At 74.8% G+C, this 57,671-nt stretch carries 43 protein-coding genes and 1 riboswitch (2 of these 44 running past the window's edge); of the genes, 19 read left to right on the forward strand and 24 right to left on the reverse strand.

Annotation, left to right across the window (positions count from 1 at the left end; genetic code table 11):
* Positions 1–659: the 3' portion of a hypothetical protein gene (locus RZ50_RS26455; protein WP_196949501.1), read on the forward strand. The gene continues 271 nt to the left of window position 1, outside the view; only the last 659 of its 930 coding nucleotides appear in the window; its start codon lies off the left edge, out of view; it ends in the stop codon at positions 657–659.
* A 306-nt stretch (positions 660–965) separates the two neighbouring features.
* On the opposite strand, the gene RZ50_RS26460 is transcribed toward RZ50_RS26455, so the two are convergent.
* Positions 966–1,232: a zf-HC2 domain-containing protein gene (locus RZ50_RS26460; RefSeq protein WP_196949651.1), complete on the reverse strand. Its 267-nt coding sequence runs from the start codon at positions 1,230–1,232 to the stop codon at positions 966–968.
* Positions 1,233–1,248: 16 nt separating this feature from the next.
* Between RZ50_RS26460 and RZ50_RS26465 the strand changes: the two genes are divergently transcribed.
* The 5 genes from RZ50_RS26465 to RZ50_RS26485 all read left to right on the forward strand — a co-directional run bounded on the left by RZ50_RS26465 (position 1,249) and on the right by RZ50_RS26485 (position 6,817).
* Positions 1,249–1,851 carry a sigma-70 family RNA polymerase sigma factor gene (locus RZ50_RS26465; RefSeq protein ID WP_196949652.1) on the forward strand — a complete coding sequence of 201 codons (603 nt, stop codon included), beginning with the start codon at positions 1,249–1,251 and terminating at the stop codon, positions 1,849–1,851.
* A gap of 349 nt (positions 1,852–2,200) precedes the next feature.
* Positions 2,201–3,505 carry an MFS transporter gene (locus RZ50_RS26470; protein ID WP_308272301.1) on the forward strand — a complete coding sequence of 435 codons (1,305 nt, stop codon included), beginning with the start codon at positions 2,201–2,203 and terminating at the stop codon, positions 3,503–3,505.
* Between the two features lie 39 nt (positions 3,506–3,544).
* Positions 3,545–4,867 carry a cytochrome P450 gene (locus RZ50_RS26475; RefSeq protein WP_196949654.1) on the forward strand — a complete coding sequence of 441 codons (1,323 nt, stop codon included), beginning with the start codon at positions 3,545–3,547 and terminating at the stop codon, positions 4,865–4,867.
* An 81-nt stretch (positions 4,868–4,948) separates the two neighbouring features.
* Positions 4,949–5,947: an L-tyrosine/L-tryptophan isonitrile synthase family protein gene (locus tag RZ50_RS26480; RefSeq protein WP_196949655.1), complete on the forward strand. Its 999-nt coding sequence runs from the start codon at positions 4,949–4,951 to the stop codon at positions 5,945–5,947.
* Between the two features lie 402 nt (positions 5,948–6,349).
* On the forward strand, positions 6,350–6,817 hold the full coding sequence (locus tag RZ50_RS26485) for an aegerolysin family protein (protein ID WP_196949656.1): 468 nt from the start codon (positions 6,350–6,352) through the stop codon (positions 6,815–6,817).
* 54 nt (positions 6,818–6,871) lie between these two features.
* Here RZ50_RS26485 and RZ50_RS26490 read toward each other — a convergent pair whose 3' ends face one another.
* The 3 genes from RZ50_RS26490 to RZ50_RS26500 are packed head-to-tail and all read right to left on the reverse strand — an operon-like array spanning position 6,872 to position 9,834.
* Positions 6,872–7,660, reverse strand: a complete 789-nt coding sequence (locus tag RZ50_RS26490) for an ABC transporter ATP-binding protein (RefSeq protein ID WP_196949657.1) — start codon at positions 7,658–7,660, stop codon at positions 6,872–6,874.
* Entirely contained in the window at positions 7,657–8,748 is a 1,092-nt protein-coding gene (locus RZ50_RS26495) for an iron ABC transporter permease (protein WP_308272303.1), read from the reverse strand. The genes RZ50_RS26490 and RZ50_RS26495 overlap by 4 nt, the downstream gene beginning before the upstream one ends.
* A 3-nt stretch (positions 8,749–8,751) precedes the next feature.
* Positions 8,752–9,834, reverse strand: a complete 1,083-nt coding sequence (locus RZ50_RS26500) for an ABC transporter substrate-binding protein (protein ID WP_196949658.1) — start codon at positions 9,832–9,834, stop codon at positions 8,752–8,754.
* A 155-nt stretch (positions 9,835–9,989) separates the two neighbouring features.
* Between RZ50_RS26500 and RZ50_RS26505 the strand changes: the two genes are divergently transcribed.
* Positions 9,990–10,886, forward strand: a complete 897-nt coding sequence (locus RZ50_RS26505; RefSeq protein WP_217680857.1) for a helical backbone metal receptor — start codon at positions 9,990–9,992, stop codon at positions 10,884–10,886.
* 162 nt (positions 10,887–11,048) lie between these two features.
* Here RZ50_RS26505 and RZ50_RS26510 read toward each other — a convergent pair whose 3' ends face one another.
* Complete coding sequence (locus tag RZ50_RS26510) at positions 11,049–11,264, reverse strand: hypothetical protein (RefSeq protein WP_196949659.1); 216 nt, start codon at positions 11,262–11,264, stop codon at positions 11,049–11,051.
* A gap of 64 nt (positions 11,265–11,328) precedes the next feature.
* Between RZ50_RS26510 and RZ50_RS29490 the strand changes: the two genes are divergently transcribed.
* On the forward strand, positions 11,329–11,985 hold the full coding sequence (locus tag RZ50_RS29490; protein ID WP_196949660.1) for a lytic transglycosylase domain-containing protein: 657 nt from the start codon (positions 11,329–11,331) through the stop codon (positions 11,983–11,985).
* Between the two features lie 88 nt (positions 11,986–12,073).
* Here the strand turns inward: RZ50_RS29490 and RZ50_RS26520 are convergent, their stop codons facing one another.
* From RZ50_RS26520 to RZ50_RS26530, 3 genes are all read right to left on the reverse strand, one after another.
* On the reverse strand, positions 12,074–14,338 hold the full coding sequence (locus RZ50_RS26520; protein ID WP_217680858.1) for a hypothetical protein: 2,265 nt from the start codon (positions 14,336–14,338) through the stop codon (positions 12,074–12,076).
* 205 nt (positions 14,339–14,543) lie between these two features.
* Complete coding sequence (locus tag RZ50_RS26525) at positions 14,544–16,118, reverse strand: lipase maturation factor family protein (protein ID WP_254803289.1); 1,575 nt, start codon at positions 16,116–16,118, stop codon at positions 14,544–14,546.
* A gap of 317 nt (positions 16,119–16,435) precedes the next feature.
* A complete protein-coding gene (locus tag RZ50_RS26530; protein ID WP_196949663.1) occupies positions 16,436–17,512 on the reverse strand; it encodes a GAF domain-containing protein in 1,077 nt (358 codons plus the stop codon).
* Positions 17,513–17,936: 424 nt separating this feature from the next.
* Between RZ50_RS26530 and RZ50_RS26535 the strand changes: the two genes are divergently transcribed.
* From RZ50_RS26535 to RZ50_RS26555, 5 genes are all read left to right on the forward strand, one after another.
* Positions 17,937–19,211, forward strand: a complete 1,275-nt coding sequence (locus RZ50_RS26535) for an acyl-CoA dehydrogenase family protein (protein ID WP_374199987.1) — start codon at positions 17,937–17,939, stop codon at positions 19,209–19,211.
* A 460-nt stretch (positions 19,212–19,671) separates the two neighbouring features.
* Positions 19,672–21,822 carry an ATP-binding protein gene (locus RZ50_RS26540; protein WP_196949664.1) on the forward strand — a complete coding sequence of 717 codons (2,151 nt, stop codon included), beginning with the start codon at positions 19,672–19,674 and terminating at the stop codon, positions 21,820–21,822.
* Positions 21,822–22,253, forward strand: coding sequence for a roadblock/LC7 domain-containing protein (locus RZ50_RS26545; protein WP_196949665.1), 432 nt, complete (start codon positions 21,822–21,824; stop codon positions 22,251–22,253). The genes RZ50_RS26540 and RZ50_RS26545 overlap by 1 nt, the downstream gene beginning before the upstream one ends.
* The gene (locus RZ50_RS26550) at positions 22,250–22,633 is read left to right on the forward strand and encodes a DUF742 domain-containing protein (RefSeq protein ID WP_196949666.1); all 384 of its coding nucleotides are present in this window, start codon (positions 22,250–22,252) and stop codon (positions 22,631–22,633) included. Before RZ50_RS26545 ends, RZ50_RS26550 begins: the two co-directional genes overlap by 4 nt.
* 78 nt (positions 22,634–22,711) lie before the next feature.
* Entirely contained in the window at positions 22,712–23,287 is a 576-nt protein-coding gene (locus RZ50_RS26555; protein ID WP_254803060.1) for an ATP/GTP-binding protein, read from the forward strand.
* A gap of 40 nt (positions 23,288–23,327) precedes the next feature.
* On the opposite strand, the gene RZ50_RS26560 is transcribed toward RZ50_RS26555, so the two are convergent.
* The 8 genes from RZ50_RS26560 to RZ50_RS26595 all read right to left on the reverse strand — a co-directional run bounded on the left by RZ50_RS26560 (position 23,328) and on the right by RZ50_RS26595 (position 38,969).
* Positions 23,328–23,816 carry a MarR family winged helix-turn-helix transcriptional regulator gene (locus RZ50_RS26560; protein ID WP_196949667.1) on the reverse strand — a complete coding sequence of 163 codons (489 nt, stop codon included), beginning with the start codon at positions 23,814–23,816 and terminating at the stop codon, positions 23,328–23,330.
* A 111-nt stretch (positions 23,817–23,927) separates the two neighbouring features.
* Positions 23,928–25,913 carry a hypothetical protein gene (locus RZ50_RS26565; protein WP_308272308.1) on the reverse strand — a complete coding sequence of 662 codons (1,986 nt, stop codon included), beginning with the start codon at positions 25,911–25,913 and terminating at the stop codon, positions 23,928–23,930.
* 2 nt (positions 25,914–25,915) lie between these two features.
* On the reverse strand, positions 25,916–29,725 hold the full coding sequence (locus RZ50_RS26570) for a DUF5682 family protein (protein ID WP_196949669.1): 3,810 nt from the start codon (positions 29,723–29,725) through the stop codon (positions 25,916–25,918).
* A gap of 2 nt (positions 29,726–29,727) precedes the next feature.
* On the reverse strand, positions 29,728–30,912 hold the full coding sequence (locus RZ50_RS26575) for an AAA family ATPase (protein ID WP_196949670.1): 1,185 nt from the start codon (positions 30,910–30,912) through the stop codon (positions 29,728–29,730).
* Positions 30,909–36,014, reverse strand: a complete 5,106-nt coding sequence (locus RZ50_RS26580) for a hypothetical protein (protein ID WP_196949671.1) — start codon at positions 36,012–36,014, stop codon at positions 30,909–30,911. The genes RZ50_RS26575 and RZ50_RS26580 overlap by 4 nt, the downstream gene beginning before the upstream one ends.
* On the reverse strand, positions 36,011–36,868 hold the full coding sequence (locus RZ50_RS26585; RefSeq protein ID WP_374199988.1) for a DUF4132 domain-containing protein: 858 nt from the start codon (positions 36,866–36,868) through the stop codon (positions 36,011–36,013). The genes RZ50_RS26580 and RZ50_RS26585 overlap by 4 nt, the downstream gene beginning before the upstream one ends.
* A 292-nt stretch (positions 36,869–37,160) precedes the next feature.
* Entirely contained in the window at positions 37,161–37,943 is a 783-nt protein-coding gene (locus RZ50_RS26590; protein WP_196949672.1) for an ABC transporter ATP-binding protein, read from the reverse strand.
* Positions 37,944–37,970: 27 nt separating this feature from the next.
* Positions 37,971–38,969: an ABC transporter substrate-binding protein gene (locus RZ50_RS26595; protein WP_196949673.1), complete on the reverse strand. Its 999-nt coding sequence runs from the start codon at positions 38,967–38,969 to the stop codon at positions 37,971–37,973.
* 106 nt (positions 38,970–39,075) lie between these two features.
* Between RZ50_RS26595 and fhuB the strand changes: the two genes are divergently transcribed.
* From fhuB to RZ50_RS26610, 3 genes are all read left to right on the forward strand, one after another.
* Complete coding sequence (fhuB, locus tag RZ50_RS26600; RefSeq protein ID WP_196949674.1) at positions 39,076–41,235, forward strand: Fe(3+)-hydroxamate ABC transporter permease FhuB; 2,160 nt, start codon at positions 39,076–39,078, stop codon at positions 41,233–41,235.
* A gap of 21 nt (positions 41,236–41,256) precedes the next feature.
* Positions 41,257–42,354, forward strand: a complete 1,098-nt coding sequence (gene fes / locus RZ50_RS26605; RefSeq protein ID WP_196949675.1) for an enterochelin esterase — start codon at positions 41,257–41,259, stop codon at positions 42,352–42,354.
* Between the two features lie 83 nt (positions 42,355–42,437).
* A riboswitch (guanidine-III (ykkC-III) riboswitch) is annotated at positions 42,438–42,505 on the forward strand.
* 11 nt (positions 42,506–42,516) lie between these two features.
* A complete protein-coding gene (locus RZ50_RS26610) occupies positions 42,517–43,374 on the forward strand; it encodes an MBL fold metallo-hydrolase (protein WP_196949676.1) in 858 nt (285 codons plus the stop codon).
* A gap of 116 nt (positions 43,375–43,490) precedes the next feature.
* Here RZ50_RS26610 and RZ50_RS26615 read toward each other — a convergent pair whose 3' ends face one another.
* Positions 43,491–44,042, reverse strand: coding sequence for a Uma2 family endonuclease (locus RZ50_RS26615; RefSeq protein WP_196949677.1), 552 nt, complete (start codon positions 44,040–44,042; stop codon positions 43,491–43,493).
* Positions 44,043–44,130: 88 nt separating this feature from the next.
* Between RZ50_RS26615 and RZ50_RS26620 the strand changes: the two genes are divergently transcribed.
* Both RZ50_RS26620 and RZ50_RS26625 read left to right on the forward strand, forming a co-directional pair.
* Entirely contained in the window at positions 44,131–45,027 is an 897-nt protein-coding gene (locus RZ50_RS26620; protein ID WP_308272311.1) for an NAD(P)-dependent oxidoreductase, read from the forward strand.
* Positions 45,017–45,580, forward strand: coding sequence for a hypothetical protein (locus RZ50_RS26625; RefSeq protein WP_254803061.1), 564 nt, complete (start codon positions 45,017–45,019; stop codon positions 45,578–45,580). Before RZ50_RS26620 ends, RZ50_RS26625 begins: the two co-directional genes overlap by 11 nt.
* A gap of 2 nt (positions 45,581–45,582) precedes the next feature.
* Here the strand turns inward: RZ50_RS26625 and RZ50_RS26630 are convergent, their stop codons facing one another.
* The 3 genes from RZ50_RS26630 to RZ50_RS26640 are packed head-to-tail and all read right to left on the reverse strand — an operon-like array spanning position 45,583 to position 54,396.
* Positions 45,583–46,974, reverse strand: a complete 1,392-nt coding sequence (locus RZ50_RS26630) for a DHA2 family efflux MFS transporter permease subunit (RefSeq protein WP_196949678.1) — start codon at positions 46,972–46,974, stop codon at positions 45,583–45,585.
* Positions 46,971–47,156: an MbtH family protein gene (locus RZ50_RS26635; protein WP_196949679.1), complete on the reverse strand. Its 186-nt coding sequence runs from the start codon at positions 47,154–47,156 to the stop codon at positions 46,971–46,973. Before RZ50_RS26635 ends, RZ50_RS26630 begins: the two co-directional genes overlap by 4 nt.
* The gene (locus tag RZ50_RS26640; RefSeq protein ID WP_196949680.1) at positions 47,149–54,396 is read right to left on the reverse strand and encodes a non-ribosomal peptide synthetase; all 7,248 of its coding nucleotides are present in this window, start codon (positions 54,394–54,396) and stop codon (positions 47,149–47,151) included. The genes RZ50_RS26635 and RZ50_RS26640 overlap by 8 nt, the downstream gene beginning before the upstream one ends.
* A 119-nt stretch (positions 54,397–54,515) precedes the next feature.
* On the opposite strand from RZ50_RS26640, the gene RZ50_RS26645 reads away from it, so the two are divergent.
* A complete protein-coding gene (locus RZ50_RS26645; RefSeq protein WP_196949681.1) occupies positions 54,516–55,640 on the forward strand; it encodes an amidohydrolase in 1,125 nt (374 codons plus the stop codon).
* Positions 55,641–55,799: 159 nt separating this feature from the next.
* Here the strand turns inward: RZ50_RS26645 and RZ50_RS26650 are convergent, their stop codons facing one another.
* The 4 genes from RZ50_RS26650 to RZ50_RS26665 form a co-directional block, all read right to left on the reverse strand.
* Positions 55,800–56,513 carry an AMP-binding protein gene (locus RZ50_RS26650; RefSeq protein WP_196949682.1) on the reverse strand — a complete coding sequence of 238 codons (714 nt, stop codon included), beginning with the start codon at positions 56,511–56,513 and terminating at the stop codon, positions 55,800–55,802.
* A gap of 86 nt (positions 56,514–56,599) precedes the next feature.
* Positions 56,600–56,839: a phosphopantetheine-binding protein gene (locus RZ50_RS26655; RefSeq protein ID WP_196949694.1), complete on the reverse strand. Its 240-nt coding sequence runs from the start codon at positions 56,837–56,839 to the stop codon at positions 56,600–56,602.
* A gap of 8 nt (positions 56,840–56,847) precedes the next feature.
* Positions 56,848–57,489 carry an isochorismatase family protein gene (locus RZ50_RS26660; RefSeq protein ID WP_196949683.1) on the reverse strand — a complete coding sequence of 214 codons (642 nt, stop codon included), beginning with the start codon at positions 57,487–57,489 and terminating at the stop codon, positions 56,848–56,850.
* A 53-nt stretch (positions 57,490–57,542) separates the two neighbouring features.
* Positions 57,543–57,671: the end of a (2,3-dihydroxybenzoyl)adenylate synthase gene (locus RZ50_RS26665; RefSeq protein ID WP_305853072.1), read on the reverse strand. Its footprint extends 1,521 nt past the window's final position; 129 of the gene's 1,650 nt are visible here — the last part of the coding sequence; its start codon lies off the right edge, out of view; its stop codon occupies positions 57,543–57,545.

Consider the following 57,671-nt stretch of genomic DNA (forward strand, 5'->3'; position numbering starts at 1 on the left):
GTGGCGGCGGTCTCGGCCGGCTCGCCGGCACGAACTGGGCCGCCCTGCTGCTCTGCAACCCGGGCCGGGCCCCGGGCGGGCTCTCCCCCGTCGAGCTGGCGCGGATGGCGGGCATCGACCCGGACGTCCCGCCCGCCGCCGGGAGCCTGCGCCCGATGACGGGGATGCACCACGGGGCTGCGGCGGGCTCGGCCGACGGCATCGCCGCCATGGACCTGGGGATGCCGGGGATGGCCGGCATGCCGGGGATGCCTGGCATGTCGCCCGGGATGACCCCGGGGTCGTCCGGCGGGATGCCCTACGACCGGATGTCCTACGGAATGTCGCCCGGGATGCCCCAGGACATGGCCCACGGCATGGCCCACGGCATGTCGTGGGGGATGGCCGCCGCCCACGTGCTGGCGGCGCTGGCCTGTGCGCTGCTGCTCTGGCGCGGTGACGTCGTGCTGGTCCGGCTCTTCGAGCTGCTCGGCGCGCTCGGGACCGTGGTCGCGGGAGCGCTGCTGGTCCCGCTGCTGGCGCTGTTCGTGCGCCCCTTCGGGTACCGGCCGCCGGTTCCGCCCCGGCCCGCCGACCGGCCGGCCCGGCTGCCCCGGTCGGTGTTGCTGACGCATGCCGTCGTCCGGCGCGGACCGCCGGCGTTCGCACTCGCCTGCTGACGCGCCCGCCGCGCCCGCCCCGTCCGGCCGACCTCGGCCGCTGCCGGGCCCCGCGACGGGCAGGTCGCCCTGCCGCGCCGTCGTACCCGTCGCTCCCGTAGCGCCCCGTGCCGCCGTGCCGTCAGGGCTCGGGCCCGTGTCCGCACCCGCCGACGCCTTCCGCTTCCGCCGGGAGGTGCGGTGTGCCGCGCGGCTGCCCCCGGACGCCTGCGGTGCCGCCGAGCGCGGTGCCGTTCCCAGCCTTCCCCTCGGGACCTTCCCATGCCTCACTTCGACGGCGCACCGGCTCCGGCCGGCGCCACCGCCCTACCGCTCCGCGGCTCGTCCACCCTGCGGTGCGCGACCGACGGGGCTCTCCGCCCCGAGCCGTGCCAGCAGCCGGGCCGACCAGTCCGGCGACGGACCGTCGGGGGCCGCTGCCGCCACCTGGTCGCGCAGCCGCTCCGCCCGCTCGCACCACTCCCGGCAGCCGGGGCAGCGCGCGAGGTGCTTGTCCAGCCTGATGCCTGGCAGGCCGCTCGGTTCGCCGTCGAGCCGGGCGGACAGAGCGGTACGGAACTGCGCGCATCTCATATGCCCATCGTCCCGTATGGCCACCACGCCGGGACCGGCCGGGTCGGGGGCCACCGTGGATGACGACCAGCTCACCGCGCTCGCACTGACCGCCCGCTTCGGCCGGGCGGCAGACGTCGAGGCCTTCGTCCGCGCGACCCAGCGGGACGTCTGGCGCTTCGTCGCCCACCTGACGGACGTCCAGTCCGCCGACGACCTCGCCCAGGAGACCTTCCTGCGCGCCCTGCGCGGACTGCCCGCCTTCGCCGGCCGGTCCTCGGCGCGCACCTGGCTGCTGTCGATCGCCCGGCGGACGGTGATCGACCGGTACCGGATGGCCGCCGCCCGGCCGCGTTGCGCGGCGCTGCCGGACTGGCAGGAGGCGGCGGAGCGGCAGAGCGGCGCGCCGACGGCCGGGTTCGAGGACGGGATCGCGCTCGGAGACCTGCTCGACCGGGTGCCCGAGCAGCGGCGGGAGGCCTTCGTGCTGACCCAGGTGCTCGGCCTGAGCTACGCCGAGGCGGCCGAGGTCGCGGGCTGCCCTGTCGGTACGGTTCGCTCCCGGGTCGCCCGGGCCCGCGAGGAGCTGATAGCGCGCCTGCGGGCCGCCGAGGCTGGGGAGCTCGCGGCGGCCTGCTGAGCGGCAACAGGCGGCAGATGACAGATGACAGATTTCGAAATCTGTCATCTGTCATCTGAAAGTTGTCAGCCGTTTCCTGTCAGCTGTTCCCTGTCGGCCGTTCCCTGCCAGCCGTTCGCCGCCCGCTGGTCGCCCCCCCACGCCCCCACCCCGGTGCGCGGGAAAAAATCACCCAAGTGTTCGGAACTGGAGCCGCCGCGCCCCCGACTGCTGTACCGGACCCCGCCGCCGAGGCGGCGTCCGGTACGGCAACGGGGGAACGGAGGACCCGATGGGCGCACAACGGCCGTCAAACACAACCAATCTGACGAAACATCAGGCAGATCCAACCGACCGCTGGAGCCTGGTCGTGGCCGCCGGGCTGCTCTCGTTCGTCGCGATGCTCGACATGAACGTGGTCAACCTGGCGCTCACCGACATCTCCTCCGGCCTGCATGTCTCCGCCGGGGTCGCGCAGTGGGCCGCTCTCGGGTACCAACTCCCCCTGGTCGCCCTGCTGTTGCCCGCCGGTCGGTGGCTGGACCAGGTCGGCACCCGCTCCGCACTGCTGCTCGCGGTCGGCTGCTTCGCGGCCTGCAGCGCGCTGGCCGCCCTCGCCCCGTGGGCGAGTTGGCTGATCGCGGCCCGCCTGCTGCAAGGCGCCTTCGGGGCGGTGCTGTTCGTCCTGATGCCGGTGCTGGCCGCGACCTCCGTCCGGCCCGAGCTGCGCGGGCGGGCGATGAGCGTGCCCGCGACGCTCGGACCGCTCGGCGCCGTCACCGGCCCCGTGGTGGGAGGTCTGCTGCTGGACCACCTCGGCTGGCGGGCGATCTTCCTGATCAAGCTGCCGGTCTGTCTGGCCGCCGCACTGATCGTGCGACGGCACGCCCCGCGACGCGGCGGGCTGCGGCTGCCCGACCGGGGCTCGCTCGGCGACGCCGGTCTGATCGGCGCCGCGGTGGCCGCTGTCCTGCTCGCCCTCACCCTGGCCCCGGAGTCGCCGCAGTGGCTGCTGCTGGCCCTGCCCGCCGCGCCGCTGGTGCTGCTGTGGCTGCGCCGCCCGGGTGGGCGGCCGGTCGCCGAGGTGCTGCGCGCCGCCGGGACCGCCGGGGTGAACGCCTCGGTGCTGGCGCTCGCCGCCGGCTTCGCGGCCTGCCACTACCTGCTCGCCCAGCACCTGCGCGGCCCGCGCGGCGAGAGTGCGACCGCCACCGCGCTGACCATGCTGGCCTTCCCCCTCGGCATGGTGCTGGCCGGACGGGTCGGCGGACGGCTGGCCGACCGCTGGGGCGCCCGGCCGACGGCGCTCACCGGAGCCGCCGTCACCACGCTCGGCCTGGCCCTGCTCATTCCCCTGGACGCCGGCTGGTCCGCGCTCGACATCGCCGGGCGGCTCGCGCTCGCCGGTGCCGGAATGGGCCTCAACGGCGGCCCCACCCAGGCCCTGGTGATGTCCGCCTCCCCGCCCGGAAAGCTGGCCACCGCGGGCTCCGCCGTCCAGCTCGCCCGCAGCCTGGGCTTCGCCCTCGGCCCGGCCCTCGCCACGGCCGCCGTCGCGACCGGCGATCGCACCGCCCCCGGCACGTCCACGGGCATCGCCCTGGCCGCGCTGGTGGCAGCCACCGCCGTGCCCCTGCTCGCCCTCTACCGCCGCTTCCACCGCCCCCGCGCGTGACCGCCAAGCCCCCGCCCCCTCACCGAAGGACCGCCACCCATGACCGACACCGCCCAGGACCTGGCCGGAACACCCCGCTGCCCCTACGGCTACGACCAACTCCCCTCCCCCGTCCCGCTGTACGGCACGGCGTACAAGCGCGACCCGTACCCGCTGTACCGCCGGATGCGCGAGGCCGGGCCGGTGCACCGGGTGGAGTTCCCGAGCGGCATCCACGCCTGGCTGGTCACCGGTTACCAGGCCGCCCACGCGGCCCTCAACGATCCCCGCCTCGGCAAGAACCACGCCCTGGGCAACGACGGCTGGCGCCGGCTGGCGTCGATCATGCCGGAGCCGCAGCACTCCCAGCTCCAGGTCCACCTGCTGCACCAGGACCCGCCCAAGCACACCGAGATGCGCCGCCTCGTCCTGGACGCCTTCGCCCCGCGCCGGGTGGAGTCGCTGCGTCCCCGGCTGCAGGAGCTCGCCGACGCCCTGGTCGACGACCTGCCCGAGACCGGCGGCGCCGACCTGGTGGCGGGCTTCGCGGCCCACTACCCGTTCCGGGTGCTCGCCGAAGTCATCGGCCTGCCCGCCGAGTTGGCCGCCCGGTTCGACCGCGACTGGGGCAAGGTGGTCCAGCCCGTCGGCCCGCAGGACCCGGGCCGCCCGGCGTACGAGGCGAGGCTGCGCGGCCTCCAGACGTACATCGCCGACGTGGTCGCCCGCAAGCGGTCCGACCGCCGGGCTCCCGGCTGGTCGCAGGACGAGGACCTGCTGGGACGGCTCGTCGCCGCCCACGACGCCGGCGGGTTGAGCCGCGAGGAGCTCGACTCGATAGTGTTCCAGCTGCTGGTCGCCGGGCAGGAGCCGGTCACCAACCAGATCACCACCATGCTGATCACCCTGCTGCGCCAGCCCGGGCAGCTCGCGCACCTGCGGTCGCACCTCGGCGAGCCGGGCCGGCTCGCCCGCGCGGTGGAGGAACTGCTGCGCCACGACGCCGCGTTCGAGCTCACCACCTGGCGCTTCTTCGCCGAGGACAGCGACCTGTTCGGCACGACCGTCCCCGCCGGCGACTCCGTCATCGTCTCGCTCTGCGCCGCCAACCGCGACGACGACCGGTTCCCCGACGCCGACCGCCTCGACCTCGACCGCACGCCCAACGCCCACCTCGCCTTCGGCCACGGCATCCACTACTGCCCCGGCTCCGCCCTGGCCAGAGCCGAACTCCAGATCGCCATCGGCACCCTGCTCGCCCGGCTGCCCGGGCTACGCCCCGCCGAGGCGCCCGGGGACGGGCTGGACGAGCTCGCCTGGGTCCCGGCCGTCCTGGCGCGCGGCGTCAACCGGCTGCCGGTCGCCTACGACCGGCGCCGCTGAGTCACCGAACCCCCGCCCTCCAGACCCGGGCGCCGCACGCCCGCTCCCCGTACCGCACCACCCTTCCGTGGAGGACCCACCATGCCGCCCGTCGGCACCGCCCCTGCCACCAGCCCCGCCGTCACCCCTGCGGCCGCCGCCACCGACGACCACCTGCCGGCCGCGCGACTCGCCGCCCGCGTCCTCGGCCTGCTGCTGCCGCACCGCCGCGCCTCCGATCCGGAGCTGGACGCCCGGCCCGAGCACTTCCCGCTCCACCTGGCGCAGTTGACGGAGTTCATCGCCGCCGGTGACCCGATCGTGTTCACCCTGCCGGGCTTCCCCTGCAAGTCGCCGAACCCGGCGAAGGTGCTCGGCCACCTGCCCGACGAGGGCGAGCGGCTGTCGCTCACCTTCCTCGACAGGCTGTGCGCCGAGATCGGCCGGATACACCCGCCCGGCGCGCGGATCCTGATCTGCTCGGACGGGCACGTCTTCGGCGATCTGATCAACGTCCCCGACGACCACATCGACGCGTACTCGGACGAGCTGGCCGCGATGATCGAGCGCGAGGGCCTCCGCCACCTCGCCACCTTCGACATGCGGGCCGTGCTCGGCGACCTGCCGTACGACGAGAAGCGGGCCCATGTGCACCGGCGGTACGCGCCCGGCATCGAGGAGCTGCGCGAGCAGGTGCTGGCCGAGGAGGAGACCCTGCGGCTCTACCGCGGCATCACCCGCTTCCTCACCGAGGACACCGTGGGCTTCACCGGCACCCGCTCGGCCCTCCAGCGCGAGTGCCGCCGCCGCGCGTACGGGGTGATCCAGCGCAGTCGCGCCTGGGGCGAGTTGATCGCCGAGCACCACCCGCGCGCGTTCCGGCTCTCCATCCACCCGCAGCCGGCGGGCGCCCCGAAGTTCGGCATCCGGCTGCTGGAGGCCGCCGACGCGTGGATGACGCCCTGGCACTCGGCAGTGCTCCACCGACCGGACGGCACGTGGGAGTTGCTGCGCAACGAGGAGGCCGCCCGGCTCGGCCGCCCGGTGCTGCGCGACAGCCGGCCGAGCCACTACGAGAGCTCGGCCCCGTCCGACCGGTGACCACCCGGCCGGTTCGCGGCACCGGAGGCCCGGGGGCCTCGGGGAAATTCCGAATTTCCGCCCCGTAGGCGGCGTTCATTCGTGCCCTCCTTTGCCTCCCGGAGCGCACACTCCCCCCATTTAACAGAACGCGTTCACGGGCGGACGGACAGTGACCTGTCGCGCGGATCCCACCGGCTTGTGCTGTCCTTGAGGAAGCGGTCATCCGTGATGACTCAGGCATGGGCCCGCAAGGTGGCGCGGAAATGGACCGACCACCGTTCAACGCGGTTTTTCCCCTCTGTCGAGTCCGGTGGAATCACCGCTAGCCTTCACCAGGAAATGGATCGCTGCCCCCGTCCGGCCATGTTGGCGCGAGGACGTAATTCCGAGGGGTCATGCGCACAGCCGAAGGGAGTAAAGATGAAGCGAGGAATAGTAGGCCTGGCACTCTCCGGGCTCCTGGCCGTCACCGCGCTGGGAGGAACGGCACATGCCGCCGAAAGCAAGAGTGCGGCACGCAGCGTGAGCGTGTACCTCACCAACGACACGGACTGCGACTGGACCTTGACCAGCCAAAGCATTCCGCACGGCGAGTGGACGGTCCATCCTCCGAGCAAAATCCTGAAGAACACCAAGAACAACCACATGCGCACCGAATCCAACGGAATCGCGACCGGGACCGAGGCCCGGGTCACGTACAGGACGTACAACTGCAAGACGAAATCGGCCGATGACAAGCAGATCGCCTTCCACTGGGACAACCCGTATTCCGGGACCAACAGCTACGATTTCATCGGCACGAACCGGGCCTTCGGGACGAACTATTCAGGGGGTAGCGGTGACGTCGCCACGGTCTACCCCAAGGTCTGGATCCAACCGACGCACTAGTGCCGCATCGGCCGGCTTTCGCTCCTCACCACTGACGGCCGGCCCGATACGGCGCTAGGCCGGCGGGGAGTCCGCCGGGGCGCGGTGGTCGAAGGCGATCAGCGGATCGCCGGTGAGCGGGTGTTCGACCACCGCGGCCCGGACTCCGAAGACCTCGGCGAGCAGTTCGGCGGTCAGCACCTCGCGCGGCGCCCCGGAGGCCACCAGGGCGCCGCGGTGCAGTACGTGGAGCCGGTCGCAGACCGAGGCGGCGGCGTTGAGGTCGTGCAGGGCGACCAGGGTGGTGCGGCGCTGTTCCCGCAGCAGGGCGAGGAGTTCGACCTGGTGGCGGACGTCCAGGTGGTTGGTCGGCTCGTCCAGGACCAGGACGTCCGGCTGCTGGGCGAGCGCGCGGGCGAGCAGCACCCGCTGCCTTTCGCCGCCGGACAGCTGGGAGAACCGGCGCTCGGCGGCGGCGGCCATGCCGACCCGGACGAGCGCCTCGGCGGTGATCCGGTGGTCCTCGGCGTCGTCGGCCGCGAACGCCCGCTTGTACGGGGTGCGGCCCATCGCGACCACCTCTCGGACGCTCAACTCGAAGTCCCCGCCGCGTTCCTGGGGCAGAGCGCCGATGTGCCGGGCGGACTGCGCGGGCCTCAGCCCGGCCAGGTCCCGCCCGGCCAGCACCACCCGCCCGGCGCTCGGCCGCAGGTGCCGGTAGACGGTGCGCAACAGGCTGGACTTCCCACTGCCGTTGGGGCCGACCAGCCCGGCGATCTCCCCCTCCTCGGCCATCAGGTGGACCCCGGCCAGCACCGTCCGGCCGGCCAGGGCGACACTCAAGTCCTCGACGGCGATCCTCACTTGTGCTCCAGTCGTCGGTCCAGCAGGTAGAGCAGGGTGGGGGCGCCGAGCACGGCGGTCACCACGCCGATCGGCAGTTCCTGACCGTCCAGGGCGGTGCGGGCCACGGTGTCGACCACGACCAGCAGGAGCGCCCCGGTGAGCGCGGACAGCGGCAGCAGCCGCCGGTGGTCACCGCCGAGGAGCAGCCGGCAGACGTGGGGCACCATGAGCCCGACGAAGCCGATCGCACCGGAGACGGCCACCAGCACCCCGGTGAGCACGCTGGTGACGACGAAGACCTCGCGGCGCAGCCGGGGGACGTCCACGCCGAGCCCAGCGGCCGTCTCGTCGCCCATCAGCATCGCGTTGAGCCCCCGGGCGCGGGCCTGGAGCAGGGCCAGTCCGAGCGCCACGGCGAGCGCTGGGAGGGCGAGTTGGGCCCAGACGGCGCCGCCGAGGCTGCCCATCAGCCAGAACAGCACGCCCCGGGTCTGCTGTTCGTCGCGGGTCTGTAGCACGAGGTAGCTGGTGATGCCGCCGAGGAACTGGGCGATGCCGATACCGGCCAGCACCAGCCGCAGCGGGGAGAAGCCTCCGCCGCGCCGGGCCATCAGCCAGACCAGGGAGAACGCGGCGAGCGCGCCGGTGAAGGCCGCCAGGGAGACGGTGAGGCCGAGCGCACTGCCGAAGGAGAGCTGGAGGCCGAGGGTGGTGCCGAGGACGATGGTGGCGACCGCCCCGAGGGAGGCGCCGGAGGAGATGCCGAGCAGGTAGGGGTCGGCGAGCGGGTTGCGGACCAGCGCCTGTACGGCGGTGCCGACCAGGCCGAGCCCGGCGCCCACCACGGCCGCCAACAGGGCGCGGGGCACGCGTAGTTGCCAGACGATGAGGTCCCGGGTGCCGGGTTCGGGGGCCCGCCCGGTGAGGTGGCGGGCGACCACCGACCAGACCTCGCCGGGCGGGATGTCCACCGAGCCGAGCGAGACGGCGGCGGTGAGCGCGAGCAGCAGGGCGACGGCGAGCGCGACGGCCAGCGGCCCGGCCCGCAGGGTGCGGGCCGGGCGGCTGCGGTCGCGTGCCTCGGCGGCGTGGGCGGCCGAAGTCACGGTCTACTGGCCGTTCTTGACGAGGTCGGGGTGGATGGTGGCGGCGATCTGCCGGACGGCGTCGGCGTTGCGCACGCCCGCGATGGTGGTCACCTCGGAGCCGAGCCGGACGAAGTGCCCCTCCTGGACGGCCTTCAGGCCCTGGGTCGCGGGGAAGCTCCGCAGGAACGCCTCGGCGTCGTCGAAGGCCTTGCGGGTGGCCTCCTCGCTGCCCCGGTTGCGCACGGCCAGCTGGATCCAGTCCGGGTTCTTCGCGACGACGTCCTCCCAGGAGCCGGGCTTGAAGTCGGCGTCGCAGTCGGCGAACACGTTGCGGGCCCCGGCCAGGGTGATGACGGCGTTGGCGACCTGCCGCCCGCAGACGGCGGTCGGCTGCTTCGTCCCGGCGTCGAAGTCGAAGACGAAGTAGCCGGGCCGCTGTGCCTCCGGGACGCCGGAGAGCGCGGTGCGGACCTCGCCGATCCGCTGTTCCATCCCGGTGACGAGTTCCTCGGCGCGGGCGGCGGTGCCGGTGACGGCGCCGAGGCGGCGGAGGTCGTCCTCGACCCCGGCGAGGTCGGTGCGCGGCGCCTTGGCGGCCTTCGGGGTGCCGGCGCAGGCGGTGGACAGCAGGAACACGTGCTGGATGCCGGCCGCCGCGAGCTCCTCCTCGCTGGGCCCGGTGGCGCCGCCGCCCATCATCGGCATCGCACCGAAGGTGTCGACGTAGAGGTCGGCACCGGAGCCGAGCAGCTTCTCCTTGGGGATGGTCTTGTCGCCGAGCGCCGGCACCCTGGCGCCCTGCTCGGCCAGAGCGGCGGGCAGGGTGCCCTTGCCCGGCGGGAAGCCGGTGCCCACCACCCGGTCGCCCGCGCCGAGTTGGAGCAGCATCTCCAGGCTCGCCGCGTTGCTGGTGACGATCTTCTGCGGGGCCTTGGCGATGGTGGTCTCCCGGCCCGTGCAGTCGGCGACCTTGACGGGGTATCCGCCGGTCGGGGCCGCCTGGGCGGTGGCATCGGTGCTCCGTCCGCCCCCGCCGCCGCTTCCGCAGGCCGTGGCGAACAGGGCGACGGCGGCCGCGATACCGCAGACAACGCGAGGGCGCATGACAACTCTCCTGGTGGGTGATCGTGCTGGCGGCCCGCGCTGCGGACCCGGACCAGGTAGTCGGGCCGCGACGGCGGCGGGTTCCCGGGGATTCACGGGCATCGTGGGCCGCCGCCGTCGGCCGCCACCGGCCAGGCGGCGCGTAGGGTGGCCGGATGGCCGAACCCACCGCCCCGCGCGACGACCTCGACCTGCCCGTACGGCTCGGGGCGCGGCCGCCGCGCCGGGTGGTCTCGCTGGTGCCCTCGCTGACCGAGGCGGTCGCGGTCACCGCGCCCGGCCTGCTGGTCGGCGCCACCGCCTGGTGCAGCCACCCCGCCGAACTGTCCGTCACCCGGATCGGCGGCACCAAGAACCCGGACGTACCGGGCATCCTGGCGCTCGAACCGGACCTCGTCCTCGCCAACGACGAGGAGAACCGCCGCCCCGACCTGGACGCGCTGCGGGCGGCCGGGGTGCCGGTCTGGGTCACCGACATCCGCACCCTGGAGGACGCGTTCCGCTCGCTGGACCGGCTACTGACCGTCGCCTGCGGGCTGCCGCGCCCGGACTGGCTGGACGAGGCGGAGGCGGCCTGGCGCGACATCGGGCCGGCGAACGGGCCGAGCGCGAACGTTCCGAGCACGGACGTTCCGGGCGCGAACGGGCCCGTGACGGATGGGCTAGTGACGGACGGGCCGGTGGCGGACGGCGCGCAGGCGGTCGCGCCGGTGCGGGCGATCGTGCCGATCTGGCGCCGTCCGTGGATGGTGCTCGGCCGTGACACCTTCGCCGGGGACCTGCTGCGCCGTCTGGGCCTGCGGCTCGTCCACGCCGAGCACCCCGAGCGCTACCCGGCCATTCCGCTGCCCGAACTTCTGGCCTGCGGTGCGGAGTTGGTGGTGCTGCCGGACGAGCCGTACCGGTTCACCGCCGAGGACGGGCCGGAGGCGTTCCCGGGCGTCCCGGTCGCGCTGGTCAGTGGACGGCACCTGACCTGGTACGGACCGTCCCTGGTGGAGGCCCCGGCAGTGCTGCGACACGCGATTGACCACCCGTTCGTCCAGGGGTAAACGATCACACCGTAGGATGACCGCCACTCGCCGGGCTCACCGGTGACGAGTGGGGGGACCACGGATGAAGCTGAGCACGACCCGGCGGACACTGCTGCTGGTGTCAGCCGCGGCCGTCTCGACCGCCGTCCTGGCGGGCTGCGGCACCGAACACGCCGACGGTCACCAGAACGCGGCGGCGAGCGCCACACCCGTGGCGGCGTCCGCCACCTCGGACGACCCGGCGAGCGCGAGCCCGTCCGCGAGCACCGCCCCGACGCCGAGCAGCCCGGCACCGACGAGCCCCGGCGCCTCCCCCAGCCCGAGCGCCACCGCGAGCAGGTCGGTGAGGCCCACGCCCAGCACCGCCCCGGCCGGCACACCGGCAAGCAGCGCCAAGGCGGCCCCCGGTAACGCTCCCACCACCCAGCCGCCGGTCGCCAAGCCCGTCATCGCGGCACCGGTGCCGACCGCCAAGCCCGGCGCGGTCGCCCTCCCGCCGCCGCCCGCGCCGCCGGCCCCGCACGTACCGCCGCTTCAGAGCGGCTGCCAGCCGAGCAAGCCGCAGCCCGACGAGCCCAAGGAGGCCGTCGCGGCGGCGCTCACCACGGCGGCCGGCCAGCCGCGGGTGCTCAGCCTCAGTGCCGGCGGCACCGACAAGCTCCCGCCGCTGCCGGTCAACCTGGTCAAGGCGATCGCCTGGCAGGAGAGCGGCTGGCAGTCCGGCATCCTGGCCTGCGACGGCGGTATCGGCACCATGCAGGTCATGCCGAACACCGTCAGCTGGATGAACGGCAAGTTCGGCACCACCTCCGACGCCAGGACCCTCACCGGGAACGTCCAGCTCGGCACCCAACTGCTCGACTGGCTGGTCGCCTACTACGGCGACTCCTCCTTCGGCGGCAAGTACGACCTCTCCCCCGACCCGGCCACCGGCAAGACCCCGCTGCTGGACCTGGTCATCTCCGCGTACAACGCGGGCGCGGGCAACGTGCACTACAACACCGTCACCGACCCGACCACCGGCGAGGTCGTCGGCAGCCTGGTCATCCCCAACCCGCAGTACGTGGCCAACGTGAAGGCGCTGATGTCCAGCCAGCCGTGGAACAAGGCGGGCTGACGACACCCCGCCGGCCTCCGCGAACGACGCAGGGCCCGGGACGCGAGTGCGTCCCGGGCCCTGCGGCCTCGTGCCGGCCGGTCGGACGTCAGCCGCGCGCGGCGGTGACGGCGGCGCCCAGCGCCTCCTTGATCCGGGGGCCGAGCCGGGCGAAGCCCAGCTCCTTCATGGCCGCCCGCAGCAGCTCCTCGTTGCTCCGCTTCGTACCGTCGCCGTCCACCCACCGGACGACGGCGAGCAGTTCGTCGGCCGAGTAGGCGGTCACGGGGCGGCCGGGGGTGAAGTCCGGCTTCGCGGGACGGCCGATGGAGGCCTCCTCGACGGGCACCTCGACGGGCGCCTCGGCGGCGGGGGCTTCCTCGACGGGCTCCGCAACGGCCTCGGGCTCGACGGCCGGCTCCTCGACCTGGACGGCCGGGGCTTCCTCGGCGACCGGCTCGACGACCTCGGCCCCGACCTCGGCGGCCGACTCCTCGGCTACGAGCGCCTCCGGCTCGGCAACCGGCTGCTCAGTCTCAGCAGCAGGCTCCTCGACGGCCACGGCCTCGGGCTCGGGCTCGACCTCGGCAACCTCGGCTGCGGACTCCTCGACCTCAACCACCGGAGCCTCGGGCTCGACCTCAGCCGCCTCCGCCGACGCGTCCTCGACGACGTCGGCCTCGGCAGCGGGCTCCTCGGCCTCGACGACCGGAGCCTCAACAACCTCGACGACCGACTCCGCAACGGCGACGGCCTCAGGCTCAACCTCCACGACCTCCGCCGACACGTCCTCGACGACGTCGACCTCGGCAACGGGCTCCACGACCTCAACCACCGGAGCCTCAACAACCTCGGCCACCGGCTCGACCTCAGCCGCCTCCACCGGCACGTCCTCGACGACGTCGACCTCGGCAGCAGGCTCCACGACCTCAACCACCGGAGCCTCAACAACCTCGGCCACCGGCTCGACCTCAGCCGCCTCCACCGACGCGCCCTCGACGACGTCGACCTCAGCAGCGGGCTCCACGACCTCAACCACCGCGGCTTCGTCCGCAGCAACGGCCTCGGCCAGCGCAGCGCTCGCGGTGGCCACCAGGTCGTCGGCGGCCGGGGAGGGTGCGGGGAGGGAGACCACGGCGGCCGGGGCGTCCTCCGCCGGCTCCACCGCGGCCGGCTCGGCCTCGGCGGAGTCCGCGTCCGAACCCGGCGCCGCCTCGACGGTCTCCTCGGCAGCGGACTCAGCCTCGGTCTCAACCTCAACCTCAACCTCGGCCTCAACCTCGGCGGCCGGCTCCTCCACCGGAGCCGGCACCTCCTCCACCAGCCCGTCCCGCTGGCCGCCCGCCAGCGCCTGACGGGCAGCGGCCTCAGCAGCGGCCTCCTCGGCATCGGAGGCCTCGGCGACGGCCGGCTCCTCGGCCCCCGCGAGCCCGTCCCGCTGCCCGCCGGCCAGCGCCTGGCGGGCCGTGAAGGCGGCCTCGGCGGCGCGGCGGTCGGCCTTGGCGGCGGCGAGCTCGGTGAGCAGGTCGCCGAGGCCAGCGTCCTCCAGGCCGGTGCGCAGGCCGCGGATGGTGGGGAGGCGGTAGAGGGTGCCCTCGTCGGCGGCGAGCCGCTCGACCAGGTCGATCAGTTCGGCGAAGGCGAGCCCGTCCAGGTCGTGCTCGGGCAGAAGCCGGTCGAGGCCGCGCAGGCCGGTGTTGATCCCCTCGAAGGCCTGCGCGGTGCGCTCGACCAGGGCGCCGTCGGCGGGCACGGTCGGGAGGGTGCCGGAGGGAGCGAGGGCGGCCCAGGCCCGGCGCTCGATCTCGGCGGAGGTGAGGGCCTCGTGCAGGTCCTCGCGGCGGACCTTGCGGTCGGTGGCCAGGGCCGCGGCCTGTTTGCGCAGCGAGCGGCCGCGGAGCCAGGAGAGCTTGACGCCGTTCTCGCGGCGCCAGGTGCTGTCGGCGGTGGCGGCGGCGAGGGCGACGAGGTCCGCGTCGTACGCGGCGGTGGTGAGGGTGGCGGACGTGCGGTGCACCCGGTGGAGCATCTCGACCAGCAGCGCGGTCTTGGCGACGGTGTCGGGCTCGTCGAGCTTGGCCTCGGCGGCCAGCGCGGTCACGGCTTCCCACGTCTGCTGGAGGTCGCAACCCCGCAGTTCGGCGAGCGCGGTGGAGGCGGCGCGGGCGTCCTCGGGGGTGGCGACGGTGTCGACGGCCGCGTACCAGGCGTGGGTGTCGGCGCTGAGCGTGAAGGCCCCGAGTTCGGCGTAGCGGCCGAGGTCCTCGCGGAGGTCGGGCTCCGCGGCGGCGTCCTGGGGGTCCTTGACGTCTGCGGCGTCGGCGACATCCGCCGGGTCGGCTGCGTCGGCGTTGCGCGAGTGAAGCACTGTCATGTGAGGTCCGGTTCTGGGCGACGACGGCGGGGCTGGCGGCGAGGGGGCGGCGGACCGGTTGCGCGGGGTGCCCCGGGCCGGGGCCGGGGGGCGCGCGGTCGGGCCGCCGGTTGTGGAGGCCCAGAATACGGGTGCCCGTTCGAGCCTTGCACGCACCCACCGCCGCGGCGGGCCGGTGTCGTGTGCCATACCGCCCGCCTGGCCGCTACTCGGGAGGGCCACCCGGGTGGTCTTGCGCTGGTCCGGACGGGTGGCGGGGGTGCTCCGTCCGGGGTGGGCGGGGCCGCCGCAGCCGGTCGAGCGGGACGTGACGGGTGGGGCGGGCGGGCCGGCCGAGCGGCGGCCGGTACCCGGCCCGGCTGAGGGTGGTCAGGTCAACCGGTGCGAGGTACTCGTGGAGCGCGGTGCGGTGCCACCACGCGCCGGTTTCCCGCAGTTCGCGCCATCCGGTGAACCGGTAGAGGTAGAGGGTCGCCCGGACGTGGGTCGGCGGGGTGTCGGGGAAGGGGTTGTGGCGCAGCAGTCGCAGGGTGGCCCGGTCGCCGGCCAGCAGGCGGGCGACGAAGGGCAGGAACCAGGGGTGGGCGTAGGTGGGCGAGATGCCGGCGAACCACATCAGCCAGTCGAGCCGCAGGTGGTAGGGGGCGTACTGGCGCGGAAGACGGCGCACGTCGCCGGGTTTGCCCTTGAAGCCGTACTCGCGCCAGACGGTGTGGGGGGTGAGGAGGGCCTCGTCGGTGCCCTCGACCACGACCTCCTGGCGCAGTCGGCTGATGCTGCCGAAGGCGCCGTAGGTGTTGACGAGGTGCAGCCGGTTGAAGGAGCGGTTCATCACCTGGCCGCGGGAGACCAGGTTGCGCACCGGCCAGTAGCTGAGGACGACGATGAGGACGGTGAGCGCGATCACCAGCACCTGGTACCAGACGGGGGCTCCGGGGCGGGTGCGGGTGTGGACGGGCAGGCCGAGGCGGGCCGGTTCGACGGCGGCGAGGGCGAGGACGATGGTCAGCCAGTTGAGCCAGGCGAAGTTGCCGGAGGCCACCAGCCACAGCTGGGTGGCGACGACGGCGCAGGCCGCGTAGGTCGCGACCGGCTGTGGGAGCAACAGGCAGACCGGTACGACGAGTTGGACGAAATGATTGGCCGCGACCTCGGCCCGGTGCACCGGGTCGGGCAGGTGGTGGAAGAACCAGCTGAGCGGTCCGGGCATGGGCTGGGTCTCGTGGTGGTAGCGCAGGCAGGTCAGGTCGCGCCAGCAACGGTCGCCGCGCAGTTTGATCAGTCCGGCGCCGAACTCGACCCGGAAGAGGAGCCAGCGCAGCAGCCACAGCACCAGGGTCGGCGGGGCGGTGTCGGCGTTGCCCAGGAAGGCGGCGAGGAAGCCCGCTTCGAGCAGCAGGGACTCCCAGCCGAAGGAGTACCAGGTCTGCCCGACGTTGACGATGGAGAGGTAGAGGACCCAGAGCACCGCCCAGAGGAGGATCGACGCCCACAGCGGGACGGCGTCGCCGAGCCCGGCGGCGACGGCGGCGGCCAGGGCGGCTCCGCTCCACGCGACGGCGGCGAAGAAGCGGTCGCTGTAGTGGAGGTGGAAGATGCCGGGCGCCCGGCGGAACGGGACGCGGGCGGTGAAGCGGGGCACCGGCAGCATGCCGTCGGCGCCGATGAGGGCGCGGAACTGTGCGGCGGCGGCCAGGAATCCGATCAGGTAGAGGCCGGCGAGCAGGCGTTGGACGAGCAGCCGGCTCAGCCAGTAGTCGGGGGCGGCGAACCAGTCCATGCGGCCCATGCCTACCATCGGCGGCCGCCGGTCGGGCCCGGCCGGGGCGCGGGCGGCGGCCGGTTCACCCACTCGGCCCGGACGGACGAACGGACTGCGAACGGGCGAACGGGCGGCGGACGAACGCGCGGGCAATGGACGGGCGGCGGACGAACGCGCGGGCCGCGAAGTGCCGTGAACCGTACGGCCCCGGACGGCACCGCGGCGGGGAGCCTCTCCTCGGGGGTGAGAGGCGCCCCGCCACGGCGGTGGTCGGTACGGGTGGTGGTGCGGACGGGTGGAGCCGCGGTGCCGCGCACGGGCGGCGGGTCGGGGGTTCAGCTCGGCAGGACGAGTCCGGACCCGCCGGCGATGCCCGGACGGCCGGCCGAGGTGGCGGAGCCGTTCTGCTGGAGCCGGTCGACCAGGAGCGCGGCGAGGGTGCCGAGCTCCTCCTCGGTGCGGGACTGCGCGGTGACGTCCATGCCGACGGTGAGGACACCGTTGACCTGGCCGGTGCGCGCGGCGCGCAGCGGGGTGCAGGTGAAGCTGAAGATCTGCTGGATGCGCTGCGCCTCGGGGCGGCCTGACTGGATCCGGACGTTGTTGAGGACGGTGGTGCGGCCGGTGTGGTACGCCTCGGCGACGGCCTGCTGGAGGCCGGCCCCGCCGAGCTGCGGGTAGGCCGAGCCGATCGACCCGTACGCCACCGGAGCGCCGAAGGTGTCGGCGTGCTGGGCGTTGGCGTAGCGGATCTCCTGGCCGGGGCCGTCGGTGAGCATGATGGGGAACGGGGAGCCGTCGAAGGCGGCGAACATCTCCTGCTGCTGGGCGAGCAGGTTGTCGCGCAGCCGGATCTCGGAGAGCAGCGCCTCGGCGAGGTGCTGGATGTCGCGCAGCCGCTCGCGCCCCCACTGCCGGGGTTCCCGGTCGAGGACGCAGACGGTGCCGATGACGGTGTTGGTGTCGTCGACGAGGGGGGCGCCGAGGTAGGCCCGGACGCCGAGTTCGTCCACGACCGGGTTCCCGGCGAACCGGGGGTAGGCGAGGATGTCGTCCAGCGCGAGGGGTGAGCGCTGGGCGACCACATGCGGGCAAAAGCCGTGGCTCAACGGCATCTGCCGGGTGGGCAGGTCGAAGGCGATGCCCCGGTCCGCCCAGGAGGCGCCTTCTTCGACCGCCGCCTCGTTCGAGTTTGGCGGAATGTAGAGCCCCCGGAACATCTGGCGCTCGTCGTTGATGAAGTTGACCATCGCGATGGGAGCGCGGGTGATGCTGGCTGCCAGGTGGGCGAAGCGGTCGAAGGCCTCGTCCGCGGACGGTTCGTTGAGACCCAGGCTGCGCAGCCTGCGGGTCCGCTCGGACTCCCCGGCGGCACCCGGGAACTGGCCTTGAGTGCTCATCACATCAGTCATGGCGCACATGTAATCAGACATCCGGGCGTCACGGTGCGACCGGGACCGTTCGTAAGCCCTTGCTGATGAACAGTCAAAACGGCATGTGAGCGGCCGACTGCGGACGGTCCGAAGGGCCGACATCGATTCCCGGCCAGTCGTGGCTCGAAACCCCTCAGGAAAAGAACGGGTCGAATTCCGCCAATCCAAGATCGACTATGTGTGGAGTCGGTGTGCACATATGACAATGAGCCCTGCCGAAGACACGGACGGTAGTACCCGACCCCGGGAGACCCCGTTCCAAGGTCCGCATGCACCCGGTTGCAATGGGGCGATCGGCCGCCACACCTCCCCACCCCCACCGAATCCCCGGGGGGCGCGGCCGGAGCGGCATCGTCGGCGCGAACGGAGGCACGACACCCACCGAGGACGAGAGGACCAGAGCATGGCGATGGACTACTTCACCGATGAACGGCACGAGAGCCTCCGGGCGGAGGTCCGTGAGTTCGCGGAGAAGGAGGTACGTCCGCAGGTGGCCAGGATGGAGGCCGACCGGGAGATCGAGTTCGAGCTCTCGCGCGAGATCGCCCGCCGGGGCTGGATCGGCGTGACGATCCCGAAGGAGTTCGGCGGCCTGGGGCTCGGGCACCTCGCCAAGACCGTCATCGTGGAGGAACTGGCCCGGGTCAGCGGCGCGATGGGCGCGATGGCCCAGGCCTCGCAGCTCGGCGTCGCCAAGGTCATCCACTTCGGCTCGAACGCCCAGCGGCGCGAGTGGCTGCCGAGGTTCGCCTCCGGGGAGTCCCTGCCGACCATCGCGGTCACCGAGCCCGAGTCCGGCGGCCACGTGCTCGGCATGGCCGGCACCGCCCGCCGCGAGGGCGACGAGTACGTGCTCAACGGCCGCAAGGTGTTCGTCGGCAACTCGCACATCGGCGACGTCCACGGCGTGGTCTTCCGCACCGGCGAGGGCAGCCGGGGGCTCTCCGTCTTCCTGGTCGAGAGCGACCGGCCCGGCTTCCGCGCGGGCGACAGCGGCACCCAGGGCGGGCTGCACGGCTTCAGCTTCGGCGAACTCGTCTTCGAGGACTGCCGCGTGCCGGCGCGCAACCGGCTCGGCGAGGAGGGCCAGGGCCTCGACGTCGCCTACTCCTCCTCCACCCTGTACGGCCGGCTGAACCTCGGCGCCGTCGCGCTCGGCATCCACGTCGCCGTCGTGGAGGACACCGTCCGCTACGCCGAGGAGCGGGTGCTGTACGGCAAGCCGCTCAACCAGCTGAACAGCGTCGCGCTGAAGCTCGGCGAGATGCAGTCCCGGCTGATGACGGCCAAGCTGGCCGTCTACCACGCCTCGCACCTGCTCGACCTCGGCGAGCCCTGCGACGCCGAGCTGATGAACGCCAAGCTGATCAACACCGAGTACGCGATGGACTCGGCGCGCACCGCGATGGAGATCTTCGCCGCCCGCGGCACGCAGGAGGAGCACAACATCATCCGCTACCTGCGCGACGCCACCCACATCTACGCCCCCGCCGGCACCTCCGACGTCCAGAAGCTGCGGCTCGGGCAGGTGGCCTCCGGCACCTACGGCAAGCAGTGGTCGGCCGAGCTGTCCGACGTGGCGAGCTGGGCGTGGACCGAGCTCAACCAGCTGGAGGCCGAGGCGGCGGGGCGGAGGGGGCCGGGCGCGCAGGTGGTGCAGATGCCGCTGGCGGGCTGAACCCGTCCGGCCCGACGGGCCGACGGGCCGAAGCGCCGAAGCGCCGAAGCGGCCCGCGGGGCCAACGTGTCGAACGGCCGCCAACGTTCGGCCCGTCGATTGTTCGCCCTGCTCCTGACGGCTCTCCGGGAGGTCCCGCCGCCTCCCGGGGAGCCGTCTCCGCTTCGCGGCAACCGCGCTGAGCTGCGACGTTCCGTCAGCGAACACCCGCGTCCGAAAAGAGCGACGCCGCCATCGGCCGTTCACATATCGTCAGTTGATGTTGCGATGAGGGCACCCGGGACTGATAGGTTTCCTGCCGTCGGCGGCCGTGCAGCACCCCGTCCGGACGGTGACACCGCGTCACCGACTCCGGCAACCCCGGCCCCGGCGCCCTGAAGCCCGACCGGGCCTCCCGGGCCGACCGCGCCGTTCGGCCCCGCGACCCGGCCTGCAACTCGGCCCTGCAACAAGGAATCAGATGCCAGGCATATCGGCCCCCCGCACGGGCCACCGCGCCGGCCGGTCCGGCTCCCTCCGCAGCTCGCTCCTCGCCCTCGTGCTGGTTCCCAGCCTGGGCCTCGCCGCCGCCTGGGGCTACGCCGCCTACCTGCTGCGCGACGCCGGACACCGCACCGCGCTGCTGGTCGGCACCGTCCTCGTCGCCGTGGTCGTGCTGGTCAGCCTGGTCCGCGGCGTCCGGGCCGCCCGGGCGCTGGCCACCCGGCTGGCCGGGCTGCGCGCCGACACCATCGCGCTCGCCCAGCAGGAGATCCCCGAGGTCGTCGGCCGGCTGCGCGCCGGGGAGGCGGTGCCCACCCCGCCCGCCTGGTCGCCGTCCCGGCGGCTCGGCGACGAGGTCCAGCAGACCTCCGACGGCCTGGCCGCCGTCCGGCAGGCCGCCGTCGCCGCCATCGTCCACCAGGCGCAGGGCCGCGAGGGGACGAAGAAGGTCTTCCTCAACATCGCCCGGCGCACCCAGATCCTGATCCACCGGCAGATCAGCATGCTCGACGCGCTGGAGCGCGAGCACGAGGAACCCGAGCTGCTGCGCGAGCTGTTCGCCGTCGACCACCTGGCCACCCGGATGCGGCGCAACGCCGAGAACCTGGTCATCCTCGGCGGCGCGCTGCCCGCCCGGCGCTGGCGCAACGCCGTGCCCATCGTCAACGTGCTGCGCAGCGCCGTCTCCGAGACCGAGAACTACGCCCGCGTGGTCGTCCAGGGCGTGCCGCGCGCCTCGCTCAGCGGGCAGGCCGTCGCCGACGTCATCCACCTCGTCGCCGAGCTGATCGAGAACGGCACCACCTTCTCCCCGCCGTACACCCAGGTGCAGGTCTCCGCGCAGGAGGTCCCCAAGGGCCTGGCGGTCGAGGTCGAGGACCGCGGCCTCGGCATGACCGAGGAGGAGTACGAGCGGCTCAACGAGTACCTGGCCAACCCGCCCGAGCTGGACGTCTCCGCGCTCGGCGACGACCTGCGGCTCGGCCTGTTCGTCGTCGCGCGGCTGGCCGCCCGGCACGACATCCAGGTCACCCTGCGGCCCTCGCCGTACGGCGGCACCCGGGCCGTGGTGCTGGTGCCCTCGGTGCTGCTGGAGCAGGCCGAGCAGCCGGCCACGGTGCCCGGACTGCCGTCCGGCGCCCGGGTCACCCGGACCCCGGTGCCGGAGCCGCAGCCGATGGCGGACGGCGACCTCGGGGAGGTCGACGAGGAGCTGTCCGGCGCGCTGGCCGGGGTGCTCAGCGGGCTGCTGGGCGGCGGCCCCGCCGGTGGCGCGCCCGAGCCGCAGACGGCGACCACCGAGGGTGACGGCGGGCTGGTCGGCGGCGGCGGTGCGGCCGGTGACGGCGTCGGTGGCAGCCTCGGTGTCGGTGTCGGCGTCGGTGGCGGTGGCGGTGGCGGCCTCGGTGGCGACGTGGTCATCGGTGAGGTGGTCGGCCGGAACGCCGGGGGGAACGCCCCGCAGGACGGCGGCACGGCCGTTTCGCCCACGGACACCGCCGGACCGAACGGGCCCGCCGGCGGCGGACTGCCGGTCGGCGCCGAGATCCCCGGGCTGCCCGGGGCCGTGGTCCTCCCCAGGCCCGCGCTGCCGCGCCCGTACGAGCTCCCGAACGGTCCGGGCGACCCGCTCGACCCGGCCGGTGCCCCGGCGGGCCCCATGGCGGACGGACCGCTCGCGGACCCGGCGGCCGGCTTCGACGAGGTCCCCGCCGACCGCTCGACGCCCACCCACGAACGCCCGCAGGAGGACCACGTGGAGCACGGCCCGGACGGCGAACTGCGCACCCCGCGGGTCCTGCCGCAGCGGGTCCGCAACGCCAGCCTCGCCGAGCAGCTCCGCGAGGCCAACGCGCCCGGCGCCATGATGCCGCCGCCGTCGACGGCCACGCCACCGTACGGGACCCCCGCCGCCCCGACCGGTCCCCGGCACGCCGGCTCCGACGACCCCTCACCGGCGCGCTCCCGCGCCACCATGGCCGCCATCCAGCGCGGCACCCGGAGCGCCCGCGCGGCCGGTCCCGAACCGGACGCGCCCGCCATGCCCGCCAACCCGGCGGCACCTTCCGCCCCACAGGAAGCCCCCGCGGAAGCCTCCGCCGTTCAGGAAGCCAAGGAACAGCAGTGATGACGCAGCACGACGACACCCAGCGCGACCTCAACTGGCTGCTGGACCAGCTCGTGGCGCGGGTACCCGAGACCCGGCACGCCATCGTCCTCTCCGAGGACGGCCTGCTGGTCGGCATGTCCCAGGGTCTCGACCGGGCCGACGCCGAGCACCTGTCCGCCGTCGCCTCCGGGCTGCAGAGCCTCGCCCGCGGCGCCGGGCACCGCTTCAACGGCGGGCGGGTCCGACAGACCGTGGTCGAGATGGACCAGCTGTTCCTGTTCGTCACCACCGCCGGACAGGGCGCCCGACTCGCCGTCCTCACCAGCGAGCAGGTGGACGCCGGCCTGATGGCCTACGAGATCAACATGCTGGTCAAGCAGGTCGGCCAGTACCTCACCGCGGCGCCGCGCAGCGACGCGGGCCAGGTCGGCGTGGGTGGCGGTGCGTGACCACCGCCGACGCCGACGAGGGCTGGTTCTACGACAAGGACGCCGGTCATCTGGTCCGCCCCTACGCGATCACCAACGGGCGCACCGGCCCGGTCCGTGACGGCTTCGCGCTGATCACCCTGGTGGTCACCGCCGACCCGCGCACCGACACCAGCCGGCTGACGCCCGAACCGGCCACGATCCTCGACCTGTGCCGCGAACGCCCGCTGGCCGTGGCCGAGATCGCGGCCACGATGGACCTGCCGGTGAGCGTGGTCAAGGTGCTGCTGGACGACCTGGCGGAGGCCCGGCTGATCCTCACCCGCGCCCCGGTCCAGCTCGCCGAGGCACCGGACATCTCGCTGATCCAGGCCGTGATCGAGGGCGTCCGCCGGCTCTGACCGGCGGGCCCCACCACCGAGCCCAGCCCCGTCGAGCGCGGCCCCAGAAACTCCCAGTTCCCTTCCAGGAGACCCGAATTGACGACCCAGAGCCTGGTGCCGGGCGCGGTCAAGATCCTCGTCGCCGGCGGCTTCGGCGTCGGGAAGACCACCATGGTCGGCTCGGTCAGCGAGATCGAACCGCTGCAGACCGAGGAGCGGATGACCCGCGCCAGCATCGGGATCGACAGTCTCGACGGCGTGCAGGACAAGTCCACCACCACGGTGGCGATGGACTTCGGGCGGATCACCGTCCGCGAGGACCTGGTGCTCTACCTGTTCGGCACACCCGGGCAGTTCCGGTTCTGGTTCATGTGGGACGACCTCGCGCTCGGCGCCCTCGGGGCGATCGTCCTCGCGGACACCCGGCGGCTTGAGTCCAGCTTCGCCGCCGTGGACTTCTTCGAGCAGCGCGGCATCCCGTTCGCGATCGGCGTCAACTGCTTCCACGGCCGCCGCGAGGCCACCCCGCAGGACGTCCGGCGCGCCCTCGACCTCGGGCCCGAGGTGCCGGTCGTGCTCTGCGACGTCCGGGAGCGGGCGTCCAGCAAGGAACTGCTGCTCGCCCTGCTCGACCGGGTGCACCGGGACGCGCTGGCGGCCGGGCGGCGGTGAGGCCGCCCGGGGGCGTGCGCCCTTCCTCCGCCCAGGGGCGCTACGCCTTCGCGGGGGTGAGTGCCCGCGCGGGGGTGAGCGCCTTCGCAGGGGTGAGTTCGGAGAGCGCGCCGACCAGCGGGGCCAGCTCGGGGAGCTCGGCCGCCTGCGCCAGGGTCGCCTCCAGGGTGGCGTCGTGCACCGGACGGGCGGCGTCCAGCAGGGCGCGGCCCTCCGGCGTCAGCTCGGTGTAGATGCCACGCCGGTCGTCCGCGCAGAGGTAGCGACTGAGCAGGCCGCGGTCCTCCAGCCGGGCGACCAGGCGAGTGGTCGCACTGCTGCTCAGCGCCGCCGCCCGGGCCAGCTGCTGCATCCGCATGTGCCAGCCGTCCTGCCGGGACAGCGCCTCCAGCACGGTGTACTCGACCACCGAGAGCCGGTGCTCCGCCTGCAGCGCCTTCTCCAGCGCCGTGTCGATCAGCCCGTGCAGTGCGGCGAGCGTGCGCCAGCCGCTGGCCCGGACCTCGGCGTCGTCGTCGCGGATCCCCATGGCTCGCCTTCCCTTCGTGTTCGCCCGTGCGTCTTGTTGCGTCGTGTAACGTCTCCTCTCCGACAAGTATGCCAGTCTGCGCGGATTATCGGTCTGTGCAAATACTTCGACTTATACCTTTCCGGCGGAGATCTCCTTTCCTTCTGCCACCTCCTCCGCCCTGACCTGCGCTTCCGCTCCGGCCTCCGGCTCCGCCCCGGCTTCCGCGTCCTCCCAGGCCGCTGAGCAGAGCGCGGTCGCCAGCGCCTCGATGTAGCCGGCGGCGGCGAGCCAAGCGGTGGCGAAGGCGTCGTGGTCGTCCGGGACCGTCCGGCCGAACACGTCCCGCCGCTGGTTCGCCGCAGCGGCCCGCAGGCCGTCCAGGAGCTGGGCGGCGGTGGTCAGCCCGGCGGCGCGCAGCAGACTCCGGTCGGCCGCCGCCGTGGCCTCGCTCGGGGCGAGGGCGTGCCGACCGGTGGTGACCGTCTGCTCCACCCGGCGGCCGAGCACGTGCACCGGCGGCCCGGCCGGGGGCACGACGGGGACGAGGACGGGAGGTGTGGCGACGGGCGGTGCGGCGGCAAGTCCCGCCGGGAGGTCGGCGGTCTGCAGTCGTTCCAGACCGAGGTTGACCCGGCCCGCCCGCTCCGCGGGAAGGGCGAGCGGCTCGGGGGCGTCCGGGGGCGTACCGATCGCGAGCAGGCGCAGCTCCGGACGGTCCGCCCGCTCCAGGCGGCCGATCACCCGTAGCCGCAGGCCGGGCGTGGTGGCGAGCAGGGCGAGGTTCGCCCGAAAGGCCAGGTCGGGGTGCGCGTGACCTGGAAGCAGCGCGATCACGAGCCCGCTCCCGGCCACGCGGGCGAGCAGCCGGGACGCCCCTCCCGGACCGGCCGGGGCGGCGCCCAGCAGGGCGACGTCCAGGAACAGCAGGTCGCTGCCGGCCGGCCGGCTCTCGTACGGCAGCTCCTGCGCCGCGAGCGCCCGGGCCACCTGGGCGGACGGTGGTTCGGACCAGAGCCCGGCGGCCGGCTGCGCCGTCCACTCCGCGCCCGCGGCACGCACCGCGCGGACGGAGGCCCCGGCACCCAGCCGCCCGCTGGCGGACCTGGTCGCCCCTTGGACGGCCAGCCCGGCGCGGCTGAACTCGCGGTGGCTGAGCACGGCGTCGCCCAGCCGGACCGTCCGGTTGCCCGCCCCGACCGCGAGCGGCGCGGCGGTCGCGGCATTGCCGTGCGGGGTCACCTCGGCGACCGTGCTGAGCCGACCGTCGGCGTCCACCGCCCAGCTGACCGCCCCCGCGTGGGTGGCGGTCAGCACCGGCTCGGCGAACAGCCCGTACAGCCGCAGGTCGCCCTCCTCGGTGTACGTCTGGCGGGCGGTGCCGCGCAGTTCGGCGGGCGGGTGGCCGGAGTCGACGGTCAGGGCGCTGGTGGTCAGGGCGTTGGTGAGGCCGAGGAGGTCGCGCAGGTCGGCCACCAGGTCCGCCAGCCGGTGGTCGGGTGCTCCGGTGCGCGCCGCCCGGACCCTGGTCGCCACGGCGACGGCCGCGGCGGCCGGGCGGTACAGGCCCGCCAGTCGTACCTGGTGGGCGGCGCGCAGCAGCTCGGCCTGGGAGACGGCGCCCGCTCCGCTCACCCCGGCGGCGAGCACGGCGCAGGCGGCCCGGTGGAGGTGGCGGGCCGCGGCGAGCTCGGTGGGGGTGAGGGGGGCGGGCGGCGTGGGCTCGGGGGTCGCCTTCGCGCCCGGTCCGGGTTCGGATCCGGATGCGGATGCGGCTCGCGGGGCCGGTTCGAGCCCTGGTGCTTCGGCGGGTTCGGCCGCTTCGGCGAGCGGGCAGAGGGTGACGGCCGCGGCGCGGTGGACGCAGGCCGGGGCGAGCAGGCAGCCGCAGCGGACGTCGTCCGGGCCGGCGACCACCCCGCCCGGGGCGTGCAGGACGAGCAGGGCCTCCTCGTCCACCCGCACCCGCCACTCGTCGCCCTCGCGGGCCACCGGGCGCTGCGCCAGCTTCGCCGCCGCGGCGTCCAGCCGTTTCTGGAGGCGGGCGCTCAGCCCGGCCACCACCTCGGCGACCACCTCCGGCCGGACGCCCGGCCAGTCGTTCGTGTGTGCCGTCACGCTCATCGCACCTTCTCCCCCACCCAGCGGGCCAGTTCCAGCGGGCTCAGTGCCGCCACGGGCATCCCGGCCGCGACCAGCTGGCCCGCGACCGCCTTCGAGTAACGCGCCGTCCCGGTGTCGTCCAGCGCCGCGCAGCCGAGCAGGTGCACACCGGAGTCCACCAGCGCCCGGGTCTGGGCCAGCAGCCCGGTGACCGGGCCGCCCTCCTCGAAGTCGCTGACCACCGCGACCAGCGTCCGGGAGGGCACCGTCACCAGCTCCCGCGCGTACCGCAGCCCGGTCGCGATGCTGGTGCCGCCGCCGACCCGCACCTCCAGCAGCAGGCTCAGCGGATCCGCCACCCGTTCCGTGAGGTCGAGGACCTCGGTGGAGAAGGCGACGAAGTGGGTGCTCAGCGACGGCACCCCGGCCAGGATCGAGGCGGTGAGCGCCGCCCAGACCGTGGAGGCCTCCATCGACCCGGACACGTCCACCACCAGGATCAGCCGCCAGTCGTTGGCCTGCCGGGCCCTCGTCCGGAACACCGGGCGCTCGGGCACGATCAGGGTGCCGACGCCGTCCGGCGCGGGACGGGCGGTGGCGAGGTTGGCCCGGATCGTCCGGTCGAGGTCCAGGCCGCCGCCCGGGCGACGGGACGGGCGCGGCACGCTGATCCCGGTCAGCGCCGGACGCAGCCTGGTCGCCAGCTCGCGGCTCAACTCGTCCACCAGGCGCCGCACCAGCGGACGCAGCCTGGCCACCCGGGCCTCGGGCAGACCGCCCGCGTGATCCAGCACCGTGCGCAGCAGGTCGACGGACGGGCGGACGGCGGACGGGTCGATCGTCTCCAGGACGTCCGTCCGGCCCTTGACCACGGCGGCCGCCAGCACCTCCTCCCGTACGCCCGGGCCGAACAGCGACTCCAGCTCCTCCGCCCACTCCCGTACGCCGGGGAACGGCGCCTCGCGGCCGCCGGACCTGCCGTCCAGGCTCGGGCCCGAACCCTCGCCGTGCCCGCTGCCGTACAACTCGTCGAGCGCGGTGGCGAGTCGGGCACAGCGGCCGGACTGGCCGCCCGCACCCGGGCGGCCGAGCAGCAGGCGCCAGCGCTCGGCGGGGGTGAGGGTGTGGGGCACCGGCTCCGCACCCCGTTCCACGGGGGTGGGGGTTGGGCCGGGGACCGGGGTCGGCTCCGGGTGTTCGGCAGGGGTCGGCAGGAGGCCGCGGCCGGCGAGCGCCGTGCGGGCGAGCAGGTCGGCGCGGGCCCAGCGCGCCACCACGGCCGGGGCGGTGTCCTCCGGCAGGGCGGCGAGCCGGGCGCCCAGGCGCTCCTCGACCAGGGCCAGCAGCCGGTCGCGGGCGGCCGGGCTGAGCGTGTCGAAGCCGCCGCGCAGCGCGGGCAGCCGGTCCAGGAACGCGTCGTCGGACATCGAGGTGACCTGCTCCAGCACCGGTTCGAGCGTCTCCGGCGCACTGTCGAACAGGCCCTCGGCCGCCGTCAGCAGACCGACCAGCGCCCGGCCGAGCGCCTGCCGCGCCCGCTCGTCGGTCGCCCCGTCCACCCAGGACGCGGCGCGCCCGCCGAACACCCCGGCCGGCTCCAGCCCGAGCAGCACCCGCACCGCCCCGGCCGCACCCCGCACCAGCGGGCTGCCCCGCTCCGCGAGTTCGCGCAGCGCATGGCCGAGCCGCACCCCGCCGAGCCGGTCCGCCCGCCGCGCCAGCTCCACCAACGCCCGCGCATCCGCCGGATCGTCCGAGCCGCCGACTCCCTCCAGCTGCCGCACCGCGGCGACGGTCAGCGCCTCCAGCGCCGCCTCCGGCGAGGACACCCCGACGGCAGAACCCCCCGGCGCGTTGGGCGGGGCAGCGCCCACGACGGAGGAGGACGGCGCATCTCCCTTGAGATCCACGGGAGTTGGCGATGAGGAATCCTCCACCGGGCCGGACGCGGGGACGTTCCGGGCGGCCGGGGACGGCGTCTCGGCGGACGAGGGCGTACGGACCTCGTCCGCGTCGCCCGGGGTGGGCGTGTGGCCGGGGAAGTGGCCGGCGGTGAGGCGGTCGAGGAGGCCGAGGGCGTCGAGGAGGTCGGGAAGGGTGGCGGAGGCGGGAAGGACGGAGGTGAGCTGGGTGAGGCGGGTGGCGGTGAGGGCGGGGAGGGCGCAGGAGGCGGCGGCGGCGAGGCCGTCGATGATCTCGCGGGGGGTGGGGTCGTGGGTGAGACGGCTGCGGAGGGCACCTTCAGCGGCCTGGGCGGGGGTGACGCCACGGGTGCCGGCGACGGTGAGCATGGCCGCCACGGTGGGCGTCCAGTGCAGACGCCAGCGGGTGCCGAGGGTTTCGGTGCCGCCTGGGCCGGTGCCGGTGAGGGGCTCGGCGTAGGGGACGCCGCAGGCGGTGAGGCGGTGGAGGAGGATCTCGCGGCGCCGGTCGAGGGGGCTGCGCAGAGGGTCGAGGCGCAGGTCGCGCGGGCCCGGGTCGGTGGGGTCGGGGAGTCCGAGTTCGGCGAGGAGGGTCTCCACGGCGGGGGCGAGTCCGCTGCGCGGGGCGGCGGGGGTGGGCCGTCCGGTGCGGGTGCCGACCAGGACCTGTTCAAGGGCGCGGGCGACGGCCCGGCCGCGGCCGAGGGGTTCACCCTGGGCGAGGACGGTCTGGACGGCTTCGACGAGTTCACCGCGGCCCGGTGCGGCGTGGCCGCGCAGCCGGGCGAGGTCGCCGGCGAGGCGGACGATCTCGCGGGCGTCGGCCGGGCCGGAGGGGTGGTCCTGGGCGCGCAGGGCGGCGCAGATCCGGACGGCGGTGGTGGTGAGCGCCTCGGCGAGGCGCTCCGGGTCTCCCCCCGCGTCGAGGACGGTGTGCTGCCATTCGGGGTCGCGGATGCCCGCCGGGTAGCCGGAGCGGGCGTCGAGCAGCGGGTAGGTGTACGGGATCAGGGACAGGACGTGCCCGGGGTCGTCCTGGGCGGGCGGCTGTTCGTCGGCGGTCGGCCCGTCGAGCAGGGCCGGGGCATGGAAGGCGCCGACGACGACGGCGATCCGGCGGCCGTCGGCTGAGGCGGCCCGGATGCGGGCGCGCATCCAGGCCTCGCGGCGCAGGTCGTACGGGTCGACGCCCCGGCCGGTCTCGGCGTCGTGGCGCAGCGCCCAGCCGACCAGCAGGGCGGCGCGGCGCACGGCTTCCGGGGTGGAGCCGGGGGCGGCGGTCTCGACCAGGCGGTCCCACAGGTCCTCGTCGGAGGCGCGGCCGGTGAGGCGGTGGCGCAGCGCGTCCGCGACGCCCGGCCCTTCGGCCGGTCCCTCGGCCGGTCCTCCGTCGGGGCGGCGGTCCGCTCCGGCCCGGGCGGTGCGGTGGGCGAGCGGGAGGTCGCAGGCGATGGCCTCGACGCCGTTGCGCCGGGCCCAGCGCAGGGCGGCGAGTTCCGGGGAGAAGTCGGCGAAGGGGTAGAAGGCCGGTCCGGTGGTGTCGTCGGAGCCGGCCGGGGCGGCGGCGAGGGCGACCGGGGCCTCGGTCGCCTCGTCGGAGAGCCAGTCGAGCCAGGGCTGGAACTCGGCGGGCAGTTCGACCAGGACCGTCTCGGGCCGGGCCGCGTCGAGCAGCGCGGGGAGGACCGCACTGAGGGACGGCGCATGGTGCCGCACGCCGATCAGGTAGGGCCCGGGACGGTCGGTGCCGGAGCCGGCCAGCCGCTCCGCCTCGCTCCGGACCTCCGGGTGGGCGTCGTCCCGGCGGGCTTCACCGTGGAGGGCGTCACCATGGAGGGCGCCGCCATGGAAGGCGTCACCGTGCAGGGCGCCGTCCGGGGTGGTCTTCACCGCGCTGCTCGTCATCGTCAGGCCTCCAGTGCCGCGCGAAGGTCCCACAGGGTGCGCCAGGTGGCGGCGCCCTGTTCGGCGCGGCGGCGCACCGGGCCGTCCCAGTAGCCGAGCAGCCGGGCCGCGTCGGCCGGGTCGTCCTTGCGGACGACGCCGAGGAGTTGGCCGGGGAGGCGGCCGAGGAGGTCTCCGCCGTCGGGCAGGTAGGCGGCGGTGACGCCCAGCGCGGTGGCGACGGAGACGGCCTCGGCGGTGCTCATCACGGTGGACGGGCGCTCGACGTCCCAGCCCTCGGTGGAGCGGCCGGTGCGCAGGTCGCGGAAGGCGGTGACCAGGGCCTCCAGGACGGCGTCGTCCACGGCGTAACCGGCCCCGGCCCGGGCGACGGCGGCGGTGGACTGGCGGCGGACCAGGTCGACCTCGGCGGCGAGGCTGCCGATGGGGCCGACCGTCTCGAAGTTGAACCGCCGCTTGAGGGCCGCGGACATCTCGCTGACGCCCTTGTCGCGCAGGTTGGCGGTGGCGATCAGGGTGAAGCCCGCGGCGGCGTGCAGCTGCCCGTCCGGGGTGCCGGCCAACTCGGGGACGGCGATGCGCCGTTCGGAGAGCAGGGAGACGAGCGCGTCCTGCACCTCGGGCAGGCAGCGGGTCACCTCCTCGACCCGCGCGACGGCTCCGGTGGTCATCGCGGTGAGCACCGGGGAGGGCACCAGGGCCTCCCTGCTGGGGCCCTTGGCGAGGAGCAGGGCGTAGTTCCAGCCGTACTTGAGCTGGTCCTCGGTGGTGCCGGCGGTGCCCTGGACGGTGAGCGCGCTGGTGCCGCAGACGGCGGCGGCGAGCAGTTCGGAGAGCATGGACTTGGCGGTGCCGGGCTCGCCGACGAGCAGCAGGCCGCGCTCCCCGGCGAGGGTGACGACGCAGCGTTCGACCAGGGCGCGCTCGCCGACGAACTTCGGCTCGATGACCAGGCTGCGGCGCCCGGCCTTGAGCTTCTCGCCGTCGCTGCCCATCACGAAGAGGACGACGGCGCGCGGGGTGAGGTGCCAGCCGGGCGGGCGCGGGCCGCTGTCGTGGGCGGCCAGGAACTCCAGTTCGGCGGCGTACTTCTCCTCGGGCGGCACGATCTGCCGGACCGGGGCGGTGGTGGTGCCGGTCGTGGTGGCGTCGGTCGTGGTGGTGTCGGTGGTGGCGTCGGCGCTCATCGGCGGGCCTTCCTGCGCTTGCTGGTCTGGAGCTCTTCGTAGCCGGGGGCGTCGCCGTCGAGGGTGCGCTGCCAGGCGCGGGCGAACAACTCGGGGACGGGCAGGTGCGGCAGCACCGGCCGGTAGGTGGACAGTTGGTACAGGGCCGCCTTCCAGGTCTCCACCGGCAGGGCGGGGGCCTTGGCCTCCTGCCAGCCGCCCGGCAGGAAGAGGCCACGGCCGGCCCGGGCCCGCTTGGCCTCCAGCACCAGGTCGGTGGCGGCGAGTTCGGCGCGGGCACGCTTGAGCCGGGCGGGCTTCCAGCCCGTCCAGCGGGCGGTGTTGCGGTCCGTCGGGTCGGGCAGGGCGAGCAGTTGGAGGTAGAGCGCGGCCGCGTCCTCGCCCAGGCCGTGGGTGCGGGCCGCTTCGGCGACCAGCTCGGGGGCGCTGAGCTGCGGGTTCTGCAGCCAGGCCGGGCCCTCGACGGCGGTCGGCACGGCCGCGCCGCAGGCCGCGACGCGTTCCGGTTCGCCGCTCAGGATGGACCGTACGGTCCTCATCTCGGTGCCGGCCCAGGAGCCGTCGCCCAGCCCGAGGAGCAGGTCGAGCAGCGGGTCGTCAGGGCCGGTGAGGCTGGCGGGGCGCAGCCAGATCTGCTCGAACTCGGCGTGGTACGGACTGAGGACGAGCGCCGGGCCGCAGCGGACCAGGCCGTCCGGGTCGACGCCGCCCTCGGCGGGCAGGCCGAAGTGTTCACGCAGGACGGCGGAGACCGGGGTGCCCTTGTCCATGCGGACCAGCGGGTACCCGATCAGCAGGTCGGGGTCGGCGAGCCGGGCGCGCAGCGCGGCGGCGGCCTCGGGCAGCACCGGGCGCAGCGGGCTGTCGGCGGGCAGGTGGTAGGCGAGCCAGTGCAGGGCGTCGATCGCCCCGGCGAGGGCGCCGCGGTCGGGGACGGCGGTCTCGTCCTCGGGCTCCAGCTCGGTGGTGGACCGGCCGCTGGTCGCGAGCCGGTAGGTGGTGGTGCGGTTGAGCCACGGCGTCCGGCCGGGGTTGAGCATCTCCTCGATCCGGCTGATGGGCACGCCCTTGACGCCGGGCAGGACGTCCTCGGGGAGGGTGACGAGCCGTCCGAAGTGCCGGATCCAGGCCTCGGCCCCGGCGGCGAGGTCGGGGCCCTCCGTCCACAGGCGCTTCGGGTCGTCGACGGGCATCAGGGCGCCCCAGACGTCGGCGATCGTGTCGTGGTCGTGCCCGCGCAGCCAGACCTGGGCGGCCCTGACCTCGGCGGCCTTGAGGCCGTACTCGGCGGGCAGCTCGACGGTGCCCCAGTGCAGGAGCTCGGGGGGCGGGCAGAGCAGCAGGGTGGCGCGGGCGGTGCCGATGCCGGTGAGTTCGGCGAAGGCCGCGGCGTACTCGGGCTGCCAGGGGACGCTGCCGCGCAGGGCGGCGACCCGCCAGAACTTGGCGGCCCAGGCGGCGCTCACCCGCTCCTCGGTGCCGTGCTCCTCAAGGGTGGTGAAGTGGGCGACGGGGCCGAACTCGCCGCTCGGGTCGTGGTCGATGGCGCGCCAGTGTGCCGTCCCGTCCTCGTGCTGGTGGCGGTAGTCGAGGATCACCACGGTGCGGTCGCCGTGCCGCAGCACCTCGCCCTGGCGGTAGGCCTCCGCCCTCGGGCGCTTGGCACGCTCGTCCGTCTCGGCCAGGACGACCTGGCGCAGGGTGGCGCCGCGGTCGGCGAGCGGGCCCCTGGTGAGCTCGCCGAGCAGCAGCACCAGGGTGGAGCGGTGCTCCGCCGGGGTGAGCGGGTTGGCGATGGCGTGGGCGAGGACGTCCACCCGGCCGAGCAGGTGGCGCCAGCCCTGGTGGGCCTCGCCGCCCTGCAGGGTGACGGTGCCCTGGGTCGTCCAGCCCTCGGCGGCATCGGCGGCCTCGCCGGATTCGCCGGTCACGGCGGTCACGGCGGTCGGGGCCGCGAGCGCGGCACTGACGGCGCGCAGGTTGTTGAGCACCCAGTACTGGTCGGTGTCGGCCCACCTGTTGCCCAGGCCCGGTGTTCCGGGCAGGACGGCGCTGACGGCGTCGCGCACCTGGTGGTCCCGGCCGTGGTCGGGGCGCCACTCGGCGGCCTCGGCCTTGGTGGGCCGTTCGGCCTCCGGCTGCGGGAGGAACCGGGCGATCCGGTCGAGCAGGCCGGCGGCGGTGCGGGCGAACCCGGCGACACCGGCGAGCAGCAGCGGGTGGGTGATCCCGGGCAGGGCGGCGCCGACGGCCTCGACGGGCAGGCGGTTGAGGGCCTCACCGCGCTGGGCGAGCGGGCGCCGCACGCCCTGGACGGTGAGCCAGCGCTGCTCGTCCTCCGGGACGGGCTCGGCGTCGACGGGCCAGGCGAGGTCGATCAGTCGGGCGGCCTGCTCGGTGGTCAGGACGCGCAGCACCCGGGAGCCGGCCTCGTCGCGGGGCCGCAGGGCGTGCCAGTGGTCGTACGGCGGGATCAGCGCGGTGCCGGCGGCGGAGAGCTCGCCCGACCGGCAGGAGCGCAGGTCGGCGGTGCGGTCGGAGCGCTCGGCGAGGTCGGGCAGGTTGAGGCCGAGGAACTCGCCGCTGCGGTCGACCACCGGGCCCGTCGCCCCGGGCAGGGCGAGCCGGCCTGCCGGGAGGGCGTCGGGCTCCTTGCGGCCGTTCAGCGGGAGGACGATGCGCTGCCCGTCGGCGGTGAAGGTGGTGACGGCGCGTCCGGCGTCGGTGCGGATCCAGCTGCCGAGCACGGTGCCGTCGGTGCCGAGCGGGCTGTGCTCCAGGCCGGGCTGCATCGGCAGCAGCCGGGCGCTGCCGACGACGAGCCGGCCGGCCGCGGCGGTGGCGGCGATCACGGGCGGTTCGGCGTCCCGGCCCAGGGTGCCGGTGGCCGGGTCGAGTTCGCGCAGGACGGGGGTGCCGTTCGGGGTGTGGCGCAGCGTCCAGTAGCCGGTGCCGTCGCCGAGGACGGGGTGCTCCTCGGGCAGCCGGGTGTCGCCGGGGTGCAGCGGGCGGGCGCCGGTGGTGCGGCCGCCGCCGGGCAGCGGGAGGGAGGTGTCGTCCGGGTGGTGGTCGCCGTAGTAGTAGCCGGCGATGGTGCGGCCGGTCAGCTCGAAGGTCTGGTCCGGTCGGCTGGACCAGTAGGCCTTCTGCTCGCCGCCCTCGTACCAGACGACGAGGAGTTCGCCGTCGACCAGGCGCAGTCGGTACCGGTTGCGGACGCCCGGCAGCGGGGGCACCCGCAGCGTGTGCTCCAGCAGGATGCCGTCCGGGCCGACCACGAGGGCCCGGTCGTGGCGGGCGAGGATGAGGTGCGGCCAGGCGTCCTCGACCATCAGGTCGTTCAGGCCCCGGCGGCGGTGGCCGGGGGCGTTGTCCGGGAGGGCGTCGGGGGCGGGCGGGTCGGCGAGCCGGGTGAGCGCCTCCTCCAGGGCGGGCCAGCCGAGTTCGTCCAGGATGCCGGCGCCGAGGGCCCGGGTGAGCAGCCCGGTGACGTCGAGCGCGGCGATCTTCTCGGCGGCGGCCGGGGCGATCGTGCGGATGACGGTGCGGTACGGGGTCAGCGAGCGGACCAGGTCGGTGGCGCCGGCCAGGCCGCGGGCGGCGGTGAGTTCTCCGGCGCGCTCCTCGGCCCACTCCCTGAACAGCTCGTTCAGCAGCGGCAGGGCGGCGGCCCGGTGCTTGACGGCCGACTCCCAGGCGGCCGGGGCGGCACGGCGCAGCAGCGGCCGGAACCGTTCGTCGGCGGCGACGGCGGCGAGTCCGGTGCCACCCGGGCCGCTCTGGGCGACCCACGCGCGCAGGTCGAAGCCCAGGTCTGCCGGCGGGTCGGCCACCGGGACGCCCGCGGCCAGCAGGACCTCCAGCAGGTCGAGCCGGGTGAGGCTGCCGCGGATGCCGGTGAAGAGGTCGACCGGGACGGCGTCGTCGCGCAGCCGCTCGGCCATCCGGCCGGCCAGGGCGAGGGTGGTGGGGCAGCTGGGCCGGTCGCGCCAGCCGCGGCCGAGGTGGTGGCACCAGCGCTGGAGCCAGACCGCGGCGGGCTCGGCGCCCTCGGCTCGGGGGCCGGTGAGCAGTTCCTCGGCACCGGTGGCGGCGAGGACCTCCAGCCAGGCGCCGTCCTGCGCGGCGGAGTCGGTGCTGCCGGCGGCCGGGTCGGGCAGCAGTTCCAGCAGGCGGGTGCGGACCTCGGCGTCGTTGCGGCCGAGCTCGATCAGTGCACCGTGCCAGGACTTCCAGAACGCGGCGGGCGCCCGGTTGACCGCCGGGGATTCCAGCAGTTCGGCGAGCAGGGCCTGTTCGTGCTCGGCGCGGTCCAGGCCGGCGGCGCGGATCAGGGCACGGGCGTCCTCGGCGATCCCGGCGTAGGGGGCCATGCCGGCCGCGGAGCGCTCGGTGCACAGCTGGCGGAAGCGCTGCCAGGCGGTCAGCGGGTCGAGCCGCTGGGCGAGTTCCTTGACGTACTGGCGCAGGGCCTTGACGGTGAGCGCGCCGGCCAGGGCGAACTCCAGGAAGACGGCGCGCAGCCGCTCCTCGTCGACGGCCAGGTTGTGGGTGCGCTCGGCCTCGCGGGCCTTGCCGAACCAGGCGGCGGCGTAGGTCTGGTTGCCGTGGGTGAGGAAGATCCGGCCGACCTCCTCGCAGAAGGTGGGCAGGAAGTGCGGGACCGCGCGGCCGAGCCGGGTGGCGAGCTCGTCGAAGCCGTCCTTGGCGGCGCCGGGCTTGGAGGCGGCCTGGCGGGCGAGCCGCTCCAGCTCCTTGACCAGGGCCAGCGCGTGGTGGCCGTTGGCCGGGTCGTGGACCAGCGCCCAGGCGGGGAAGCCGAGCGCCTCCTGGCGGACCTGACCGACCTCGGCGGGTGCGCCCTCGGGGGCGAGGCCGAGGAACTCGACGGCGAGGTCCTCGGCCTGGCCGAGCGCGCCGGGGACCAGTCGGACGATCCGGCGGCCGTCGAGGGCGGGGTGGGTGTAGCCGCGGGCGGTGAGCACGTCGGCGGCGCTGTCGGGGCGGCCGGCGCCGGGCAGGGTGCCGGGCGGCAGGACGGCTCCGGCGTCGAGCAGCGCCTCGGGCGTCGAGGCGCCCTGGTGCGGGACGGTGGTGGTCATGCGGCGTCCTCCCCTTCGATCGTGCGGCCCGCGTACAGCGCGGCGGCCATCCTCATGCCCTCGGACCAGGCGACCGGTCCGACCTCGGCGAGCGGCAGGGACCGGCCGTCGGGGCCGGCCCAGCTGAGCGCGCCCGTCTCGCAGGCGTCGTACTCGTAGTAGTCGCCGACCCACACCCGGGCCTCGACGGTGCGGCCGCCCTCGGTGATCGGCTGGACGGCGGATCCGCCACGGACCCGGCAGCCGAGCCGGTTGCAGCGCCCGACCAGCTCGCGCAGCTCGCGGTAGCGGCCGCCGGCATAGGTGCTGACCTCGGTGCCGGCCGGGGGCTCCTCGGGCCGGTGCCAGACCTCGCGGTAGAGCTGCTGGACGCGCTGGGAGACGCCGAGTTCGACGGCGAACTCGCGCAGCTCGTCGAGGTCCTGGAGGAGGACGGGGTGGGGTATCAGCACCTCGGTGTCGGTGAGGCGCACGGTGTCGCCGTCGAGGTCGACCAGGCCGAGGCCGCGCTCGGCGTCGGCGCCGCGCAGGAAGCCGGCCACGGCGCCGTCCGGGCTGGTGACCACGACGTCCCGCAGGACGGCCTGCCAGGCCTCGTCCGGCCACACGGCGGTGAGGACGGCGGCGGGCACCGGCAGCGAGCGCACCATCCACCGCTCGACGTCCTCCAGGCAGCGCCGCGCGTGCGCGTCGAGCCACTCGGCGAGCTGCTTGAGCTGGGTGACCACCGGGTCGTCACCGAGCTTCGACGGCAGGGACTTCAGCTCGCGGCCCGCCGCGTTGCGGCACACCACCCTGCCCTCGCCGTCGAGCGTGACGCGGTATCCTCCCGCGCCCGTCTCCACCCATGCCACGGCCGTACTCCTCACTTGCGGGAACGTCGTCCTGATCACCTGTGGACCAGCGATGCGAGGAACGTAGCGAGGGCGACTGACAACGCGACGGTCGGGGGGAGTTCCGCCGTGACATGCAGAGTTCAAACCACTCGAACGAGTGATCGAAGCAGGTGGGGGGGTCGGGCGCCGGCGCCCATGGAAGACGCGCGGGCGGCCAGGGGGAGGCGCGGGCAGCCGGGAAGAGGCGCAAACGGCCGGGAGGAGGAGGCGCGGGCGGCCACGCCGTCGTGGCGCGGCCGCCCGCGAGGCGTCATCCCGCCGGCGCCCGGGGCACGATGACCGGGGCGCCGTCACCCGGGGCGGGCAGCACGTGGCTGTCGATGTCGTACAGCGCCCGCACCAGCGCCGCGTCCACGACCTCCCGCGGCGGCCCGCAGGCGACCACCGCCCCGTCCCGCAGCGCGACCAGCAGGTCGGCGTAGCGGGCGGCCGCCGCGAGGTCGTGCAGGACCATGACGACGGTGCGCCCGCCCGCCGCGACGGCCCGGACCAGCTCCAGCACCTCGACGGCGTGGCCGAGGTCGAGCGCGCTGGTCGGCTCGTCGAGCAGCACGACCGGGGCGTCCTGGGCGAGCACCATGGCGAGCCAGCAGCGCTGGCGCTGGCCCCCGGAGAGCCGGTCGAGGCGCCGGTCGGCGAGGGCGTCGACGCCGGTGGCGCGCAGGGCCTCGGCGGTGAGCCGTTCGTCGTCCGGGGACCACTGGCGGAACAGGCCCTGGTGCGGGTGCCGGCCGTAGCGGACCAGGCCCGCGACGGTGACCGCCTCGGGGGCCTGTGGGCTCTGCGGGAGCAGGGCGACCCGGTGGGCGGCCTGGCGCGGGCGCAGCCGCCAGACGTCCTGACCGCCGACCAGCACCCGCCCGGTGTCCGGCCGGTGCAGTCGGGCGACGGCCCGCAGCAGGGTGGACTTGCCGCAGCCGTTCGGGCCGACCACGGCCACCACCCGCCCGGCGGGCACGGTGAGGTCGATGCCACCGAGCACCGGGCGGCCGGGGCCGTACCCGGCGGTGAGGCCCTCGATCGTCAACTCCATGGCGGTTCCTCCCGGTCCGGCCGCCGCTCAGGAGGCGGAGAGCGCCTTGCCGAGGTCGCCGATGACGACGTCGGCGGCGAGCGGGCCGCCCCGGGTGGACCAGACCGAACCGTCCACGGTGACGGTGTGGTTGTTCTTCACCGCGTTCAACTCCTGGTAGGCGGGCTTGGACTGGACGTCCTTGAGCGCGGCCTTGCCGTCGTCGGTGAGGGTGGACAGGAACAGCCAGTCGCCGTCGATCTCGGAGAGCTTCTCCAGGCTGAGCGCCGGGCTGTGCGCGTTGCCGTCCTTGTCCTGCGCGGCCGGGCGGGTCAGGCCCATGTCGAGGGCGACGCCACTGGCGAACTGCCGCTTCTCCATCCAGCTCGGGCCGGTGGGGTTCCAGCGCACGATGGAGACCGCCGCGCCCTTGTTCTTGCCGAGGTCGGCGCCGGTCTTGGCGGCCTTGGCCTCGTAGTCGGCGATCACCTTGTTGGCCTGGTCGAGCTTGTTGACGGCGTTGCCGATGCCGCGGAAGGCGAGCTTCCAGTCGTCGGTGGGCGCCATGGTGACCAGGGTGGCGGGGGTGATCTCGCGCAACTGCTTGAGCAGCTGGGCGTCCTGCATGTCGCCGGCCAGGATCAGGTCGGGCTTGGCGGCGATCACCTTGTCCAGCACGGGCTGGAGCAGGTTGCCGACCACCGGGACGCCCTGGACCTTGTCCTTGAGGTACGCGGGCGGCTCGGCGAGCCCCTGGCCGTTGGTGATGCCGACCGGCTTGACGCCGAGGGCGAGCACCGCGTCGAGGTCCTCCTGGGTGAGGGTGACGATCCGCTGGGGCTCGGCCGGGATCTCGACGGCCTGGCCGGTGGCGTCCTTGACGGTCCGCTTGCCGCCGTCCGCCGCCTGGGTGGAGCTCGACGACGAGGACGAGGGCGAGCCCGAGGAGCCGCAGCCGGTGAGCAGGAGGGCGGCCGCCCCGGTGACGGCCAGCGCCTGGGCCGCGCGGCGGCGGACGGGTCGGAGCGGGCTCTGGGCGAACGGCATGGGTGCCTCCGGGCGGGGGTGGTACGGGAGTTGGGTGGCGTCCGGGCAGCTCGGCGCGATGGCGGTGCCTCACGAGACGGCTCGAACATTAGGTTAGCCTTACCTTATGACATCGTCGCAAGTGGGAGTCCCCGAGGCGCCCGCCGTCACCGCGCCCGACGCCCCTCCCCCGCCACCGCCGGCCCGCCGCCGCACCTGGCCGGTCGTCGTCGGGGCGGTCGCGGCACTGCTCGCCCTCGCCGCGCTCTCGCTGTCGGTCGGCGCCGGCGAGGTCGGGCCGGGGCGGGTGCTGGACTACCTGCTGAACCGCGACGGCGCCCGCGCCGACGGCCGGCTCGCCCTGGTCGTCGGCGAACTCCGGCTGCCCCGCACCCTCACCGCCCTGCTCGTCGGCGCCGCGCTCGGCGTCGCGGGCGCGCAGTTGCAGTCCGTCACCCGCAACCCGCTGGCCGAGACCGGCCTGCTCGGCGTCAACGCGGGCGCCTCGCTCGGAGTCGTGCTCGGCATCGCCGTGCTCGGCGTCCAGACCTCCTTCGGCTACCTCGCCTTCGCCTTCGGCGGCGCGGTGCTCGCCAGCACCGTGGTCCTGCTGGTCGCGAGCACCCGGGGCGGCGGCTCGCCGATGCGGCTGGTGCTGGCCGGCTCCGCCGTCGCGGCGATCTTCCGCGGGCTCACCGACGTGCTGATCGTCAACTCGCCTGAGGCGTACGAGCGGTACCGGGTCTGGGTGCTCGGCTCACTGGCCGGCGTGGAGGGCTGGACGACGCTGCGCCAGCTCGCCCCGGTCCTCGGCGCGGGGTTCGTGCTCGCCGCGCTCACCACCCGGCCGCTGACCGCGCTGGCCCTCGGCGACGACCTCGCCCGAGGCCTCGGCCACCGGCCCGGCGCGACCCGCGCCGCCGTCGCCGTCGCCGTCACCCTGCTCACCGCCTCGGCCGTCGCCCTGGCCGGGCCGGTCGCCTTCCTCGGGCTGCTCTCCGGCTTCCTCGCCCGGACCGTCGCCGGCCCCAGGGTCGGCCGACTCACCCTGCTCGCCGCCCTGTTCGGCGCCGCCGTGCTCACCGGCGCGGACGTGCTCGCCCGGGTGGTGGCCCGGCCCTTCGAGGCGCCGGTGTCGGTGATCGTCGCCCTGATCGGGGCCCCGGCCCTGATCGCGATCGTCCGATCCCGGCGCTCCGCCGCCCTGGCCATCGCCGACCCCGCCGAGTCCGCGCCACCCGCGCGAACGGGCGAACCAGCCCCGGCCAAGCCCGACTTGACGCTACGGTACGGGGCCTGGTCGCTGCTGCTGCCCCGCCGCGCGCTACTGGCGTCGCTCGGCCTGGCCGCCGCGCTGCTGGCCGCAGTGGTGGTCTCGGCGCACGTCGGGCAGAGCGAACTCGACCTCGGCCGCACCTTCCAGGCCGTGTTCGGCTACGGCGACCGACTGGACGTGCTGCTGGTGCAGAAGTTCCGGCTCGGCCGGATCGTCGCCGGGCTCGCCGCCGGGGCCGCACTCGGCCTGGCCGGCTGCCTGACCCAGACCCTGGCCCGCAACCGCCTGGCCACCCCCGAACTCCTGGGCGTCAACGACGGCGCGACGGCGGCCATGCTGATCTCCGCCAGCACCGCGGGCACCTTCGGCGCCTGGTGGGCCGGACCGCTCGGCGCACTGGTCGCCGTCCTGGTCGTCGCCCTCGCCTCCGGCGGGCTCGGCGCGCGCGGCTACCGGGTGCTGGTGGTCGGGCTCGCCATGTCGGCGCTCGCCTCGGCGGTCATCCAGGTCGCCATGGCCCGCCGCTCGCTCAACTCGGCCGGCTCGCTGTACATCTGGACCAACGGCAGCCTCAACGGACGGGACTTCGCCGTCTCCACTCCGGTGCTGATCGGGCTGGCGGTGCTGGTACCGCTCGCCCTGGTGGTGGCCCGGCGCCTGGCGGTGCTGCGCTTCGACGACAGCGTGGCCGCCTCGCTCGGCGTCGACCCGGGCCGGGTCCGGCTCGCCTGCCTCCTGCTGGCCGTCGCACTCGCCGGACTCGCGGTCGGCGTCTGCGGGCCGGTCGGCTTCGTGGCGCTCGCCGCGCCCGTGATCGCCGGGCGGCTCGCCGGCCCCGCCCGCGTGCCGGTGCTCGGCTCGGCGCTGACCGGCGCGCTGCTCGTCGTGCTCGCGGACACCCTGGGGCGGGTGCTGATCGGTGGGGTGGAGATCCCCGTCGGCATCGTGACCACCGTCCTCGGCGGGCCCTTCCTGCTCTGGGTGCTGCTCGGGCGACGAAGCTCCGTCTGACGTGATTGAGGAGAACCGAAGTTGAACCACCCGCCCGTCATCGAACCCGACCCGGACGACCCCCGGTACCGGCTGGTCACCTTCCGGCACCGGCAGACGGACTGCGACGGAGTGCTGGCGCTGCTGCACACCGTCACCGACAAGGACCGGCACGCCGGGGACCTCACGCCCCATGTGATGAAGCGCCGGAACGGCCGCTGGGAGATCACGTACCGGCTGCGCGCGGACCACCGGGCCTCCTACCAGCTGTACCCGTTCCGGGGCGGGCCGCCGGGCACCACCCGGGCCGACTGGCTGCACGTCCTGGACCACGCCCACCCCGACCCGTACGACACCGAACCCCGGCTGCCGGCCCGCGACGGCCGCCACCCGTCCTCGGTGCTCAGCCTCCCGGAGGCGCCCCCGCAGCCGTACGTGCAACGGCGTGAGGGTGTGCCGCGCGGGCGGACGGTCGCGCACACCGTCGCCGGGCGGCGAGTGGACGTGCACCTCCCCGCCCGGCTCGGTGAGGGGCCGCATCCGGTGGCGGTGCTGCTGGACGGCGAGATGTGGGGCGAGGTGCTGTCCGTCGGCGACACCCTGGACAACCTGGTGGCGGACGGCGCGATCCCGCCGACGGTGACCCTGCTCGTGCACACCATGGGCCCCGGGCGGCCGGACGACCTCAGCTGCAACCCGGACTTCGTCGACCTCCTCGCCGACCGGCTCCTCCCGTGGGCCTCGGCCGAGTTCGGCGCGACGACCGACCCGCGCGCCACCGTGATCGCCGGCCAGAGCGCGGGCGGGCTGACCGCCGCCTACGCCGCGTTCCGACGGCCGGAGCGGTTCGGCAACGCGCTCTCCCAGTCCGGCTCCTTCTGGTGGCCGGACGAGACGGAGTTCGACGAGGGATCAGAGTGGCTGACCCGCCAATTCGCCCGCCAGACACGGCGCGAGGCCCGCTTCTACGTCGAAGTCGGCCTCCAGGAATGGATGCTGCTCGCCCAGAACCGCCACCTGCGCGACGTCCTGACCGCCCGGGGCTACGACCTCGCCTACCGCGAGTTCAACGGCGGTCACGACTACGCCTGTTGGCGTGGCGGGCTGGCCGACGGCCTCCGCCACCTCCTGGGAGCCTGACGCCCGGGCCGGCGGTCCCCCCGTACGGGCAGGTCCACGGGACTTCCTCCACGAGCAACCGCACCACTCGTGCTAGCGTCCCCGGGGCGGCGCAGCGGCGCCGACCCCGGACGAGACGTGCGCCGTACCCGGCCTGCCAAGACGACGCACTCTGGAGGCGTCATGGCCGCTGCCGGTGCACCGATCGCCCGCCCGTTGGACGTGCGGTGGATCCACGGTTCCCCGTCCGCGAAGCACAACACGGACCCGGACATCCAGGTCCACGAGTACGACGAGCACACCGTCATCCTGCGGCAGAACAAGGCGATCAACTACGAGGCTCCGTTCCTGTTCCTGCTCTTCGGGGCGGAGCGGGCGGTGCTGATCGACACCGGGGCGACGACCGAAGCCGAGTACTTCCCGCTGCGCGCGACGGTCGACGAGCTGGTCGCGAAGTGGCTCGCCCACAATCCCCGGGACGACTACCCCCTGCTGGTGCTGCACACCCACCCGCACCGCGACCACATCGCGGGCGACGGCCAGTTCGCCGACCGGCCTCTGACCACCCTGATCGGCGCCGATCTGCCCACGGCCTGGGCGTACTTCGGCTTCGACCGGGACGCCGAGGCGACGGCCCGCGTCGACCTCGGCGGCGGGCGGGTACTGGAGTGCCTGGCCACGCCGGGACACCACGAGGCGGCGGTCACCTACTACGACCCCTGGACGGGCTTCCTGCTCACCGGCGACACCGTCTACCCCGGACGCCTGTACATCAACGACTGGCCCACCTTCGGGCGGACCGTCGAGCGGCTGATCGAGTTCACCGAGAACCACCCGGTGACGCACGTACTCGGCTGCCACATCGAGATGACCCGTGACCCGGGCGTCGACTACCCGATCCGCGCCACCTACCAGCCCGACGAGCCCCCGCTCCAGCTCACCCCCGCCCACCTGCACCGGATCCGGGCCGCCGTCGCCCAACTCGGCGACCGGCCACGCCTGTACCCGCTGGACGACCTGATCCTCTGGCCCAACGAGTAGCTCCCGGCCGACGGTGTACGGGACTCCAAGGACCGCACCGGCCCCCGGCCCGCGTCCACTGCCGAGACCCGGGCCGGCTTCACCGGCTCCGCCCACGGCGGGGGCCCTGAGGCCGGTCAGTCCCGGTAAGGGACGAGCCCCGACAGATCCAGCTCGAAGTCGAACGGCTCGGGAATGCGGATCCTCTCGCCGAAGCCCCGCTCGGTGCGGGTGTGGTAGCGGTCGTGGTTCGGCTCGGAGAACAGCACCACGGCCTTCTGTCGCGGGTCCACGATCAGGTAGAGCGGGAATCCCATGCGCGGGTAGTCACGGACCTTGCCCGTCCAGTCGTTGTCGGGATTCGACGGCGAGACGACTTCGACTGCGATCAGGGCGAGCTCAGCCGGGATGTTGTGCTCCGCCAGTTCCACGACGTCCAGGGGCAGATAGGTGAGATCGGGGTTGCGAACCGCGCCGACCTCCGGCGAGGAGAGGTCACTGTTCCCGGTCGGGAAGTAGCCGGGAGGGCAGTGTGCCTCGAACTGGCGTTGGACGAGGGCGAGATTCAGCTGGTGGATCGAGGACGGCGAGGCCTGCATGACGATGACGTCGCCGGACAGCTCGACCTTGTACCCGTCCGGCAGGCTGCGCCTCGCCTCTTCGAGAAGACGGTAGTGCTCGGGGTTCATACGATCTCCTCCAGTGCTTCCGACACGGTACCGCGCCCCTCGCCGTAGGCTCGGCGGATCGGCGATGCGCGCGGGAGGGGTGGTTCGGGTGGGGCGTGTGGTGGTGACGGGGTCGGCCGGGTTGGTGGGGTCGGCGGTGGTGCGGCTGCTGCGGGAGTCGGGCCGGGCGGTGGTCGGGGTGGACCGGGTGGCCTCGCCGGACACGAGCGTGGTGGCGGATCTGCGGGACGGCGCGGCGTGGCGCGGGGCGCTGGCCGGGGCGGAGGCGGTCGTCCACGCGGCGGCGTTGCACGCGCCGCACGTCGGGGTGCGGCCGGACGCGGAGTTCCACGCGGTGAACGTCGTGGCGACCGGGGAGTTGCTGGCGGCGGCGGAGGCGGCCGGGGTGCGGCGGTTCGTCCTCACCAGCTCGACTTCGGTGTACGGGCATGCGCTGGTGCCGTCCGACGGTGCGGCGGTCTGGGTGACCGAGGAGCTCGATCCCCGGCCGCGCGACGTCTACGACGAGACGAAGCTGGCCGCCGAACGCCTGGTGCTCGGATCGACCGCCCTGACGGCGGTGTGCCTGCGGATCGCCCGGTGCTTCCCCGAGCCGCCGCCCCTGCTGGCCCGGCACCGGCTCTACCGGGGTGTCGACCTGGCCGACGTGGCGCGGGCCCACCTGCTGGCCGTCGAGAGCGCCACGGCCACCGGGGTGTTGAACATCGCCGGACCGTACCCCTGGCGGGCCGGGGACCGGGCACGGCTGCACCAGGACCCGGCGGCCCTGATCTCGGAGCGGATGCCGGAGGCTGCGGCCGGGTTCGACCGGCTCGGGTGGGATCTGCCCTCCTCCGTCGACCGTGTCTACGTGTCCGAACGGGCCGCCTCGGTGCTGGGCTACCGACCGCTTCGCGGGGTGGCCGAGGTGCTGGCCGATGCGATCGGCCGCGAGAGCTTGTCCAGCGGTCCGGCCGGGCTTCAGACTGACGATCATGTCAACTGATCGAATCGCCCGGCTCATGGGAGCCGGTTTCGGGCTCGTGTTCGTCCAGGTCGGCGCGTTCGCCCTGCCGACGGCCGTCGCGGTGCCGCTGCGGGTGGTCTCGGTGGTCGCGTTCCTCGCGCTGATTGGGGCCGGGAAGTGGTGGGGCGGCCGGGAAGCCCCGCTGGACCGTTCCGAGGGAGGCCCGAAGACCTCCCTCGGACCGAACTACCAGTTCCTGGTGGGCAGCGAGGGAGCCGCGGCCAGTCTCGGAATCATGGTGGTCAACCGGCTGCTGCACACCCCGGCGGCGACCGTGCCGTGGATCGCCACCGTGGTGGGAGCGCACTTCTTCGTCCTCGCCGTTCTCTGGCACCGGCCGTCGCTGCACGTCCTCGGCGGTGCGATCACGGCCTGCGGCGTGACCGGGCTGGCGCTGGCCTTCGGCGGTGCCCCGGAGGCGGCCGTCGCGACGGCGGCCGGGATCGGCCCGGGGATGCTGCTGATCGGCTCGGTGTGGTGGTCGTCCGTCCCGCCGCAGCGCGGGTCCGCGGCCGGACGGACGACCATCTGAGGTCAGTCCCCCGGCGGTGCCGGGGCCGCGACGGGCAGCCGGACGGCGAGCAGCGAGCCGGCGGCGACGAGCGCGGCCGTGAGGCACAGGGCGAGACGGTAGGGGCCTGGGTCGGATCCGTCCGTGACCGCGCCGATCAGGGCGGCGGTGGCGGCGATGCCGAGGGCGCCGCCGAGGGTGCGGATGATGGTGAACAGGCCCATCGCCCGGCCCATCGCCGGGCCGGGCACGTCGGCGAAGCCGGTGATCTGGACGGTGAGCACGGCGGTGCCCAGGATCAGGCCGACAGCGAACATCAACGCCCGTACCGCCCACGGGTTCTCGGCGAAGCCGAGGGAGGCGAGGACGACCGCCGCCAACAGCAGTGCGGGCAGCGCCAGGCGGCGCGGTCCGAGGCGGGGCAGCAGGCGGTCGACGACCTGGGAGGCGGCCATCAGGCCGATCGCCTCCGGGAAGACGCTCAGGCCCGCGTCCAGGGCCGAGGCGCCTCGGGTCGCCTGGTAGAGCAGCGGGAGCACGAACAGCGCGCCCATCAGTCCGGCCGAGGTGAGCAGGGCCAGCCAGCTCGCCGTGCCGAAGGTACGGTCGGCGAGCAGTCGCAGGTCCACCAGCGGTTCGGTGGTGCGGAGTTGGTGGCGTACGGCCGCTCCCGTCAGGACCAGGCCGAGGAGACCGCTCAGTGCCACCCCGGGCGAGGACCAGCCGTGCGAAGGCCCGAAGCCGAGGGCGTAGGTGAGCAGGCCCAGGCCGGGGGTGGCGAGCAGGAAGCCCGTGGTGTCGAAGCGGCCCGCCGGGGGCTCCTCCTGCGGCCGCAGGGCGAGTACCCCGAGCAACACGGCCGCCGCGCCGATGGGCACGTTGACCAGGAACAGCCAGTGCCAGGAGAGGTGTTCGGTGAGGTAGCCGCCGAGCGGCGGCCCGAGGGCGGGCATCAGCGCGGTCGGGACGATCAGGATCCGGCCGAGGCCCGCCCGTTCGTGCGGTTCGAAGGCACGGAACAACAGGGTCATCCCGACCGGCGTGAGCAGTCCGCCCGCGACGCCCTGGACGGCCCGGGCGGCGGCCAGCGGGCCGAGGCCCGGGGCGGCGGCGCACAGCGCGGAGGCCAGGGTGAAGGCGGCGAGCGCGCCGAGGAAGACCCGCTTCACGCCGTACCGGTCACCGAGCCAGCCGGCCACCGGCAGGCCGAGGGCGAGGCCGACCAGGAAGGCGGTCTCGACGGCGTTGGCGGCCGGGACGGGGCGCCCGAAGTCCTCGGCGATGCGGTACAGCGCGGGGTTGACGATGGTCGAGTCGAGGCCGTTCATGCACATCGCGGCCGTGTAGACGACGACCACGGCGGCGCGCCCCGCGAGCAGGGGGCGCGCCGGGGCCTGGACGGCGGGAGGGGTCACAGGTCGGTCCAGTGCGCGGTGATCCACTCCAGCGCGGCGGCGCGCCCGCAGGGGCCGTGTCCGACGCCCCAGCCGGCCGGGACGGCGGCGAAGGCGGGCCACAGGGAGTGCTGGCCCTGGTCGTTGACGAGGGCCAGGAACTCGCCGTCGGCGTCGAAGGGGTTGGCGGGGGCGTCACTCATGGGGGGTCTTCTCCAGGCGGTCGAGGTGGGCGGCGATCACGCTCGCGATGTGCGCGATCGGGGCGGGCAGGGTCATGTCCTTGTGCGAGCAGGCGACGTCGGTGTTGTCGATCCGGCCGGACACGTACGGGGACCAGAGCCCGGGCACCAGGGTGTCGTCGATGGTGTCGACGGTGGCGCGGAAGAACAGCACGTCGCCGTCGAAGCGGCGGTGGTCGTAGCCGCGCACCAGGTGGTTGGTGTTGAGGTAGATCCGGTTGAGCGCGGCCACGGTGGCCTCCTCCAGTCCGGCGAGCGGGCTGCCCTCGCGGCGCAACAGCTCGGTGACGGAGTCGAGTTCGAGCGGCCTGCCGTCCAGGTCGGCCGGTCCGAAGCCGCCCATGGTGAGCAGGGCTTCGAGTGCCTCGGCCTGGTCGGGGACGGGCAGCTCGCGGAAGCCCTCGGCGGGGTAGGCGTCCAGGATCGCGAGCAACTCGACCTCCTGGCCCAGCTCCTGGAGCCGCACCGCGACGGCGTGCGCGATGATCCCCCCGGTGGACCAGCCGAGCAGCCGGTACGGGCCCCCGGGCTGGACTTCGCGCAGCCGGTCGGCGTAGTGCGCGGCGAGTTCCTCCATCGTGCCGGGCAGGGGTTCGCGGGCGGTCGCGGCGCCGACACCCTGGGCCTGGAGGCCGTAGATCGGCACCTCGGCGGGGAGGTGGCGGATCAGTCCGGTGTAGCACCAGCTCAGGCCGCCCGCCGGGTGGATGGCGAACAGCGGCGTGGCCCGCCCGGGTGCGGTCGGCCGCAGGGGCAGCAGCACGTCGAGGGCGTCCGCCTCCTGCGAGCCGGCGGTGAGCGCCGCGTCGAGCGCGGCCGCGCTGGAGGCCTGGAACAGGGTGCCGATGCCGACCTCCAGCCCGAGCACCTCGCGGATCCGCCCGGCCAGCCGGACCACCAGCAGCGAGTGGCCGCCGAGCGCGAAGAAGTCGTCCTCGACACCGACCGACGCCAACCCCAGGACCTCGGCGAAGAGTTCGCACAGCTGCTGCTCGCGCGGGCTGCGCGGCGGGCGTCCGGCACCGGGGGCGGGCGCGTCGGGGGCGGGCAGGGCGCGGCGGTCGAGCTTGCCGTTGGCGGTGAGCGGCAGGCGGTCGAGCGGGACGACGGCCGAGGGCACCATGTGGGCGGGCAGTTCGGCGGCGGCGTGGGCGCGCAGTTCCTCGGGCCCGGCGCTCGTCACCGCGTAGCCGACCAGGCGCCTGTCGCCCGGCACGTCCTCCCGGACCACCACGGCGGCGTCGGCGACGGCCGGGTGGGCTGCCAACACGGCCTCGATCTCGCCGAGTTCGATCCGGAAGCCGCGGAGCTTGACCTGCTGGTCGGCGCGGCCGAAGTACTCCAGCACGCCATCCGCGCGGCGGCGGGCGAGGTCGCCGGAGCGGTACATCCGGGTGCCGTGCTCGCCGAACAGTTCGGCGTACGGGTCGGCGACGAAGCGGGTGGCGGTGAGTTCGGGTCGGCCGAGGTAGCCGTGGGCCAGGCCGGCCCCGGCCACGTACATCTCGCCGGTGACGCCGGGCGGGACGGGTTGCAGGTGCTGGTCGAGGACGTAGACCCGCAGGTCGGGGATGTTGACGCCGATGGTGCTGCCGGTGGTGGCGGCGGCGCTCGCCCGGTCGAGGGCGATGTGGGAGACGTGCACGGTGGTCTCGGTGATGCCGTACATGTTGACCAGGGTGGGAGCGTCGTCGGGGTGGCGCGCGTACCAGTCGTCCAGCCGGGCCGGTTCGAGCGCCTCTCCGCCGAACACCACGTAACGCAGGGCGAGTTCGGTGCCGGGCCGCTCCCGGTCGGCTGCGCTCAGCTGGTGGAAGGCGGACGGCGTCTGGTTGAGCACGGTGACGCGTTCGCGGGCGAGCAGGTCGAGGAAGGCGGCCGGGTCGCGGCTGACCAGGTGCGGGACGACGACCAGCCGGCCGCCGTACAGCAGGGCGCCCCACAGCTCCCAGACGGAGAAGTCGAAGGCGTAGGAGTGGAAGAGGGTCCAGACGTCCTGGGCGCCGAAGCCGAACCAGTGGTCGGTGGCGCTGAACAGCCGGGCCACGTTGTGGTGGGTGACGGGCACGCCCTTGGGCCGGCCGGTGGAGCCGGAGGTGTAGATGACGTACGCGGTGTCCTCGGCGCGCAGTGGGCGGGTGCGTTCGTGCTGCCCCAGCGGGACGGCGGGGAACGCGGCGGACTCCGGTCCGTCGACGAGGAGTTGGGGGACGTCGTGCTCAGGCAGCCGGGGCGCGGTGGCCCGGTCGGTGAGCAGGGCGGCGGGGGCGGCGTCGGCCAGCATGTAGGCGAGCCGGTCGGCCGGGTAGTCGGGGTCGAGCGGGAGGTAGGCGGCGCCGGACTTGGCCACCGCGAGCAGGGCGACGACGAGTTCGACCGAGCGCGGCAGAGCGAGGGCGACGATGGTTCCGGGGCCGATGCCGCTGGCGGCCAGCAGCCGGGCCAGGCGGTCGGCGCGGGCGGCGAGTTCGGTGTAGTCGAGCCGGTCGTCTCCGCAACTGACCGCGATGGAGCGTGGGTTGGCGGCGGCGGCCGCCTCGAACAGCTCGGGCAGGGTGGCGCCGGGGGCGGAGTGGACCGGGGTGCCGTTCCACTCGACCAGGGCGCGCCGCCGCTCCTCCTCGCCGGTCAGCGGGAGTCGGCCGATCGGGGTGTCGGGTTCGGCGGCGGCGGCCGCGAGCAGCCGGGCCAGGCGGGCGGCGAGCGCCTCGGCGGTGGCGGCGTCGAACAGGTCGGTGCGGTACTCCAGGAAGCCCTCGATGCCGCCGCCGGGCCGTTCACCCGCGTTGAGGGTGAGGTCGAACTTGGCGGTGCCGCTGGGGATCGCGGTGAGCTCGGCGGTCAGGCCGCCGCCCATCGCGGTGGGCGCGTCGGGGCGGCTCTGCCAGGCGAGCATCACCTGGAAGAGCGGGTGCCGGGCGAGCGAGCGCGGCGGGTTGAGCTCCTCGACCAGGCGGTCGAAGGGCAGTTCGGCGTGCTCGTGGGCGGCGACGGCGGTGCCGCGCACCCGGGCGAGCAGTTCGCGGAAGGTCGGATCGCCCGACGTGTCGGTGCGCAGGACCACCGAATTGACGAAGTACCCCACCAGTGCAGCGGTTTCGGCGTCCTCCCGCCCGGCCACCGGGGTGCCGACGGGGATGTCGGTGCCGCAGCCGTGCCGGGTGAGCAGGGCGGCGAGCCCGGCCTGGACGGCCATGAAGACGGTGCTGCCGGCGGCCCGGGTGAGGCCGGCCAGGGCGGCGTGCGCCTCGGCGCCGAGGGCGAAGGGGGCGGTGGCACCGTCGCGGCCGGCGACGGCCGGTCGGGGGCGGTCGGTGGGCAGCTCCAGGTGCTCGGGCAGTCCGGAGAGCGCCTCGCGCCAGTACTCGGTCTGCCGTACGGCCAGCGGGCTGGGCGCCTCCGGGGTGCCGAGCAGCTGCCGCTGCCAGGCCGCATGGTCGGCGAACTGGACGGTCAGCTGAGGAAGTTCCGGGACGTTTCCGGCGAGCCGGGCGGCGTAGGCGGCGGCCAGGTCGTGGACCAGCGGAGTGGTGGAGGCGCCGTCGCTCGCGATGTGGTGGAGCAGCAGGAGCAGGGTGTGGCGCTCCGGTCCGTCCGCGAACAGCGTGGCCCGCACCGGAGGTTCGGCGGCGAGGTCGAAGGAGTGCCGGACGGCGTCGGCCAACTCGCCGGTTCCGGTGTGCAGTTCGACCGGCGCGGTGGGCAGGATCCGCTGGTACGGCGTGCCGTCCGACTCCTCGCCGTAGACCGTGCGCAGGATTTCGTGCCGGGCGGTGAGGTCACCGAGGGCGAGGGCGAGCGCCGACCGGTCGAGCGGGCCGGTGAGGGTGAGCGCGAGCGGGATGTTGTAGGTGGGGCTGGGGCCTTCGAGGCGGTGCAGGAACCAGAGGCCGCGCTGGGCGGGTGAGAGCGGCATCCGTTCGGTGCGGGGTACGGGCACCAGGACGGGGCGCTCCTCGGGTTCCGCCTGCGCGCCCTCCTGGAGGAGGGTGGCGAGGGCGGCCGGGGTCGGGTGGCGGAAGACGTCGGCGAAGGCGACCGGCGCGGCGAAGGTCTCGCGCAGCCGCGCGGCCAGGCGTCCGGCGAGCAGGGAGTGGCCGCCGAGGTCGAAGAACGAGGCGTCCCGGCCGGGCGCTTCGGGCAGGCCGAGGACGTCGGCGAACAGGCCGCAGACCAGTTCCTCCCGCGGGGTCGCGGCCGCCGGGCCGCCGGTGGCGGCGTCGTCGGGGTCCGGCAGGGCGCGGTGGTCGAGCTTGTCGTGGGCGGTGCGCGGCAGTTCGTCCAGCAGCAGGACGGCGGCCGGGACCATGTGCGCGGGCAGCCGGGCGGCCAGCGCGGCGCGCAGCCCTTCCGGGTCCGGGGCGCTGCCGGGGGCGGGGACGGCGTAGCCGAGCAGTCGCCTGCCCTGCGGGCCGGGGCGGGCGATGACCACGGCCTGGGCGACGCCGGGCAGTTCGGCGAGGACGGCGGCGATCTCGCCGGGCTCGATCCGGAAGCCGCGGATCTTCACCTGGTCGTCGGCCCGGCCGAGGAACTCCAGGGTGCCTTCGGGGCGGCGGCGGGCGAGGTCGCCGGTGCGGTACATCCGGGCGCCGGGCGGGCCGAACGGGTCGGCGAGGAAGCGTTCGGCGGTGAGGTCGGGACGGCCGAGGTAGCCGCGGGCCAGGCAGGCGCCGGCCACGTACAGTTCGCCGGTGACACCGTCGGGCGCGGGGCGCAGCGAGCCGTCCAGGACGTAGGCGCGGGAGCCGCGCACCACCCGGCCGAGCGGGGCGCCGTCGGGGCCCGGGGTCCAGGCGTAGGCGTCGACGGTGGTCTCGGTGGGGCCGTAGAGGTCGATCGGGTGCAGGCCGGGGGTGGCGGCGAGGCGCTGCCAGAGGGCGGGCGGGGTGGCCTCGCCGCCGACCGCGAGGACGGACGGGCGGTGCCGGCCTTCGTCCAGGACGCCTTCGGCGAGCAGGACTTCGAGGTAGGAGGGGGTGAGGTCGAGGTAGTCGATGCGCTCGCGGTGGAGGTGCTCGGCGAGGGCGGCCGGGTCGCGGTAGGTGGCGTCGTCGAGCAGGTGGAGTTCGTGGCCGTGGACCATCCACAGCACCGGGTCCCAGGAGGCGTCGAAGGCGAAGGAGGCGCTGTGGGCGATGCGCAGCCGGTCGCGGCCGGTGCGGCGCAGGGCGGGGGCGAGGTGGTCCTCGCCGTGGCCGGCGTGCAGGTTGGCGAGTGAGGCGTGGGTGACGACCACGCCCTTGGGGCGGCCGGTGGAGCCCGAGGTGTGCAACACGTAGGCGGGGTCGTGGAGTCGGGGTCCGGGCGGGGCGGTGTCGGGCTCGCCGTCGGCGTCCTGCGGCCGCACGGCGGGCAGGCCGGGCGGCAGGTCGAGCGCGGCGAGGGCCTCCTCGGTGCCGACCGCGCAGACCGGGCGGGCGTCGGCCAGCACGGCGGCGAGCCGCTGCCGGGGGTGGGTGAGGTCGAGGCTGACGCAGGCGCCGCCGGCCTTGAGGACGGCGAGCATCGCGACCAGGGTGTCCGCGCCACGCGGCAGGGCGATCGCCACGGGTGCGCCGCCGCGCACGCCGAGGGAGGCCAGATGGTGCGCCAGCCGGTTGGCAGAGGCGTCAAGTTCCTCGAAGGTGAGGGTGGTTGAGCCGCAGCGGACCGCGACGGCGTCCGGGGTGCGGGCGGCCTGGGCGGCGAACAGTTCGGGGACGGTCCGCTCGACCGGCGGCTCGGTGCGGCCCTCGGTCGCGCGGCGCAGGCCGTCCGCGTCCAGCAGGTCGATCCGGGCGATCGGCGTGCGCGGGGCGGTGAGCAGCAGGTCGGCGAGGGAGTCGAGGTAGCGCAGCAGGCCGTCACGGTGGGCGGCGAGCGAGGCCGCGCCGTGGCGGGCCGGGTCGGCGTCGAGGACCAGGCGCAGGGCGCCGTCGGGGCCGGGCGAGACGTTCAGGGCGAGGTCGTCCACCGGGCCGGCGGCCAGGTTGCGGACGACGCCGGGCAGACCGGCCAGGTCGAGGTCGCCCTCGAAGGCCTTGATGTTGACCATCGGGCCGAACAGGGCGCGGCGTTCGCCGGTGAGACCGAGGTCGCGGCGCAGGTCCTCAAGGGGGTAGCGCTGGTGGCGGCGGGCGGTGCGCAGCTCGCGGACCACCTGGCGCAGCAGGTCCTCGGCGGTGTCGGCGGGGCGGACGGCGAGGCGCAGCGGGAGGACGTTGGCGGTGGCGACGGGGGTGCGCAGGGCGGCGGGGCCGCGGCGGTTGGCGAGCGGCAGGCCGAGCAGGACGTCCTCGGTGCCGGCCACGCGGTGCAGGTAGCCGGCGGTGGCGGCGAGGAGCAGCTCGGCCCAGGTGGCGCGGGCGGCGGTGGCGGCGCGCTCCAGGCGCTCGCGGGTGCCGGCGGGCAGGTCGGCGGTGAGGCGGAGCGGGGCGGTTCGGGCGGCCTGGGTGGCCTGGGCTTCCCGGGCTGTCTGGGCTGCCTGGGCGGCCTGGGCTTCCCGGACGGAGGGGATGCCGGGGAGGGTCGCGGGGGCGGTGTCGGCGGTGTCGGCGAGGCGGGCGGACCAGTGGGTGCGGTCGGCCCGGTACTCCTCGCCGTCGCGGTAGGAGGCCTCTTCGGCGGCGGCTTCGGCGAGGGTGGCGAAGGGGCCGGGGGCGGGCTCGGCGCCGGTGACGTGCGCGGTGTAGAGGGAGGCGACGCGTTCGCCGAGGAGGGTCAACGCGTAGGCGTCGACGGCGAGATGGTGGATCCGCCGGTACCAGAGGCGGCGGTCGTCGGCGAGCCGGATGAGCGCCTGGGTGAACAGCGGGCCCGTCGCGAGGTCGGCCGGGCGGGCGAGGTCGGCGCGCATCCAGGCCTCGGCCTGGGCGGCCGGGTCGTGGGCGGCGCGCAGGTCGAGGCGGTGCAGCGGCCAGCGTCCGGCGGGGTGCAGCCGCTGGCGCGGGGAGCCGTCCGAGGCGGTGACGACGAGGGCGGTGAGCGCCTCGGCCTCGTCCACGGCCTGCCGCAGTGCCGTCTCGAACGCCTCCTCGTCGAGCGGGCCGGTGATCTCGACGGCGTCGCCGGTGTTGTAGGCCGGACTGGCGGGGTCGAGTGACTGGGCGTACCAGATGGCGGCCTGGGCGGCGAGCAGCGGGATGTCGGCGACCTGGGGCTCGGCGGCCCGAGGCTCGGCGGCCTGGGGTTCGTCGGCCTGGATTTCGGCGGCGGGCATGGGGTGGAGAGCTCCTCGGGGGTCCGGAACGCCTTACTTAGGTTAGCCTAATCTAACTTCATATGATCTGGTCAACGGCCCTTCGAGGCTGGGCCCCTGACACCCGGAAGGCGCCACCCATGCCCCTGACCGCGACCAAGCAGGCCGTCCACGACCGCGTCCACGCGCACCGGGCGGAACTGCTCGCGCTCAGCCGCCGCATCCACGCCCACCCCGAGACCGCCTTCGAGGAACACCTCGCGGCCGCCTGGTGCGCCGAGGCGCTGCGCGCCCACGGCTACGCGGTCACCGCGCCCGCGCACGGACTGGCGACCGCGTTCAGCGCGAGCCTCGGCAGCGGGCCGGTCACCGTCGCACTGGTCTGCGAGTACGACGCGCTGCCCGGGCTCGGACACGCCTGCGGGCACAACCTGATCGCCGCCGCCGGGATCGGCGCGGCGCTCGGGCTCGCCCCGTACGCGGACCAACTCGGGCTCACCGTACGGGTGATCGGCGCGCCGGCCGAGGAGCGCGGGGCGGGCAAGGCGCTGCTGCTGGCGGCGGGGGCGTTCGACGGGGTGGACGCGGCGATGATGGTCCACCCGTGCCCGGTCGAGGTCGCCGACTTCCGCTCCTTCGCGCTCGGCACGCTGTCCGTCCGCTACACCGGGCGCGCCGCCCACCCGAGCCTCAACCCGCACGAGGGGCGCAACGCCGCCGACGCGCTGACCGTCGCGCAGGTCGCGCTCGGGCTGCTGCGCCAGCAACTGCCCCCGCACTGGCGGGTGCACGGCATCACCACGGCGGCCGGGACGGCGCCGAACCTGATCCCCGACGCCGCGAGCGCCGAGTACGAGCTCCGGTCCTCGGCGGCCGAGGACCTCGTGGAGCTGCGGGCGCGGGTCGAGGACTGCTTCCGGGCCGGGGCGCTCGCCACCGGCTGCGAGGTGGAGTTGAGCCGACCCGAGCCGGACTACCTGGACATGCGCTCCGACCCCGCGCTGCTCGCGCTCTGGCGGGCCAACGCGGCGGCCCTCGGACGGCCGGAACCGGTGGAGAGCGGACCGTTCGCCTGCACGGACATGGGGAACGTGTCGCACGTCGTGCCCTCGATCCACCCGGTGCTGGACATCACCGGGGATGCCTGCGCACCGCACGAGGCGGCCTTCGCCGAGGCGGCGGTGGGGGCCGAGGCGGAGCGGGCGCTGCTGGACGGCGCGGTGGCGATGGCGTGGACGGCGGTGGATCTGGCGGCGGGCGGCTGACGGGGCGGCGGGCGGCTGCCAGATGCCGGATGGCGGCGGCAGGCCCGGACAGCAGAAGACGGATGACAGTGTTCAGCGAACAGATTTCATCATCTGTTCGCTGAACACTGTCATCTGAAATCTGAAATCCGTTCGCTGTCAGCCGTCAGCCGTCCACGCTCACCCGCCGGGCAGCACCACCGCGGCACCGGTCCGCAGCGGCCAGAGGTAGCCCCAGAGCGGCATCCCCAACCGCAGCACCCGGTCGCCGGGCCCGAGCGGGTGGGCCCCCTGCCACTCGCGCATCCGCCGGTCCGCCTCCCCATGGGTCAGCGTGGCTGCCTCCGGCCCGTACCCGACGCGGAACAGGTGCTGCGGGGTGAGCGCGCGCGGCGGATCCGTGTCCAGCTCGCCGTCCGCCTCAAGTCCGGACAGCGCTCCGGGCACCCCCTCCCCCAGCACGCACACCGGTACGTGCTCCGCGAGCAGCGCTTCCCCCGTACCGGCGGCGTCCGCAGCGCCCGCCCGGTCCAGCGGCAGGTACGCCGCGCCCGACTTGGCCACCGCCAGCAGCGCCGTCAGCCGCTCCTCCGAACGGCGGCCCTCCGCCAACCCGACCACCGCACCCGGGCGGGCACCGCGCCGGGCCAGCAGGCGCGCCAGCCGGTTGGCCGACGCGTTCAGCTCCCGGTACGTCACCACCCCGCCGTCCGCGAGCAGCAGCGCCGGCGCCTCCGGGGTCCGGGCCGCCTGGGCCTCGACCGGACCCACCACGGTGGTGGCCGGGTACTCGACCGCCGGCCCCGGCCGCGCCGACGCCGATGCCGACAGAACGAGGCCCTCCGTCGGATCGACCGCCGGGAGCGCCGCCTCCCGCACCGTCGTCCCCCGCACCGTCGCCCCGCGTACCGCAACCCCGCGTACCGCCACCCCCCGGACCGGCGCCTCGCGCACCCCGGCCCCACCCACCAGCGGCGCCATCACGCCGCGCCCAGCAGTGCGGCCCAGGCCTCCACCGACGGCCGCTCGGCCAGTCGGACGAACCCCACCTCCGCCCCCTCCGCCCGCCAGCGCTCGGCGAGCGCCATCAGCCGGATCGAGTCCAGCCCCCAGTCGGCCAGGTTCTCGTCCAGCGGGATGTCCGCCGGATCCTCCCCGAGCAGGTCGGCGACCTCGGCCCGGATCCGCTCCACCGTGAAAGCCCCGCCCGTCACGTCCATCACGCCCGTCACTCCCCTGCCAGCATTCCGACCACGGCCGCGGCCGTGGTGACCACCCCGCACCGCCCGGCGATCCACTCCAGCGCGGCGCGGTGCTCCCCCGGCCCGAAGTCGGCGACGGCGTCCGCCACCACGAAGGCCTGTACGTCCCGCATCCAGGCGTCGCAGGCGGTGGCCTGCACGCCGATGTGCGCGTACACGCCGGTGATCACCAGCTGGTCCCGGCCCTGTTCGCGCAGCAGCCGGTCCAACTCGGTGCGTACGAAGGCGCTGTACTTCCACTTGGTGAGCACGGTGTCGCCCGCCGCCGGGGCGACGGCTCCGGCGATCGCCGTGGCACGCGGGTCGTCCGGAATGCCGGGCCCCCAGAAGTCCTGCTGCAGCCCGCGTTCGGCCGGGCTCTGCCCGCCGCGCTGCGCCGAGTAGACGACCGGCACGCCGTGTGCACGGGCCGCCTCGCCCAACGAGGCCACCTGGCTCAGGAGTTCGGGCACCGGCGCGGCCTCGGCGTCGAAGGCGTCCAGGAAGTGGTTCTGGAGGTCGTGCACCAGCAGCACGGCGCGCGCCGGGTCCACCGCCCAGGAGACCCGGTTGGCGGGCAGCTCCTCGGCGGCGGGCATGGGATAGGAGGGAATGCGGGGCAGGCCCACGGCGGTCTTTCCTTCAGTAGACGGGGTTCAGGGATCAGGGATGGTTCGGGCACTCAGGGGCGGGCGAGGGAGGCCGCGATGGCCGCGCGCAGGTCCTTCTTGCTGACCTTGCCGATCCCGGTGGCGGGGAAGGCCTCGACGAACTCGACCCGGTCCGGCACCTTGTAGTCGGCCAGCCCGCG

Origin of the sequence: Kitasatospora sp. SUK 42, assembly GCF_015776785.2 — a bacterium.
Classification (GTDB): domain Bacteria; phylum Actinomycetota; class Actinomycetes; order Streptomycetales; family Streptomycetaceae; genus Kitasatospora.

Bases quoted from the DNA above. Each gene is read 5' to 3' on its own strand.
- RZ50_RS26530 (WP_196949663.1), bottom strand. From the start codon at position 17,512: ATGACTGATGTGATGAGCACTCAAGGCCAGTTCCCGGGTGCCGCCGGG.
- RZ50_RS26460 (WP_196949651.1), bottom strand. From the start codon at position 1,232: ATGAGATGCGCGCAGTTCCGTACCGCTCTGTCCGCCCGGCTCGACGGC.
- RZ50_RS26575 (WP_196949670.1), bottom strand. From the start codon at position 30,912: ATGAGCGCCGACGCCACCACCGACACCACCACGACCGACGCCACCACG.
- RZ50_RS26615 (WP_196949677.1), bottom strand. From the start codon at position 44,042: ATGAACCCCGAGCACTACCGTCTTCTCGAAGAGGCGAGGCGCAGCCTG.
- RZ50_RS26595 (WP_196949673.1), bottom strand. From the start codon at position 38,969: ATGCCGTTCGCCCAGAGCCCGCTCCGACCCGTCCGCCGCCGCGCGGCC.
- RZ50_RS26645 (WP_196949681.1), top strand. From the start codon at position 54,516: ATGCCCCTGACCGCGACCAAGCAGGCCGTCCACGACCGCGTCCACGCG.
- RZ50_RS26480 (WP_196949655.1), top strand. From the start codon at position 4,949: ATGCCGCCCGTCGGCACCGCCCCTGCCACCAGCCCCGCCGTCACCCCT.
- fhuB (WP_196949674.1), top strand. From the start codon at position 39,076: ATGACATCGTCGCAAGTGGGAGTCCCCGAGGCGCCCGCCGTCACCGCG.
- RZ50_RS26655 (WP_196949694.1), bottom strand. From the start codon at position 56,839: ATGGACGTGACGGGCGGGGCTTTCACGGTGGAGCGGATCCGGGCCGAG.
- RZ50_RS26545 (WP_196949665.1), top strand. From the start codon at position 21,822: ATGACGCAGCACGACGACACCCAGCGCGACCTCAACTGGCTGCTGGAC.
- RZ50_RS26465 (WP_196949652.1), top strand. From the start codon at position 1,249: ATGGCCACCACGCCGGGACCGGCCGGGTCGGGGGCCACCGTGGATGAC.
- RZ50_RS26560 (WP_196949667.1), bottom strand. From the start codon at position 23,816: ATGGGGATCCGCGACGACGACGCCGAGGTCCGGGCCAGCGGCTGGCGC.
- RZ50_RS26625 (WP_254803061.1), top strand. From the start codon at position 45,017: ATGTCAACTGATCGAATCGCCCGGCTCATGGGAGCCGGTTTCGGGCTC.
- RZ50_RS26570 (WP_196949669.1), bottom strand. From the start codon at position 29,725: ATGACGAGCAGCGCGGTGAAGACCACCCCGGACGGCGCCCTGCACGGT.
- RZ50_RS26500 (WP_196949658.1), bottom strand. From the start codon at position 9,834: ATGCGCCCTCGCGTTGTCTGCGGTATCGCGGCCGCCGTCGCCCTGTTC.
- RZ50_RS26525 (WP_254803289.1), bottom strand. From the start codon at position 16,118: ATGGACTGGTTCGCCGCCCCCGACTACTGGCTGAGCCGGCTGCTCGTC.
- RZ50_RS26535 (WP_374199987.1), top strand. From the start codon at position 17,937: ATGGCGATGGACTACTTCACCGATGAACGGCACGAGAGCCTCCGGGCG.
- RZ50_RS26520 (WP_217680858.1), bottom strand. From the start codon at position 14,338: ATGACAGTGCTTCACTCGCGCAACGCCGACGCAGCCGACCCGGCGGAT.
- RZ50_RS26475 (WP_196949654.1), top strand. From the start codon at position 3,545: ATGACCGACACCGCCCAGGACCTGGCCGGAACACCCCGCTGCCCCTAC.
- RZ50_RS26610 (WP_196949676.1), top strand. From the start codon at position 42,517: ATGGCCGCTGCCGGTGCACCGATCGCCCGCCCGTTGGACGTGCGGTGG.
- RZ50_RS26505 (WP_217680857.1), top strand. From the start codon at position 9,990: ATGGCCGAACCCACCGCCCCGCGCGACGACCTCGACCTGCCCGTACGG.
- RZ50_RS26540 (WP_196949664.1), top strand. From the start codon at position 19,672: ATGCCAGGCATATCGGCCCCCCGCACGGGCCACCGCGCCGGCCGGTCC.
- RZ50_RS26580 (WP_196949671.1), bottom strand. From the start codon at position 36,014: ATGACCACCACCGTCCCGCACCAGGGCGCCTCGACGCCCGAGGCGCTG.
- RZ50_RS26485 (WP_196949656.1), top strand. From the start codon at position 6,350: ATGAAGCGAGGAATAGTAGGCCTGGCACTCTCCGGGCTCCTGGCCGTC.
- RZ50_RS26635 (WP_196949679.1), bottom strand. From the start codon at position 47,156: ATGAGTGACGCCCCCGCCAACCCCTTCGACGCCGACGGCGAGTTCCTG.
- RZ50_RS26640 (WP_196949680.1), bottom strand. From the start codon at position 54,396: ATGCCCGCCGCCGAAATCCAGGCCGACGAACCCCAGGCCGCCGAGCCT.
- RZ50_RS26590 (WP_196949672.1), bottom strand. From the start codon at position 37,943: ATGGAGTTGACGATCGAGGGCCTCACCGCCGGGTACGGCCCCGGCCGC.